Annotated in this window: 49 protein-coding genes, 2 tRNA genes, 3 rRNA genes and 1 other RNA gene (2 of these 55 cut by a window edge); 27 read left to right on the top strand and 28 right to left on the bottom strand. The window is 44.6% G+C overall.

Annotated elements, in window-relative coordinates; translation table 11 throughout:
- A protein-coding gene (locus ACYQ0C_RS18195) for a bifunctional UDP-N-acetylmuramoyl-tripeptide:D-alanyl-D-alanine ligase/alanine racemase (RefSeq protein WP_016277781.1) crosses the window boundary here: on the bottom strand, positions 1-1,646 show its 5' portion. The gene continues 820 nt to the left of window position 1, outside the view; only the first 1,646 of its 2,466 coding nucleotides appear in the window; its start codon is at positions 1,644-1,646; its stop codon lies off the left edge, out of view.
- Complete coding sequence (locus ACYQ0C_RS18200; RefSeq protein WP_016277782.1) at positions 1,622-2,608, bottom strand: GSCFA domain-containing protein; 987 nt, start codon at positions 2,606-2,608, stop codon at positions 1,622-1,624. Before ACYQ0C_RS18200 ends, ACYQ0C_RS18195 begins: the two co-directional genes overlap by 25 nt.
- Positions 2,609-2,700: 92 nt before the next feature.
- On the opposite strand from ACYQ0C_RS18200, the gene dxs reads away from it, so the two are divergent.
- From dxs to ACYQ0C_RS18215, 3 genes are read left to right on the top strand one after another with little or no spacing between them, the layout of a single operon-like run.
- Positions 2,701-4,599 carry a 1-deoxy-D-xylulose-5-phosphate synthase gene (gene dxs / locus ACYQ0C_RS18205; protein WP_025019537.1) on the top strand — a complete coding sequence of 633 codons (1,899 nt, stop codon included), beginning with the start codon at positions 2,701-2,703 and terminating at the stop codon, positions 4,597-4,599.
- A gap of 13 nt (positions 4,600-4,612) precedes the next feature.
- The gene (trkA, locus tag ACYQ0C_RS18210; protein ID WP_016277784.1) at positions 4,613-5,953 is read left to right on the top strand and encodes a Trk system potassium transporter TrkA; all 1,341 of its coding nucleotides are present in this window, start codon (positions 4,613-4,615) and stop codon (positions 5,951-5,953) included.
- Positions 5,953-7,407, top strand: coding sequence for a TrkH family potassium uptake protein (locus tag ACYQ0C_RS18215; RefSeq protein WP_016277785.1), 1,455 nt, complete (start codon positions 5,953-5,955; stop codon positions 7,405-7,407). The genes trkA and ACYQ0C_RS18215 overlap by 1 nt, the downstream gene beginning before the upstream one ends.
- Positions 7,408-7,441: 34 nt before the next feature.
- Here ACYQ0C_RS18215 and ACYQ0C_RS18220 read toward each other — a convergent pair whose 3' ends face one another.
- Entirely contained in the window at positions 7,442-8,995 is a 1,554-nt protein-coding gene (locus ACYQ0C_RS18220; protein ID WP_016277786.1) for an ATP-binding protein, read from the bottom strand.
- A gap of 278 nt (positions 8,996-9,273) precedes the next feature.
- Between ACYQ0C_RS18220 and ACYQ0C_RS18225 the strand changes: the two genes are divergently transcribed.
- The 12 genes from ACYQ0C_RS18225 (at position 9,274) to ACYQ0C_RS18280 (ending at position 20,879) form a co-directional block, all read left to right on the top strand.
- Entirely contained in the window at positions 9,274-9,642 is a 369-nt protein-coding gene (locus ACYQ0C_RS18225; RefSeq protein ID WP_235783125.1) for a hypothetical protein, read from the top strand.
- A 103-nt stretch (positions 9,643-9,745) separates the two neighbouring features.
- The gene (locus ACYQ0C_RS18230) at positions 9,746-10,096 is read left to right on the top strand and encodes an NADH-quinone oxidoreductase subunit A (RefSeq protein WP_016277788.1); all 351 of its coding nucleotides are present in this window, start codon (positions 9,746-9,748) and stop codon (positions 10,094-10,096) included.
- Positions 10,087-10,683 carry an NADH-quinone oxidoreductase subunit B gene (locus ACYQ0C_RS18235; protein WP_016277789.1) on the top strand — a complete coding sequence of 199 codons (597 nt, stop codon included), beginning with the start codon at positions 10,087-10,089 and terminating at the stop codon, positions 10,681-10,683. The genes ACYQ0C_RS18230 and ACYQ0C_RS18235 overlap by 10 nt, the downstream gene beginning before the upstream one ends.
- Complete coding sequence (locus tag ACYQ0C_RS18240; RefSeq protein WP_016277790.1) at positions 10,680-12,239, top strand: NADH-quinone oxidoreductase subunit D; 1,560 nt, start codon at positions 10,680-10,682, stop codon at positions 12,237-12,239. Before ACYQ0C_RS18235 ends, ACYQ0C_RS18240 begins: the two co-directional genes overlap by 4 nt.
- 29 nt (positions 12,240-12,268) lie before the next feature.
- Positions 12,269-13,345, top strand: coding sequence for an NADH-quinone oxidoreductase subunit NuoH (gene nuoH / locus ACYQ0C_RS18245; RefSeq protein ID WP_025076886.1), 1,077 nt, complete (start codon positions 12,269-12,271; stop codon positions 13,343-13,345).
- Positions 13,345-13,797, top strand: a complete 453-nt coding sequence (locus ACYQ0C_RS18250; RefSeq protein ID WP_016277792.1) for a NuoI/complex I 23 kDa subunit family protein — start codon at positions 13,345-13,347, stop codon at positions 13,795-13,797. Before nuoH ends, ACYQ0C_RS18250 begins: the two co-directional genes overlap by 1 nt.
- A gap of 16 nt (positions 13,798-13,813) precedes the next feature.
- The gene (locus tag ACYQ0C_RS18255; RefSeq protein ID WP_016277793.1) at positions 13,814-14,317 is read left to right on the top strand and encodes an NADH-quinone oxidoreductase subunit J family protein; all 504 of its coding nucleotides are present in this window, start codon (positions 13,814-13,816) and stop codon (positions 14,315-14,317) included.
- 5 nt (positions 14,318-14,322) lie between these two features.
- Complete coding sequence (gene nuoK / locus ACYQ0C_RS18260) at positions 14,323-14,631, top strand: NADH-quinone oxidoreductase subunit NuoK (protein WP_016277794.1); 309 nt, start codon at positions 14,323-14,325, stop codon at positions 14,629-14,631.
- A 2-nt stretch (positions 14,632-14,633) separates the two neighbouring features.
- Positions 14,634-16,535, top strand: a complete 1,902-nt coding sequence (gene nuoL, locus ACYQ0C_RS18265; RefSeq protein ID WP_016277795.1) for an NADH-quinone oxidoreductase subunit L — start codon at positions 14,634-14,636, stop codon at positions 16,533-16,535.
- 67 nt (positions 16,536-16,602) lie between these two features.
- Positions 16,603-18,084: a complex I subunit 4 family protein gene (locus ACYQ0C_RS18270; RefSeq protein ID WP_016277796.1), complete on the top strand. Its 1,482-nt coding sequence runs from the start codon at positions 16,603-16,605 to the stop codon at positions 18,082-18,084.
- Positions 18,085-18,108: 24 nt separating this feature from the next.
- The gene (locus ACYQ0C_RS18275) at positions 18,109-19,530 is read left to right on the top strand and encodes an NADH-quinone oxidoreductase subunit N (RefSeq protein WP_016277797.1); all 1,422 of its coding nucleotides are present in this window, start codon (positions 18,109-18,111) and stop codon (positions 19,528-19,530) included.
- 122 nt (positions 19,531-19,652) lie between these two features.
- A complete protein-coding gene (locus ACYQ0C_RS18280; protein WP_016277798.1) occupies positions 19,653-20,879 on the top strand; it encodes a glycoside hydrolase family 88 protein in 1,227 nt (408 codons plus the stop codon).
- 1 nt (position 20,880) lies between these two features.
- On the opposite strand, the gene ACYQ0C_RS18285 is transcribed toward ACYQ0C_RS18280, so the two are convergent.
- On the bottom strand, positions 20,881-22,884 hold the full coding sequence (locus tag ACYQ0C_RS18285; protein ID WP_016277799.1) for a sensor histidine kinase: 2,004 nt from the start codon (positions 22,882-22,884) through the stop codon (positions 20,881-20,883).
- Between the two features lie 264 nt (positions 22,885-23,148).
- Here ACYQ0C_RS18285 and ACYQ0C_RS18290 point away from each other — a divergent pair, with 264 nt between their 5' ends.
- Positions 23,149-24,555: a glycoside hydrolase family 28 protein gene (locus tag ACYQ0C_RS18290; protein WP_016277800.1), complete on the top strand. Its 1,407-nt coding sequence runs from the start codon at positions 23,149-23,151 to the stop codon at positions 24,553-24,555.
- Between the two features lie 68 nt (positions 24,556-24,623).
- Here the strand turns inward: ACYQ0C_RS18290 and ACYQ0C_RS18295 are convergent, their stop codons facing one another.
- A complete protein-coding gene (locus tag ACYQ0C_RS18295) occupies positions 24,624-25,835 on the bottom strand; it encodes a GTP-binding protein (protein WP_025076883.1) in 1,212 nt (403 codons plus the stop codon).
- A gap of 269 nt (positions 25,836-26,104) precedes the next feature.
- On the opposite strand from ACYQ0C_RS18295, the gene ACYQ0C_RS18300 reads away from it, so the two are divergent.
- Positions 26,105-27,376, top strand: a complete 1,272-nt coding sequence (locus tag ACYQ0C_RS18300; protein ID WP_371327432.1) for an alpha-L-fucosidase — start codon at positions 26,105-26,107, stop codon at positions 27,374-27,376.
- A 218-nt stretch (positions 27,377-27,594) separates the two neighbouring features.
- Here the strand turns inward: ACYQ0C_RS18300 and ACYQ0C_RS18305 are convergent, their stop codons facing one another.
- From ACYQ0C_RS18305 to ACYQ0C_RS18320, 4 genes are all read right to left on the bottom strand, one after another.
- Entirely contained in the window at positions 27,595-27,960 is a 366-nt protein-coding gene (locus tag ACYQ0C_RS18305) for a helix-turn-helix domain-containing protein (protein ID WP_016277803.1), read from the bottom strand.
- 4 nt (positions 27,961-27,964) lie between these two features.
- Positions 27,965-28,258, bottom strand: coding sequence for a type II toxin-antitoxin system HigB family toxin (locus ACYQ0C_RS18310; protein WP_016277804.1), 294 nt, complete (start codon positions 28,256-28,258; stop codon positions 27,965-27,967).
- Positions 28,259-28,507: 249 nt separating this feature from the next.
- Positions 28,508-29,380, bottom strand: a complete 873-nt coding sequence (locus ACYQ0C_RS18315; RefSeq protein ID WP_016277805.1) for an urea transporter — start codon at positions 29,378-29,380, stop codon at positions 28,508-28,510.
- 19 nt (positions 29,381-29,399) lie between these two features.
- A complete protein-coding gene (locus ACYQ0C_RS18320) occupies positions 29,400-29,666 on the bottom strand; it encodes an HU family DNA-binding protein (protein ID WP_016277806.1) in 267 nt (88 codons plus the stop codon).
- 138 nt (positions 29,667-29,804) lie between these two features.
- Between ACYQ0C_RS18320 and ACYQ0C_RS18325 the strand changes: the two genes are divergently transcribed.
- Genes ACYQ0C_RS18325 through ACYQ0C_RS18335 form a run of 3 tightly spaced genes read left to right on the top strand, consistent with a single transcriptional unit; the run spans position 29,805 to position 31,151 of the window.
- Entirely contained in the window at positions 29,805-30,401 is a 597-nt protein-coding gene (locus ACYQ0C_RS18325; protein ID WP_016277807.1) for a helix-turn-helix transcriptional regulator, read from the top strand.
- A 1-nt stretch (position 30,402) separates the two neighbouring features.
- Entirely contained in the window at positions 30,403-30,717 is a 315-nt protein-coding gene (locus ACYQ0C_RS18330; protein WP_016277808.1) for a WYL domain-containing protein, read from the top strand.
- 44 nt (positions 30,718-30,761) lie between these two features.
- Positions 30,762-31,151 (top strand): hypothetical protein, encoded by a 390-nt coding sequence (locus ACYQ0C_RS18335; protein WP_016277809.1) that lies wholly within the window; start codon positions 30,762-30,764, stop codon positions 31,149-31,151.
- A 326-nt stretch (positions 31,152-31,477) separates the two neighbouring features.
- Here the strand turns inward: ACYQ0C_RS18335 and ACYQ0C_RS18340 are convergent, their stop codons facing one another.
- A complete protein-coding gene (locus tag ACYQ0C_RS18340) occupies positions 31,478-31,645 on the bottom strand; it encodes a hypothetical protein (RefSeq protein ID WP_016277810.1) in 168 nt (55 codons plus the stop codon).
- A gap of 988 nt (positions 31,646-32,633) precedes the next feature.
- Here ACYQ0C_RS18340 and ACYQ0C_RS18345 point away from each other — a divergent pair.
- The gene (locus ACYQ0C_RS18345; protein WP_016277813.1) at positions 32,634-33,512 is read left to right on the top strand and encodes an Rpn family recombination-promoting nuclease/putative transposase; all 879 of its coding nucleotides are present in this window, start codon (positions 32,634-32,636) and stop codon (positions 33,510-33,512) included.
- A gap of 255 nt (positions 33,513-33,767) precedes the next feature.
- On the opposite strand, the gene ssrA is transcribed toward ACYQ0C_RS18345, so the two are convergent.
- Positions 33,768-34,164: a transfer-messenger RNA gene (ssrA, locus tag ACYQ0C_RS18350) on the bottom strand.
- 140 nt (positions 34,165-34,304) lie between these two features.
- Here ssrA and ACYQ0C_RS18355 point away from each other — a divergent pair.
- Complete coding sequence (locus ACYQ0C_RS18355; protein ID WP_016277814.1) at positions 34,305-35,471, top strand: lactonase family protein; 1,167 nt, start codon at positions 34,305-34,307, stop codon at positions 35,469-35,471.
- A 90-nt stretch (positions 35,472-35,561) separates the two neighbouring features.
- On the opposite strand, the gene ACYQ0C_RS18360 is transcribed toward ACYQ0C_RS18355, so the two are convergent.
- From ACYQ0C_RS18360 to ACYQ0C_RS18370, 3 genes are all read right to left on the bottom strand, one after another.
- Positions 35,562-36,533: a type I phosphomannose isomerase catalytic subunit gene (locus ACYQ0C_RS18360; protein ID WP_016277815.1), complete on the bottom strand. Its 972-nt coding sequence runs from the start codon at positions 36,531-36,533 to the stop codon at positions 35,562-35,564.
- Between the two features lie 118 nt (positions 36,534-36,651).
- Positions 36,652-38,229, bottom strand: coding sequence for a hypothetical protein (locus ACYQ0C_RS18365; RefSeq protein WP_016277816.1), 1,578 nt, complete (start codon positions 38,227-38,229; stop codon positions 36,652-36,654).
- Between the two features lie 36 nt (positions 38,230-38,265).
- Complete coding sequence (locus ACYQ0C_RS18370) at positions 38,266-41,031, bottom strand: TonB-dependent receptor (RefSeq protein WP_032942058.1); 2,766 nt, start codon at positions 41,029-41,031, stop codon at positions 38,266-38,268.
- A 171-nt stretch (positions 41,032-41,202) separates the two neighbouring features.
- Here ACYQ0C_RS18370 and ACYQ0C_RS18375 point away from each other — a divergent pair, with 171 nt between their 5' ends.
- On the top strand, positions 41,203-42,219 hold the full coding sequence (locus ACYQ0C_RS18375) for a threonine aldolase family protein (RefSeq protein WP_016277818.1): 1,017 nt from the start codon (positions 41,203-41,205) through the stop codon (positions 42,217-42,219).
- A 124-nt stretch (positions 42,220-42,343) separates the two neighbouring features.
- On the opposite strand, the gene rrf is transcribed toward ACYQ0C_RS18375, so the two are convergent.
- From rrf to ACYQ0C_RS18400, 5 genes are all read right to left on the bottom strand, one after another.
- Positions 42,344-42,454 (bottom strand): 5S ribosomal RNA (gene rrf, locus ACYQ0C_RS18380).
- Positions 42,455-42,533: 79 nt separating this feature from the next.
- Positions 42,534-45,419: ribosomal RNA gene (locus ACYQ0C_RS18385) — 23S ribosomal RNA — on the bottom strand.
- A 117-nt stretch (positions 45,420-45,536) separates the two neighbouring features.
- Positions 45,537-45,610 (bottom strand) — tRNA-Ala (locus ACYQ0C_RS18390).
- A 15-nt stretch (positions 45,611-45,625) separates the two neighbouring features.
- Positions 45,626-45,699 (bottom strand) — tRNA-Ile (locus ACYQ0C_RS18395).
- Between the two features lie 125 nt (positions 45,700-45,824).
- A 16S ribosomal RNA gene (locus ACYQ0C_RS18400) occupies positions 45,825-47,353 on the bottom strand.
- Together the 16S, 23S and 5S rRNA genes with 2 tRNA genes alongside form the textbook arrangement of a ribosomal RNA operon.
- A 778-nt stretch (positions 47,354-48,131) precedes the next feature.
- On the opposite strand from ACYQ0C_RS18400, the gene ACYQ0C_RS18405 reads away from it, so the two are divergent.
- The 3 genes from ACYQ0C_RS18405 to ACYQ0C_RS18415 all read left to right on the top strand — a co-directional run bounded on the left by ACYQ0C_RS18405 (position 48,132) and on the right by ACYQ0C_RS18415 (position 50,311).
- Positions 48,132-48,497 carry a hypothetical protein gene (locus ACYQ0C_RS18405; protein WP_032941532.1) on the top strand — a complete coding sequence of 122 codons (366 nt, stop codon included), beginning with the start codon at positions 48,132-48,134 and terminating at the stop codon, positions 48,495-48,497.
- A gap of 195 nt (positions 48,498-48,692) precedes the next feature.
- Positions 48,693-49,064 carry a hypothetical protein gene (locus ACYQ0C_RS18410; protein WP_257464259.1) on the top strand — a complete coding sequence of 124 codons (372 nt, stop codon included), beginning with the start codon at positions 48,693-48,695 and terminating at the stop codon, positions 49,062-49,064.
- Positions 49,065-49,135: 71 nt separating this feature from the next.
- A complete protein-coding gene (locus tag ACYQ0C_RS18415; RefSeq protein WP_016278519.1) occupies positions 49,136-50,311 on the top strand; it encodes a phosphoribosylaminoimidazolecarboxamide formyltransferase in 1,176 nt (391 codons plus the stop codon).
- 174 nt (positions 50,312-50,485) lie between these two features.
- Here ACYQ0C_RS18415 and ACYQ0C_RS18420 read toward each other — a convergent pair whose 3' ends face one another.
- The 9 genes from ACYQ0C_RS18420 to hpt all read right to left on the bottom strand — a co-directional run bounded on the left by ACYQ0C_RS18420 (position 50,486) and on the right by hpt (position 56,909).
- Positions 50,486-51,157 carry a porin family protein gene (locus tag ACYQ0C_RS18420; protein ID WP_016278521.1) on the bottom strand — a complete coding sequence of 224 codons (672 nt, stop codon included), beginning with the start codon at positions 51,155-51,157 and terminating at the stop codon, positions 50,486-50,488.
- Between the two features lie 142 nt (positions 51,158-51,299).
- Entirely contained in the window at positions 51,300-51,905 is a 606-nt protein-coding gene (locus ACYQ0C_RS18425; RefSeq protein WP_016278522.1) for a porin family protein, read from the bottom strand.
- Positions 51,906-52,160: 255 nt separating this feature from the next.
- Positions 52,161-52,352, bottom strand: coding sequence for a hypothetical protein (locus tag ACYQ0C_RS18430; protein WP_016278523.1), 192 nt, complete (start codon positions 52,350-52,352; stop codon positions 52,161-52,163).
- Between the two features lie 4 nt (positions 52,353-52,356).
- Positions 52,357-52,980 (bottom strand): M23 family metallopeptidase, encoded by a 624-nt coding sequence (locus tag ACYQ0C_RS18435; RefSeq protein WP_016278524.1) that lies wholly within the window; start codon positions 52,978-52,980, stop codon positions 52,357-52,359.
- Between the two features lie 9 nt (positions 52,981-52,989).
- The gene (locus ACYQ0C_RS18440) at positions 52,990-53,649 is read right to left on the bottom strand and encodes a B3/B4 domain-containing protein (RefSeq protein ID WP_016278525.1); all 660 of its coding nucleotides are present in this window, start codon (positions 53,647-53,649) and stop codon (positions 52,990-52,992) included.
- A gap of 37 nt (positions 53,650-53,686) precedes the next feature.
- The gene (gene pgeF / locus ACYQ0C_RS18445; RefSeq protein ID WP_016278526.1) at positions 53,687-54,475 is read right to left on the bottom strand and encodes a peptidoglycan editing factor PgeF; all 789 of its coding nucleotides are present in this window, start codon (positions 54,473-54,475) and stop codon (positions 53,687-53,689) included.
- Complete coding sequence (gene obgE / locus ACYQ0C_RS18450) at positions 54,472-55,656, bottom strand: GTPase ObgE (protein WP_016278527.1); 1,185 nt, start codon at positions 55,654-55,656, stop codon at positions 54,472-54,474. The genes pgeF and obgE overlap by 4 nt, the downstream gene beginning before the upstream one ends.
- Before the next feature lie 106 nt (positions 55,657-55,762).
- Positions 55,763-56,332 carry an adenylate kinase gene (locus ACYQ0C_RS18455; protein WP_016278528.1) on the bottom strand — a complete coding sequence of 190 codons (570 nt, stop codon included), beginning with the start codon at positions 56,330-56,332 and terminating at the stop codon, positions 55,763-55,765.
- 40 nt (positions 56,333-56,372) lie between these two features.
- The gene (hpt, locus tag ACYQ0C_RS18460; protein WP_016278529.1) at positions 56,373-56,909 is read right to left on the bottom strand and encodes a hypoxanthine phosphoribosyltransferase; all 537 of its coding nucleotides are present in this window, start codon (positions 56,907-56,909) and stop codon (positions 56,373-56,375) included.
- A gap of 119 nt (positions 56,910-57,028) precedes the next feature.
- Between hpt and ACYQ0C_RS18465 the strand changes: the two genes are divergently transcribed.
- Positions 57,029-57,671, top strand: the 5' portion of a protein-coding gene (locus tag ACYQ0C_RS18465; protein WP_016278530.1) for a bifunctional ADP-dependent NAD(P)H-hydrate dehydratase/NAD(P)H-hydrate epimerase. Its footprint extends 893 nt past the window's final position; the window shows 643 of its 1,536 coding nt (coding positions 1-643); it begins with the start codon at positions 57,029-57,031; its stop codon lies off the right edge, out of view.

Raw genomic sequence — 57,671 nt, forward strand, 5'->3', positions numbered from 1 at the left:
AACATGGTCTTGAATGCTGTCAGCTCCGGATTCATGATCATAATGGAACAAGTGATTCCCGCCTTCCGCAAGTCCGAACCTTCATCGGCAACAGCTACCGCCAAGTAATCCACCCGATGGTCTTGCAGTGTCTTGGCTATCTCGTAAGAGCCTGCACCGTATGCGGAAGCCTTCACCATGCACACCATTTTGGTTTCCGGTTTCAATTTGCTGCGGTAATAGTTCAGATTATCAATCAAGGCATTCAGATTGATCTCCAAAATGGTCTCATGCACTTTCAGTTCCAAGCGATCCGAAATCCGGTCAAAATGAAAAGCCCGTGAACCTTTTATCAGAATCACCTCATCACGCAGACCGGCCAGCAAATCCGACTCCAACAATTCTTCCGTAGTACGGAAAAAATACTTTTCTATCTCAAAACGGGCAGCTGCAGTCCGAATTTCCTCTCCTACCCCGATCATCTTCTCTACCCCCCGGCTATGTACCAGTTCGGCCACCTGTCGGTAAAGCAGTTTGCTGCTCTGCCCGGTCTCAAGCATATCCGAAAGGATCAATGTCCGTTTTTTCCCTTTGTCATCAGAACGACGTGACATAAAGTCGAGGGCTATATCCAAAGAAGCCAGATCAGAATTATAACTGTCATTGATCAACACACAGCCATTCTTGCCCTCTTTCACCTCCAGACGCATGGCAATCTGCTCCAAACGCGCCATACGCTCAGTTATTTGTTCAGGGGGAACCATCATATACAAAGCCACAGCCAGACAATGCAATGAGTTCTCAATGGAAGCGTCATCTATAAAAGGAATGCTGAATTCATTCGGCATCCCCAAGTAACGGTATTTGATAGTGGTAGCATGTTCCCCTTTTTGAACGGACTCAATAAACAATGGGCGTTCATTATCTTTTTTTGACCAAGCAATCTCACGCGAGGTAAAAAGTGATTTTGTCACACACGAACTGATCAACTCATTATCCCCGTCATAAACAATGACATCACAATCTTTGAACAAAGTGAGTTTCTCCATACATTTATCCTGTAAAGAGAAAAAATTCTCCTGATGCGCGCCACCTATATTGGTCAAGATACCCACCGTAGGTTTAATGATGGACTGCAACGCCTCCATTTCACCCATTTCAGAAATACCCGCTTCAAAAATAGCAAGTTCAGTATGCTCGTTCATCAGCCATACTGAAAGAGGCACACCTATCTGCGAGTTATAACTGCGTGGCGAGCGGGTTACCACACGGTCCGGACTCAGCAATTGATACAGCCATTCCTTCACAATGGTTTTTCCATTACTTCCCGTAATTCCTATAACCGGAATCTGGAACTGCTCCCGATGTTTTTCCGCCAATCTTTGTAATCCTTTCAGAGGATTGGCCAACTGCAGGAAATTCGCATCTTGAAAAGATTGCATATCAGCCGGCAAGTCGCCCACTACAAAGTTACGGACTCCGCGTTCATACAATTCCGGCAGATATTTATGCCCGTCATTCCGTTTGGTCTTTAAAGCGAAAAATAATGTTTCTTCCGGGAAACACAACGAACGGCTATCAGTTAAAATCCAATCAATCTGTGCGCTACGGTCGCCAAACCGCTTTGCCCCCAGAACTTTTTCTATATTTTCAATTGAGCTTGACATTGTTCTAATTCTTTTTGAAGGTCAAAATACGGGAACTTTTCTTTAAGTCGCTCTATCTTTAACACTATTTGAGTTAAAAATTTGCGATATGTTTCAGATTGGGCATTAAACGGTTTGTGGGCTAAAGCCTTCCGGATATCTTCCCACTCCTTCATGATCCGGTCTGTTTCTTTACTAAAATAACAATCTGTAAAACATTCCCATAAATAAGATATAGCTACAGGAGACGGATGCAACATATCATCTGCATAAAAACGATAATCACGAAGTTCATCCATCATGATTTCATAGGAAGGAAAATAGTAACAATCAGACCATCGGCGGCACAATTCATCCGCCGCGAGAAGCAAAGTGGACTTACTTATCTGATTCCCATGCATACCGTCTTTGATATGCCGTATGGGGCTGACAGTGAAAAGTATCTTCAAGGACGGATTTATTTTTCTCAATTCCACCAACACACACTCCCATTCAGTGACAATTTCCTCCACCGTAAGAAGCTGCCGGGTAAAAAGGCTGTCGGGCTGTTTATGACAATTTCCTACCACCATCGTCCTTTCTTTCAGCCAATAAGCAAAGGCAGTCCCCCAAGTAATGACCAGCCAATCAAGCCGGGGAAATCCGGCAGAAGCCTGTGACAGCCGCGTATTTATAGAAGACAAACAAGATGCTGCCGCAGGAGCCGAGAAAGCACTATGATGCATCCAGCTGTGCCAACTGCCTCCGGCATAGAACAAATCCTCTTCCGTATATGTTTGATGGGATAGAATTTGCCGGAGAGCTTCCACAATGGATAAAGGATTATAGAGGATTCCAAAAGGATTTACATCACAACGGAACTTATTTGTCAGCAACAAATTTCCGATGTTTTCTGCAAAACAAGAACCAAATAGCATGATTCGGTCCGAATGCCGGATTTCTGTTTCCCTTTTAGGTAATTCTACTTGCGTTCTGAAATTCATACGATAAGGACAGCTTTTAAAATTTAAGGGCAAATGTAATCATAATACACATATTTATGCTATTTTTGCACGATATTTATCATATCATAAGCATGGAACAGGATAATTTATATAACTTGCTGCAAAGCATAGATACTCCGGATGATTTGCGCCATTTAAGCGCAGACAAACTGCCCGAAGTGTGTAAAGAGCTGAGGCAAAAGATTATAGATGAGCTCTCATGTAATCCGGGGCATTTCGGCTCCAGTTTGGGTGTAGTAGAACTGACCGTCGCCTTGCATTATGTATTCAATACGCCCTACGACCGCATTGTATGGGATGTAGGACATCAAGCTTACGGACATAAAATTTTAACCGGACGCCGGGATGCGTTCTGTACCAACCGTAAGCTGAATGGCATCCGTCCTTTTCCGTCCCCATCCGAAAGTGAATATGACACATTTACTTGCGGACATGCGTCAAATTCCATTTCCGCAGCTTTGGGAATGGCTGTAGCCGCCAAGAAACACGGAGAGAACAACCGGCATGTCGTTGCCGTAATCGGTGACGGCTCCATGAGTGGCGGACTGGCTTTCGAAGGACTGAACAACGCCTCGGTTACTCCCAATAACCTGCTGATTATCCTGAATGACAACAATATGGCTATAGACCGTAGCGTAGGAGGTATGAAACAATATCTGCTGAACCTGCAAATGTCTGAAGGATACAACCGGATACGCTATAAAATATCACAAATGTTCCATCGTTGGGGGATTCTGAACGAGGAACGCCGGAAAAGCCTGATACGGTTCAACAACAGTCTGAAATCCATGCTGGTACAACAGCAAAACGTATTTGAAGGCATGAATATCCGTTATTTCGGACCGATAGACGGACATGATGTCAACAATCTGGCACACGTTCTGAAAGAGATCAAAGATATGCAGGGGCCCAAACTGCTCCACATACATACCACCAAAGGAAAGGGCTTCGGTCCGGCAGAAAAAGCTGCCACCATCTGGCATGCTCCGGGCATATTCGACAAGGAAACCGGAGAGCGTATCGTTGTCGATACCCAAGGAATGCCCCCTTTGTTTCAGGATGTTTTTGGGAATACTCTATTGGAACTGGCTCAGACAAACGACAAAATTGTAGGAGTCACTCCCGCAATGCCTTCGGGATGCTCTATGAACATATTGATGAGAGCCATGCCCGAAAGAGGATTTGATGTGGGAATTGCCGAAGGACATGCCGTCACTTTTTCAGGAGGAATGGCAAAAGACGGATTATTGCCTTTCTGCAATATCTATTCGTCCTTCATGCAGCGCGCATACGACAATGTGATCCACGATATAGCGATACAAAAACTCAATGTAGTATTATGTCTGGACCGCGCCGGACTGGTAGGAGAAGACGGGCCCACTCATCACGGAGCCTTCGACTTGGCTTATATGCGGCCGATCCCCAATCTCACGGTAGCCTCCCCTTACAACGAACATGAGCTGCGCTGTCTGATGTACACCGCCCAACTGCCTGATAAAGGTCCCTTTGTCATCCGTTACCCACGTGGCAGAGGGTCATTGGTAGACTGGAAATGCCCTATGCAAGAAATAGAGATAGGAAAAGGACGAAAATTGAAAGAAGGGAAAGACATAGCGGTCATTACACTGGGTCCCATCGGCATCCAAGCGGAAAAAGCGATCACACACGCCGAACAGGAAACAGGAAAAAGTATCGCACATTATGACTTGCGTTTCTTGAAGCCGTTGGACGAAAGCATGTTGCACGAGATTGGCCGGAAATTCAAGCAAGTGGTCACTATTGAAGACGGTGTGCTAAAAGGTGGAATGGGTAGCGCCATATTGGAATTTATGGCAGATAATGAGTACAACCCACAAGTAAAACGCGTCGGATTACCAGATCAATTTGTCGAGCACGGCTCAGTCAAAGAGCTCTACCATATATGCGGTATGGATGAAGAAGGCATTTACAAAGTATTGATATCATTCTAAGAGAGAGAGAACAATGAAAATTATTATTGCAGGAGCGGGAGCAGTAGGTACCCATCTGGCGAAATTATTATCCGATGAAAAGCAGGACATCATTTTGATGGATGAAGACGAAGAAAAGTTGAGCAAACTGGATTCCAACTTCGACCTGATGACTGTCAATGCATCCCCCACTTCCATTTCCGGCCTTAAGAATGCAGGAGTGGCAGGCGCGGATTTATTCATCGGAGTGATGCCGGAAGAAAGCCGCAATATGACGGCCTGCATGTTGGCTACCAATATGGGCGCCAAAAAGACTGTAGCCCGGATCGACAATTACGAATATCTACTTCCTAAACATAAAGAGTTCTTCTCCCAATTAGGAGTGCACTCACTGATTTATCCGGAAATGCTGGCCGCTAAAGATATAGTCGATGCCATCAAAATGAGCTGGATACGTCAATGGTGGGAGTTTTGCGGTGGCGCATTGGTCCTGATTGGTACCAAAATGCGCGAAACGGCAGAAATTCTGAACGTTCCTCTTCATGAACTGGGCGGACGTAATATTCCATTCCACATTGTAGCCATCAAGCGGGGAAATGAAACAATCATCCCCCGTGGAGACGACACCATCAAATTACACGATATTGTTTATTTCACCACGACCAAGAAATACATTCCCTATATCCGCAAAATCGCAGGGAAAGAAACCTATCCCGATGTACGCAATGTAATGATTATGGGTGGCAGCCGGATTGCTGTACGCACCACACAATACGTACCCGATTATATGCAGGTCAAGATTATTGAGAATGACATTAACCGATGTAACCGGCTGACAGAAGTGGTAGATGATAAAATAATGATTATCAACGGAGATGGACGGGATATGGATTTACTCATGGAAGAAGGGTTAAAAAACACCGAGGCGTTTGTCGCTCTGACAGATAATTCCGAAACAAATATCCTGGCTTGTCTTGCCGCCAAACGCATGGGAGTAACCAAGACAGTGGCGGAAGTGGAAAATATTGATTATATCAGTATGGCGGAAAGTCTGGATATCGGTACAGTCATCAACAAAAAGATGATTGCCGCCAGCCATATTTACCAAATGATGCTGGATGCCGATGTTTCCAATGTGAAATGTCTGACTTTCGCCAATGCCGACGTGGCTGAATTCACAGTTAAGAACGGGTCTCGCATTACCAAATGCGCCGTCAAGGACGCCGGACTGCCCAAAGGTGCGACCATCGGCGGACTCATCCGCAACGGTGACGGTATATTGGTAACAGGTAATACCGTTATTCAGCCCAATGACCATGTTGTGGTATTCTGCCTGGGCATGATGATTAAGAAAATAGAAAAATTCTTCAATTGATGATAAACATAAAAATGATAGCCCGGATTATGGGCTCGCTTTTCTTCATAGAAGCGGGCTTCCTTATTCTATGCTCATTTCTCGCCATCTATTATAAGGAATCAGACCTTTCTGCTTTCCTGACTTCTATAGCCATAACGACAGGAGCAGGCATCATAGCCTCTCTAGCCGGCAAAAATGCAGAAAAGAAAATCAGCCGCCGCGACGGATACGTCATTGTAACTTTCGCATGGGTGTTTTTTTCTTTATTCGGTATGCTTCCATTCTATCTGAGCGGATACATCCCCAGTATAACGGACGCTTTCTTTGAGACCATGTCGGGGTTCACCACCACCGGAGCAAGCATACTGAACAATATAGAGTCACTGCCACACGGGCTTTTGTTCTGGCGGAGCATGACACAATGGATCGGCGGATTAGGAATTGTATTTTTCACCATTGCCGTATTGCCAATCTTCGGAGTGGGCAGCGTGCAATTATTTGCAGCAGAGGCCACCGGCCCCACCCATGATAAAGTGCATCCGCGCATTGGCGTTACAGCCAAATGGATCTGGACTATCTATCTGGGACTGACCATTACCGAGATTATTCTACTGATTGCCGGAGGCATGGACTTTTTTGACAGTGTCTGCCATTCCTTAACCACCGCCGCCACAGGAGGATATTCTACCAAACAAAGCAGTATAGCATTCTTTAATTCTCCTTATATAGAATATGTCATCACCTTATTCATGTTCTTGTCGGGTATTAATTTCACCTTATTATATTTACTGTTCTTAAAAGGAAATTTTAAACGTTTGTTCCAAAACACAGAATTCCATTGGTATTTGGGGACAGTAGGATTTTTCACACTTTTCACTACCATCACTCTCATTTGCACCAGTCCGTTCGGCATTGAGGAATCTTTCCGCAAAGCCATCTTCCAGGTCGTTTCCTTGCAGACTACCACCGGTTTCATATCAGCAGACTATATGACCTGGGTACCGGTATTATGGTCACTGATGTGCATCATCATGTTTTTCGGAGCCTGCGCCGGTTCCACCACCGGAGGAATGAAATGTATCCGGATAGCTATCATGAGCCGTGTGGCAAAAAATGAATTCAAACACATCATCCATCCCAATGCCGTGCTGCCGGTACGCATCAACCGGCAAGTCATTTCTTCCACCACCAAATCGGCGGTACTGGCATTTACCTTTCTCTATATAGCCATTGTTTTCATCGGCTGGATTGTCCTGATGATATTCGGAGTGGGATTTGAAGAGGCATACAGCGTGGTCATTTCCAGTCTGGGAAATGTAGGTCCCGGTATAGGGAAATGTGGTCCCTCCTATTCATGGAGCGGATTACCGGATGCAGCCAAATGGGTGAGTGCATTGCTCATGCTGGTAGGGCGTCTGGAACTGTTTACGGTTCTTTTGTTGTTTACGCCCGGTTTCTGGAAAAAGCACTAGGATTTAGAGGAGTATCAGCACTGATTATTATCATCTATTCTTCCACCACCCACTTTTCAATATTGCGGGTTTCAGCACTGAAGTTCACCCCTATTTTAAAGAGCTTTCGTTCGTCCGAAGCAAAAGGAAGTGCGTAATGCTTGTCATGAATCTGTTGCAAAGCCTCCTCGGCCGTGCCATCCAACTTGAATTCCATCACATAGATAAACTTGTCAGTCTGCAGGACAAGGTCAATGCGTCCTTTGCTCGTATGATATTCCACCTGGGTATAGAAGCCGACAAGCTTGAATACGATGAAAAGCACATTCTCGTAATGCAGTTCCTGGTCACGGATCACTTCGTAGGTAGTATCCGCAAAGAAACTTTGCAGACGGCAGAAGAAGGAGTCATAATCACCGGAACGCACCTCACGGACAAACTTCTGAATTTCAAAAGGAGACTCTACCTTATCCACGTTCGCGTAAAAAGGAAGCAGGAAACGTACAAACCCCTCTTCCACTTCACGGTTCGGAAAACCTAAACGGTACATGCCAAATTCTTCATCATACCCCTTTATAGTGAGGTATCCGTTCTGATAGATCACCGGAATGGGATTGGTGGATTCAGAATCTATACTGTCCAGCACCTGGGAGTCCGTCTCCTCGTGGGCCATCCGTTCCAAGTCATAATGGTGCTTCTTCAGCAGTTTCACCAGATAAGTGGGAGTACCCGTCTCGAACCAGTAACTGCCGAATTTCATTTTGTCAAACGTATTCAGCAAACTAAAAGGATTGTAAATTCCTATGGAATTTTCCACAAAATGGTAACCATCATAGCACACTTTCAACTCCCTGCATACTTCTTCCAAACTCATTTTCTGCTTTTGTGCCAGTTCTTTCAGTTCGTTCTCCAGATTCTCATGAATCTCAGTTTCCGTAACGCCACAAATATCCACAAACCGTTCATCCATTGAAATATCCTTCAGATTGTTCAAGTCACTGAACACGCTGATCTTGCCAAACTTCGTCACACCGGTCAGCAAGGCGAACTTGATAAATCCGTCCTTGGTCTTCAAAGCACCGTAGAACGGTTGCAGCGTATCACGGAATTGTTTCTGCAACGCCTCATTGCCGATGGCCTGCAACATGGGCTTGTCATATTCATCCACCAGAATGGCCACACGACGCCCCGTCTTCTCACAGGCACGCTGGATGATGCCGGCAAAACGAAGAGAGAAAGAACGTTCAGACGACTCGGCACCGTAAATCTTTTCCCATGCAGTCAACGAACTATCAAGAATCTTATCCAGACTCTCCGGAGTATCATATTTCTCGATGTTCAGATCCAGATGCAGAATGGGATATTTTATCCAGTCCTTTTCCAACTTCTCCACCGCCAGGCCTTCAAACAACTCCTTCTTTCCCTGAAAGTAAGCCTCTAAGGTAGAAATGAGCAGGCTTTTCCCGAAACGCCGCGGACGGCTCAGGAAGTAATAACTTCCGGTCTTTACCATCCGGTACACCAAGGCCGTTTTATCAATATAGAAATAACCGTCCTGACGGATTTTCTCGAAGTTCTGAATGCCGATAGGATATATTTTATTGCTCATTTTCCAATGGTTTATTATGATACTTGCAAAGAAACGAAATCTATTCGGAAAATCCTGGTTGGACATTTTTTTTAACCACTGGAATTCAGATTGGTAAAAATTATGAAACCGTGGATATAAAGGTATGGACATGCCGGTATGTGAAGAAGTATAGAAAAAGCGCATGTATTTACTTACAATAACTATTTTTATACATAAATAATTCAAAAAATCTCAATGAGGCTCCAAAATATTGGCTATCTTTGCGCCCTCATTCAAAGGGTGAAAAGATGAATAATATGTTGAAATACGTTGTATATATCCTGTTTTTTCTACTGCTTACGACCTTAGCAGATCAGGATCGCTATACAGTGGAATCGACCGTTCCGCACCCTCAAGAATCCTGTTACCGGCAACAACAAGACCCTTGTGAGAAAACGGTAAATTACCTGTTTACCAACAACTTCGCTGATATGCCACAGATGGCCATATCCCTTGACAACCCTTCCACATCAAAGTTCAAATGCATTGCCCGTATCCTGACAGCACTAGGTGAACTCAACACACAAAAGCTACAAACCAACCATATAGCTTGCCCCACCTTTCATTCGCTTTATACCGATGCCGTAGATTATTATATCTACGCACTTCGGCGGATCATTATTTAATTTTTAATCTTTTTTCAGCATTCTGCTGAGTAGGATTCCTTATAACAAGCGTCTTATAAGGACACTATTTCTATCCGTTTGTCTAATCAAAAAAAGTTTAGATATGTATTTTACATTATTAGTTGTCGTTATTTTGACGGCAATCGCATTAGTTGCCGTAGCATTGGGGATTGCCCGTGCCATTTCCCCCCGTTCATACAATGCACAGAAGGGAGAAGCCTACGAATGTGGTATTCCTACACGGGGACGGTCGTGGATGCAATTCAAGGTAGGTTACTATCTGTTTGCCATCCTCTTCCTGATGTTCGATGTGGAAACCGTATTCCTGTTCCCTTGGGCTGTTGTGGTACAAGATTTGGGAGTGTACGGCCTGTTTAGTATCCTTTTCTTTTTAGTTATATTAGTTTTAGGCCTGGCGTATGCCTGGAAGAAAGGAGCGTTGGAATGGAAATAAAAAAACCAACCATAAAGTCTATTCCTTATGAGGATTTCAAAGACAACGAGTATCTGGAAAACATGGTCAAACAGCTCAATGAAGGCGGTACCAAAGTACTGGTGGGCTGTCTGGACGATCTTATCAACTGGGGACGCAGCAACTCGCTGTGGCCGCTTACTTTTGCCACCAGTTGCTGTGGAATCGAGTTCATGGCAGTGGGTGCTGCCCGGTATGATTTCGCCCGCTTCGGGTTTGAAGTAGCCCGTGCCAGTCCGCGCCAGGCAGACATGATCATGGTGGCAGGGACGATCACGCACAAGATGGCTCCGGTACTGAAACGTTTGTATGACCAGATGGCGGATCCCAAATACGTTATCGCAGTAGGTGGATGTGCCATCAGCGGCGGTCCTTTTAAAAAGTCCTATCACGTCTTGAACGGAGTGGATAAGATTCTCCCCGTTGACGTATATATCCCCGGATGTCCGCCACGCCCTGAAGCCTTATTGTACGGCATGATACAATTGCAACGTAAAGTAAAACTGGAAAAATTCTTTGGCGGAGTAAACCGCAAGGAAAAAGAACCGCAAAATCCCGAACAAGCATGAGTGAAAGAATAGAAATACCTGCTGAAAAGCTACATGAGGAAATGCTGAAATTACGGCAGGGCAAACATTTGGATTTTCTACGCAGCCTTACCGGAATGGACTGGGGCGAAGAAGGACTGGGTGTAGTCTATCACCTGGAAGATACGAATACAGGAGACAATGTAGTGATCAGCACCCGCACCACCAACCGCGAGAAGCCGGAACTGCCCAGTGTCAGTGATATCTGGAAAGGGGCTGAATTCAATGAACGCGAAGTGTACGACTATTATGGTATCCGCTTTGTAGGACATCCTGACATGCGTCGTTTGTTCCTGCGCGACGACTGGGTGGGCTATCCATTGCGTAAAGATTACGACGAAAGCCTCAACCCGCTCCGTATGACCAATGAAGAGCCCGTGGATACAACACAATATATAGAGGTGCAACATGATGGCAGCGTAATAGAAAAACGCGAGACCATTTTCGAAGAGGACGAATACATTATCAACATAGGTCCCCAGCATCCGGCCACCCACGGCGTGCTTCGTTTCCGCGTTTCACTGGAAGGTGAGATTATCAAGAAACTGGATGTGCACTGCGGATACATCCACCGGGGCATTGAAAAAATGTGCGAAAGCCTCACCTACCCCCAGACGCTGGCTCTGACCGACCGTCTGGATTATCTGGGCGCACACCAGAACCGCCATGCCCTCTGTATGTGCATTGAGCAGGCAATGGGCGTGGAAGTGAGTGAACGGGTGCAATACATCCGCACCATCATGGACGAATTGCAACGTATAGACTCTCACCTGCTTTTCTTCTCCTGTCTCTGTATGGACATGGGTGCTCTGACCGCATTTTTCTATGGATTCCGTGATCGTGAGAAGATTCTGGATATTTTCGAAGCTACCACCGGAGGACGACTGATACAGAACTATAACACCATCGGAGGGGTACAAGCAGATATTGCTCCGGACTTTGTACAGAAAGTGAAAGAATTTATCGCTTATCTGCGCCCGATGCTGAAAGAATACCATGAAGTATTCACCGGAAACATCATTGCCCAAGAACGTTTGAGAGGGGTGGGTGTTCTTTCACGGGAAGACGCCATCTCTTTCGGAGCGACAGGAGGTACAGGGCGTGCCAGCGGCTGGGCATGTGATGTCCGCAAACGTCACCCATACGCCATGTATGGCAAAGTGGATTTTAAAGAGATTGTCCACACCGAAGGCGACTGCTTCGCACGTTACATGGTCCGCATGGAAGAAATACTGGAAAGTATGAGCATCATCGAGCAACTGATAGACAATATCCCGGAAGGGAACTATCAGGAAAAGATGAAACCGATTATCCGTGTGCCCGAAGGACATTATTATGCCGCAGTGGAAGGTTCCCGCGGAGAGTTCGGCGTGTACCTGGAAAGTCGCGGGGATAAGTTTCCTTACCGACTGAAATTCCGCGCCACCGGCTTGCCTCTTGTATCAGCAATGGAAACAATGTGCCGCAATGCAAAAATTGCCGACTTGATTGCTATTGGTGGAACAGTGGATTATGTAGTACCGGATATTGACCGATAGAAAGATAATAACTAATCACTAAAAAAATTATGTTCGATTTTAGTATAGTCACCCAATGGGTACATTCACTGCTCACGTCATTTATGCCCGAAGGACTGGCAGTGCTCATAGAATGTATAGTTATCGGTGTATGCATCATGCTGGCATACGCAGTGATCGCTATTATCATGATTTTCATGGAACGTAAGGTTTGCGCCGCTTTCCAATGCCGTCTGGGTCCGATGCGTGTAGGTCCGCAGGGAACCATACAGGTATTTGCCGATGTATTCAAGATGTTGATCAAGGAAATCATCACCATCCGTCATGCCGACAAGTTTCTGTATAATCTGGCTCCTTATATTGTCATTCTTGCTTCCATCATGGCTTTCAGCTGTCTGCCCATCAATAGAGGTATGGAAGTGCTCGACTTCAATGTAGGTATCTTCTTCCTGCTGGCAGCATCCAGCATCGGTGTGGTGGGTATCCTGCTAGCCGGCTGGAGTTCCAACAACAAATATTCATTGATCGGTGCCATGCGGAGCGGCGCTCAAATGATAAGCTACGAATTGTCAGTAGGACTGAGCATCCTTACCATCGTGGTCTTGACGGATACCATGCAGCTGAGTGAAATTGTAGAACGACAAGCCGACGGCTGGTTCCTTTTCAAAGGACACATACCGGCATGCATCGCTTTTATCATTTATCTGATAGCCGGAAACGCAGAAGTCAACCGCGGCCCGTTCGACTTGCCAGAAGCAGAAAGTGAACTGACCGCCGGATATCATACCGAATATTCCGGTATGCACTTCGGCTTGTTTTATGTGGCAGAGTTTGTAAACTTGTTTATTATCGCCGCAGTAGCCACAACCATCTTCCTAGGGGGGTGGATGCCGTTACATATCCCCGGGCTGGACGGATTTAATACGGTCATGGATTATATTCCCGGATTCATCTGGTTCTTTGGCAAGTCATTTTTTGTCGTATGGTTGCTGATGTGGATTAAATGGACATTTCCTCGTCTGCGTATTGACCAGATTCTGACACTGGAATGGAAATACCTGGTTCCGATAGGTTTGTGCAACCTGCTGTTGATGGTAATTATTGTTGTATTTAAATTGCATTTCTGATGAAAGAAGAAAAACATTCCTATATAAAAGGACTACTTCACGGCATCGGCACATTACTTACCGGTATGAAAGTGACAGGACGAGAATTTTTCACTCCCAAAGTCACCGAACAATACCCCGAGAACCGTGCCACTTTAAAAATATCGCCCCGTTTCCGCGGACGGCTTACCATGCCGGTTGACGAGAATGGCAATAACAAATGTATTGCCTGCGGACTATGCCAGATGGCTTGCCCCAATGACACCATCACGATCACCAGCGAATCTGTGACCAACGAAGAAACAGGCAAGAAAAAGAAAGTATTGGTTAAATATGAGTACGACTTGGGAGCTTGTATGTTCTGTCAACTTTGTGTGAATGCCTGTCCGCATGATGCCATCCGGTTCGACACAGAATTTGAGAATGCTGTATTCGACCGAAGCAAACTAGTTCTCACGTTGAACAAAAAATAAAAAAACAAACGATATTATGACACTACAACTTATTGTATTCATTGTACTGGCGTTGTTTATCGCTGTCTGTTCGGTATTGGCAGTCACTACCTCGCGTATCTTGCGTGCGGCAACATATCTGTTGTTCGTCTTGTTTGGAACAGCAGGCATTTACTTCCAGCTCAACTACTCATTTCTGGGAGCTGTGCAATTACTGATTTATGCCGGTGGTATAACGGTGCTTTATGTATTCAGCATCTTATTGACCTCTTCACAAGGAGACAAAGCAGAGAAATTGAAAAACGGCAAGATGGTGGCCGGAGCTGTTTCGACCCTAGCAGGACTGACCATCTGCCTGTTCGTCATGCTGAAGAATGAGTTTATACCCTCTCATTTTGTTCACGGTGAACTGGATGTACGCACCATCGGCCATGCACTGATGGGTATGGAAAAATATCAATATATTCTTCCTTTCGAAGTAATCAGCGTGTTATTACTCGCCTGCATCGTAGGAGGAATCTTAATCGCTAGAAAAAGATAGAACTTATGGTACACATGGAATATTATCTGGTGGTTTCCACCTTTATGATGTTTGCGGGCATCTATGGTTTCTTCACCCGCCGCAATTTATTGGCCATGCTCATCAGTGTGGAGCTGATTCTGAATTCAGTAGATATCAACTTCGCGGTATTCAACCGGTATCTTTTTCCCGGAGAACTGGAAGGTTTCTTTTTCGCCTTGTTCGCCATTGGTGTGAGTGCGGCCGAAACAGCAGTAGCTATTGCCATCATTATCAATATCTACCGCAATGTACGCAATATCCAAGTGAAGAACTTAAATGAAATGAAAAACTAATTATGGAATATACAATATTAATCCTGATCCTGCCTTTCCTCAGTTTCCTGATACTGGGTCTGGCAGGTATGCGCATGAAGAACGGACTGGCAGGAACTATCGGCACCGCCTCACTGGCAGGGGTAGCGTTGCTTTCCTACCTCACTGCTTTCAATTATTTCACAGGAGGCCGTACGGCAGAAGGCATCTATCCCACTCTCATGCCCTATAATTTTGAATGGTTACCTTTCACTACGAACCTGCATATTGATATGGGAATCATGCTTGATCCTATTTCCGTTATGATGCTGGTAGTCATTTCTACCGTCAGCCTGATGGTACATATCTATTCATTCGGATATATGAAAGGTGAAAAAGGTTTCCAGCGTTACTACGCATTTCTCAGCCTGTTCACCATGTCCATGCTGGGGCTCGTAGTAGCAACCAATATTTTCCAAATGTATGTCTTTTGGGAACTGGTAGGCGTTTCTTCTTATTTGCTTATTGGCTTTTACTACACCAAGAAAGAAGCGATAGCAGCCAGCAAAAAGGCATTTATCGTTACCCGCTTTGCCGATTTAGGGTTTCTGATCGGTATTCTGATTTATGGCTATTATGCCGGAACATTTTCGTTTACACCTGTAGCGGGAGTTTTAGTGGCCGCTGGTGCTATGATTCCTCTTGCACTGGGACTGATGTTTATCGGTGGCGCCGGTAAGAGTGCGATGTTCCCGCTGCACATCTGGTTGCCGGATGCCATGGAAGGCCCCACTCCGGTCAGCGCATTGATCCACGCTGCCACCATGGTGGTAGCCGGTGTATATCTGGTAGCCCGTATGTTCCCGCTATTCATCGGCTATGCGCCCGAAGTACTGCACTGGACAGCCTACATCGGTGCATTCACCGCATTCTATGCCGCCAGTGTGGCATGTGCTCAAAGCGATATCAAACGTGTGCTCGCCTTCTCCACCATCTCTCAAATTGGATTTATGATTGTCGCATTGGGCGTTTGCACTTCCATGAATCCCCATGAAGGAGGACTGGGATACATGGCATCCATGTTCCATCTGTTCACTCATGCCATGTTCAAGGCATTGTTGTTTCTGGGAGCCGGATGTATTATCCATGCGGTACACAGTAACGAGATGAGTGCCATGGGCGGACTTCATAAATACATGCCTGTCACCCACTGGACATTCCTGATTGCCTGTCTGGCCATCTCGGGTATCTGGCCGTTCTCGGGCTTCTTCTCTAAAGACGAGATCCTGACCGCCTGCTTCCAGTTCAGTCCTGCTATGGGATGGATTATGACAGGCATTGCCGCCATGACAGCCTTCTATATGTTCCGCCTTTATTATTGCATTTTCTGGAATGGAGAATGGAAAGGGCGCTCCCATGGATCGGGACAGGACACACATATTCCGCATGAGTCTCCATTAACCATGACATTCCCACTGATGTTTTTAGCCGCCATCACCTGTGTTGCCGGATTCATACCTTTCGGTAATCTGATCAGCAGTAACGGAGAAGTTTATACCATTCATCTGGATATGCAGGTAGCTACTACAAGTATCCTTATTGCTATAGCATCCATCGCTCTAGCCACATGGATGTATGCAGGCAAGAGACAGCCTGCAGCCGACTATCTGGCGCGCACATTCCCCCGTTTGCACACAGCCGCTTACCATCGTTTCTATATGGATGAGATATGGTTGTTCGTAACCAGGAAAATCATCTTCCGGTGCATCAGCACTCCGATAGCTTGGTGGGACCGTCATGTCATCGATCAATTCTTCAACTTCACGGCATGGGGTGCTCATGCCACCGCCGATGAAATACGTGATATGCAAAGTGGAAACGTACAGCAATACAGCATCTGGTTTCTGGCAGGTGCATTAATATTGACACTGGTACTATTAATTTAGTGAAAAATGAATCATAAAAGATCCGCCACATGACCCTTTTTTAATTCTCAATTTTTAATTTAAAAAGATGAACATACTAAGTTTTTTCATTATAGTTCCCTTGTTGATGCTCGCGAGCCTTTGGGCTTCGCGCAGCGTCAATCAAGTTCGCGGAGTGATGGTTGCCGGCGCTTCCATATTATTGGCATTGTCCGTTTACCTCACCATTGATTACATCGGACTACGCCAGGCCGGTGCTACGGGAGAGATGCTGTTCACAGCCAGCACCGTTTGGTATGCGCCGCTCCAGATATGCTATTCAGTAGGAGTGGACGGCATATCCGTAGCCATGTTGCTGCTTAGCTCCATTATTGTATTTACAGGTACTTTCGCATCGTGGAAGTTACAACCGCTGACGAAAGAATATTTCCTATGGTTCACCCTGCTGAGTGTGGGGGTATTCGGATTCTTTATTTCTACAGACCTGTTCACCATGTTCATGTTTTATGAAGTAGCTCTGATCCCGATGTATCTGCTCATCGGTGTGTGGGGAAGCGGACGCAAAGAATATGCCGCCATGAAACTGACGCTGATGTTGATGGGCGGTTCTGCATTCCTGCTGATCGGTATTCTGGGTATTTTCTACGGTGCAGGCGGCGAAACCATGAATCTGCTGGAAATTGCGAAACTGCATATTCCTCATGAGATGCAACGCATTTTCTTCCCGCTCATCTTCTTGGGATTCGGAGTATTGGGAGCTTTGTTCCCGTTCCATACATGGAGTCCCGACGGTCACGCTTCCGCACCGACAGCCGTTTCCATGCTTCACGCCGGAGTCCTGATGAAACTGGGAGGTTACGGATGCTTCCGAGTCGCCATGTACTTGATGCCCGAAGGAGCGGCCATGTGGGGAGATGTATTCCTGATATTGACCACGATCTCTGTAGTTTACGGTGCATTCAGTGCTGTGGTACAAACGGACTTGAAATATATTAATGCTTATTCATCCGTATCCCATTGCGGATTGGTACTCTTCGCCCTGCTGATGATGACACGCACCAGTTGTACGGGTGCTATTCTCCAAATGTTGAGCCATGGGTTGATGACCGCCTTGTTCTTCGCCCTTATCGGTATGATATACGGGCGTACACACACGCGTGACGTCCGCCTGATGGGAGGTTTGATGAAGATTATGCCTTTCCTGGCGGTGGGTTATGTAATCGCCGGTCTTGCCAATCTGGGACTTCCGGGATTGAGCGGTTTTGTTGCTGAAATGACCATCTTTGTAGGTTCCTTCCAGAATGACGATACTTTCCATCGCGTATGTACGCTAGTGGCAACGACAAGCATCGTCATCACCGCGGTCTACATCCTGCGTGTTGTCGGTAAAATACTTTATGGCAAAGTGGTGAATCCCGAACATCTGAAACTCACAGATGCAACCTGGGATGAAAGAGTCGCCGTTATCTGCCTCATCGCCTGTGTGGCAGGTCTAGGATTGGCACCATTCTGGATGAGCGATCTGATCAGTAACAGTGTAGAACCGATCATAAGTCAATTGTTAAATTAAAATTTGAATATTAAAAAAACAGCAATGATGGACATAACTGCAATACTCCACATGCATGCCGAACTAAGTCTGACAGCCGTCTTTATTCTGATGTTTCTGCTGGATCTGTTCCTGCCGGCCCAACAACGCCACTGGCTGCGCCCCATGGCATGTATCCTTCTGACCATTCAACTATTGGCCAACCTATGGCCGGAGGAAGTCATTTTATTCGGTGGCATGTACCATTCCACCCCTATGGCTTCCATCCTGAAAAGCATCCTGACCATAGGTACCATCCTGGTATTCCTGCAAGCGGACACTTGGCTGAGGCGTGGTGACACCCGCCATAAACAAGGTGAATTTTATATCCTTACCCTCAGTACGTTGCTAGGCATGTATTTCATGGTGAGTGCTGGTCACTTCCTGTTATTCTTTCTGGGGCTGGAATTGGCAACCGTTCCTATGGCCTGCCTCGTAGCTTTCGATAAATACAAAGGACATAGTGCCGAAGCCGGAGCCAAATTCATTCTCTCCGCCTTGTTCTCCAGTGGGATCTTCCTTTATGGTATCTCCATGATTTACGGAACAGCAGGTACACTATATTTTGAAGACATCCCTGCCGGACTGACAGGGAGTCCGCTGCAAATTCTGGCATTGGTATTCTTCTTCTCCGGGCTGGCTTTCAAATTAAGCCTGGTTCCTTTCCATTTATGGACAGCCGATACCTATCAGGGTGCGCCGACCAGTGTAAGCGCTTATCTGTCCGTCATATCTAAAGGCGCGGCAGCTTTCGCCTTAATGACCATTCTGATGAAAGTATTTGCTCCGATGACTGAACAATGGAGTGAAATGCTGTGCATTATCATTGTAGCCACTATCACCATAGCTAATCTATTCGCTATCCGCCAAAGCAATCTGAAACGTTTCATGGCCTTCAGCAGTATCTCACAGGCCGGTTACATCATGCTGGCCGTACTGGCAGGAACTCCGCAGGGTATGGCTTCCTTAGTATATTATATAGTGGTATATATTGCCGCAAACCTTGCAGTTTTCGGTGTGATCAATGCCATCGAGCAACATACTCACGGCAAGGTGGAGCGCGAAGACTATAACGGACTTTACAAGACTAACCCCAAACTGACGATGGTGATGACACTTGCCTTGTTCTCATTGGCGGGTATTCCTCCATTCGCCGGATTCTTCAGTAAGTTCTTTGTATTTATGGCTGCATTCCACAGCGGATATTATATCATCGTATTCATTGCTTTAGTTAACACGATCATTTCATTGTATTATTATCTGCTGATTGTGAAAGCCATGTTTATCACTCCCAATGACGAACCTGTCGGCAACTTCCGCACAGCGACTCCAATGCGTATCAGTCTGCTGATATGTGTGGCCGGTATATTTGTATTGGGAATTTTAAGTGGCATATATCAGTTGCTGAATGATACGGCAATGCTATAACATTTATTCGTAGGGATGGGAATTACCCGTCCCTACAGTAAATCTATCTTTTCATTCACCAATTGTTTCCACTCAACGGAATAATCATTATCTTCGTAGCAAATTATTAAAGAATAAACGCTATGAAGAAAATACTTTACACCGCCGTACTCGCTTGCTCTGCTTTGTGGATCGCTTGTGCAGAGAAAAGCAAACAACCTGTCGAAACAGCTTCCTTTACAGAGGAGAATGTAACATTCGCACAAGCGCAAATCGGCAATGAGATAGAAGTGATAGAAGCATCAGGCAAATTCATGAATCCCGTCACATTGAAAACGGACAGCACTGTCTATTATTGTGATTATACCGATTGGAGAAGTGGTTTCTTCCCCGGTTCCGTATGGTATCTATATGAGCTGAGTGGTGACACCACCCTTCTGTCATTGGCCGGTAAATATACTGCCGCCATAGAGGAAGCCAAGAAACTGACCTGGCATCATGACGTAGGTTTCATGATAAATTGTAGTTTCGGCAACGGATGGCGGATAGCCGGAATTCCCGGATACAAAGAAGTCATGATAGAAGCCGCCCGTTCACTCTCCACTCGTTTCCGTGAAAAGCCGGGTACTATCCAGTCATGGGATGTGACACGGGGCTGGCAATCGGAACGCGGCTGGGAATGTCCGGTCATTATAGACAATATGATGAATCTGGAATTACTGTTTGAAGCCACCAAGTTATCCGGTGACTCTACTTTTTATCACATAGCTGTAAGCCATGCAGACCGCACTTTAAAAGAACATTTCCGTCCGGATGGAAGTTGTTATCATGTAATAGATTATAGTTTGACAGATGGCACGGTACGCCATAGACAAACCGCTCAGGGGTATGCGGACGAATCTACTTGGAGCCGCGGACAAGCATGGGCCATTTATGGCTTCACCGTATGCTACCGCGAAACAAATAATAAAAAATATCTGGATCAGGCTTTAAAAACTTTCCATTTTATGAAAACACATCCCCGTATGCCCGAAGACTTGATCCCCTACTGGGATATGGACGCTCCGAATATACCTAATGAGCCACGGGATGCTTCAAGCGCATCCTGCATCGCTTCCGCACTTTATGAAATCAGTACTATGGATGTACCCGATGCAAGCAGTTACAAGACTTATGCAGACAGCATCATGGCATCCTTGGCTTCACCGGCCTACCGGGCTGCCTTAGGAACCAATGGCCATTTCCTGTTAATGCACTCGGTAGGAAGCATCCCTCACGGTTCGGAAATAGACGTGCCGCTGAATTATGCCGACTATTATTTTCTGGAAGCATTGAAACGGAAACGGGATACGGAAGAAAGTACGCGTTGAACTATAAGGGCAGATCAATCACCATCCGGGTACCTTCCGTATAATCGGGATCAATAAAGATACTACCTGACAGCCGTTTGATAATCAAGCGGCTCAGGTACAATCCCAATCCGTTACCTTGTGCAAACTCATCCAGCTTGGTAAATCGTTGGAATACCTCTTCTCGTTTTTCGGAAGGAATTCCACACCCCGTATCGGCCACTTCAATCCGTAATGTGCCTTGCGTTTTATCCAGCCTCATTTTAAGAGTGATGGTACCCGTGTCTGTAAACTTATTGGCATTATTCAACAGATTCTCTATCACCAGCGACAAATACTGCTCATTGGTGGAGACAGATATTTCATCCTCCGGCAGCTCCATGCGATAAGTCACCCCCGGCTTCGCCCATTGTTCCAGCTTGCCCATCTCTTGCCTGCATACATTACTCACATTGGCCGGCTCACAGGGCAGGGACGCGTCAGAGGAATCCAAATTGGCTACTATCAGCAAATGGTCTATCAACGAAGCAAGTATTTCCGCATTGGCGGTAATGAGAGTGTAATATTCTTTTTTGGCTTTCTCGTCTTCTATGGTCATATCGGTAATGATACCGGAAAAGCCAACAATGGCATTCAAAGGGGTCCGTATTTCGTGGCACATGGAGTTGATAAAAGCCGTTTTCATTTTCTCGCTTTCCCCTACTTTTTTATTCAGCTCGCCTAACATTTTTTTCATCCGTCTTTCCCTCTTCAACGTATAGAACAGATAGCAGCAGATGCCCGTCACCAGCAAAAGCACTATAAAAAGCGTAATGACCAGAATCAGCCTGTTTTTCATTTCCAGCCGGCAATTCTCATTGTGCAATTTATCGACTTCATACTTCACCTGCAGTTCGCCGAGCTGCTCTTCCAGACTGGCGGAATTGATGGAATCCTTTACCTGCATGTGAAACTTATGATGCTTGAAAGCGTTTTCATAATCCCCCATAGCCTCATAAATTTGTGAATTGACATCCAGTAGATCGGGCACATTCGACGGGCTTATTATCCAGGCATATTTTATCAGGCTATCATTGGTTTTCAAGGCTTTGTCATATTCATGCTTATGCAGATAATAATTGTTCATTCCCAGAAAATAGTTGTATTTATCAATAGGTTCCGTAATCTGGCTACGCATCCCGACAATCTGGTTGTAATAATATTCCGCCTGTTGGTCAGACAGTTGGTCTGCACGCATCAATAAAGAGGTGTAACACTGAAGGTAGCGCACATTGATGTTGTAAAAAGGACGTTGACGGGCATAGTACAGCTCATAATACTTTTCGTATTGCCGGAGCAAATCCTCGACACAGGCAATGTACCGTCCCTTCTGGTCCATAAAGCTCAGCGTGGAAAGGAAATTCCATACGGTGCAAGCACGAAATTTAAAGCCCTCCTTATAAGGCAACTGGCAAGCCAGGTTATAGGCTGTTTCCAGATAGGGATTCGCTTCTTTGTATTTGCTTTCGCTACACAAAGCGCAGCCTGTAGTGTAAGCTTGCTCCATCTGGATATAAATATTCTTCTTGTCTACCCCTTTCTTATTCACAAAGGCCAGCTCCTCGGCTATGGCTGTTTCCGTTTCATTGTTCCTGACTCTGCCTTCAAACAGCCTCATCCGCAAGAGAGACAAATGCGGAAGAGTCTCCTCCGGTCTTCCTGACTTTTCCAAAAGCCGCATATAGTACAGAGCCGAATCGGCATGGTAGGCTTTGGTGTACAAAAAAGCCAAATCGGAAAGAGCGTCAAACACCTGTGCTTTATCGCCGGCTTCCTTTGCTGTGAAATACATTTTATTGAGAAAATCCGCTTCTTCAGGCTTCTCGAAATAAAGATCGGCCAAATTCCTGTAGGCAGTAACCCTGCAGGAAAGGTCAGAAGAAGCCTTCACCACATTCAAAAGACTGTCCCGGGTAACAGAAATATTACCAACAGCAACCAATATTCCCCAAATAGATGTCAATATATAACAGACAATGTATTTCATAATGTCAGGCAATTAGGGTACGAATATACAAATAATAAAGGAATATAGCAGAATTTATTTCCAATTTATTAGAAATTACACAAGAATGGGCAATTAATCCACTTATTTTTAAATTATATGCCTTAATATTGCATCATTGGAATTTTTCTGATAACCATGAAAAACACAGCGCATATTCCTACCGTAATTCATACGTAGAGAGAAGCTATCAGATTTATTAGTTTTTCATGCCGGTTGATTTATTAATTTATAAACATAAAGAATATGATAAGAAAGTTAGTTAGCATGTGTTGTATATGTGCGTGCTTTTCTGTGATCCATGCACAAATACCACAGGAAATCTGGAAAGAAAGTGAGAAGATAGAGAAACAGATCAAAAAAACATCTTTCCCCTACCGTGTGTACAACATTAAAGATTTCGGAGCCAAAGAAGGAGACAATGGTGAAGTATTCTGCCATGAAGCGATCAATCTGGCTATCCTCACATGCAGTCAGGCAGGAGGAGGAACCGTATGGATTCCGGCCGGAGAATTTCTGACAGGTCCCATCACACTGAAAAGTAACGTGAATCTGCACCTGGAAGAAGGTGCCCATCTGAAATTTTCTTCAGAAAAGTATCTATATACTCCAACCGTACTCACCCGTTGGGAAGGAGTGGACTGCTATAATCTGCATCCGCTGATTTATGCGTATGGCGAAAGCAATATAGCCATTACCGGCAAAGGCATTATCGACGGGCAGGCTAGTAACGATAACTGGTGGAGTATGTGCGGTGCTCCGCATTATGGCTGGAAAGAAGGTATGACAGCCCAAAGAAACGGTGGCAGGGACAAACTGTTGATGTATGCCGAAACATTTGCTCCGATAGATAAAAGGCAGATGACTTTTGAAGACGGCTTACGTCCCCAGCTTATCAATCTTTATCGCTGTAACACCATTTTAATAGAAAATGTGACGTTGAAAAACTCGCCATTTTGGGTTATCCATCCCTTATTTTGTGAAAGCCTGACAGTGCGTGGAGTCAAAGTATCCAGCCACGGTCCCAATAGCGATGGCTGTGATCCGGAATCAAGCAAGAATGTATTGATTGAGAACTGTATATTCGATACAGGAGACGACTGCATCGCCATCAAGAGCGGACGGAATGCGGACGGGCGAAAATGGAACGTGCCCAGTGAAAATATCATTGTACGCAATTGTGAGATGAAAGACGGGCACGGCGGTGTGGTCGTAGGCAGTGAGATCTCGGGAGGATACAAGAATCTGTTTGTTGAGAACTGCAAAATGGACAGTCCGAACCTGGAACGTGTCATCCGCATCAAAACCAACAACTGCCGCGGTGGTATCATTGAAAATATTTATGTGCGTAATGTAGAAGTAGGCGAATGCCGCGAAGCCGTTTTGAAAATCAACCTGCAATATGAGAACCGTGAGAAATGTGACAGAAGTTTCCCGCCCGTAGTGCGCCACGTATATCTGGATAATGTCACCAGTGAAAAGAGTAAATACGGAGTCCTGATCACCGGATATGACGACCGTGTCAACATTGAAGACATCCATGTTACAAACAGCCGTTTCAATAATGTAGAGAAAAAGGGGAATTTAATTACTGGAGCTAAAGATGTAGTTCTGAAGGAACTGTATATCAATGGGAAAAAGGTAAAAAAATAAGAGACTGAGAAATCTTTGGTATAATGGATGGCTCCATCATACCAAAGATTATATCCCCTTATGAGAATCTATTCCAGACACTCATCAAGTTCACGCATCAGCAGTTCCTTATCAAGATGCTGCCCGATAAAAACTATTTTCTGCATACGGTCGCCATATTTATCATCCCAATCCCGCAACAAGCCAGGTTCCTGGCGCATGGCCTCTATCAGCTCCTCCTCAGGTGCCGTGGCATACCACAAACCGGCTTCCTTCAGTTTTTTCTGCACTCCGGCCTGCTCGAAAAGGAAAGACATGTCACGATTATTGCTGAAATAACAGACTCCTTTCGCACGAATGATATTACGGCTCCACCGGGTTGATACAAAACGGTCGAATTTATGGATATCAAAAGCCGGACGACGATAATATACAAAAGTACTGATACCATATTCTTCTACCTCACCATCTTCATGATGATGATGGTGATGGTGTGCGTGTTCCCCATGCTCCTCATCGTGATGATGATGGTGATGGTGCGCATGTTCCTCCGCTTCTGTTTTCTGCTCTTCCGTAAGGGGGCTCTCTATCCCGCGTATCCAACCGGCAGAGGTGGCGGTACGTTCAAAGTCAAATTTTCCAGTATGGATTATCTTGTCCAAATCCACATCGGCATAATCACATTCTATGATTTCAGCTGCCGGTTGCAGTGTACGGACAATCTGCTTGATACGTTCCAATTCGTCACGTTCCACTTCCGAAGCCTTATTCAACAGTATAACATTGCAAAATTCAATCTGCTGGATAATCAGATTTTCAATATCCTCTTCATCAATCCCTTTACGGGTCAAGTCATTGCCGCAAGAAAACTCACTTTGCAAACGCAAGGCATCTACCACAGTCACAATGCAATCCAGGTGACATCCTCCATGCATTCCACCCATACCCGGAATAGAACAAATGGTCTGTGCGATGGGAGCCGGTTCACAAATGCCACTCGCCTCAATCACGATGTAATCAAAACGGTCCAACTTCATGATATCATCTATCTGCTCCACCAAATCCATTTTCAAGGTGCAACAGATGCAACCATTCTGAAGTGCCACCAGGCTTTCATCTTTCTTCCCTACAATTCCCTCTTTCTGTATAAGATCGGCGTCAATGTTCACCTCACCGATATCATTGACAATAACCGCAAACTTAACCCCACGTTTATTAGAAAGAATATGGTTCACCAATGTCGTTTTTCCACTGCCCAGATAACCGGTCAAAAGCAGTATAGGAATTTCTTTTACTTTCATATAAAATTCAATATTAATGAGACAAAGGTATAGAATGATTGATTTCCAAACAATAGAAAACATCTTTTTATACCTTATAAATAAAGAGAACCCTTCACATATCATCCGGTCAGAATCTATTTTTTAACGATTTCAGTTCGTATTACAACATTTTCCAGAAAATGCTTTAAATATCCCAAGAGTATAACTATATTGCACAAAATAAATTTAGAATAACGATGAAAAGCAAATTAGCAAAAAAAATCAGACTAGGCGCAGCCTTGTTATTGATGGCGGGAACTTCAGCCTTCGCACAAACCTCCGGTCAAATTTATACACCGACTCCTGAAAACATAAAAGCACGGCAGGAATTCCAAGACAACAAGTTCGGCATATTCCTTCATTGGGGCATTTACAGCATGACCGCTCAAGGAGAATGGTATATGAACACCCACAACATCAACCGTGATGAATATGCCAAACTGGCATCCGGATTCTATCCTTCACGTTTCAATGCCGCCGAATGGGTATCTGCCATCAAGGCCTCCGGTGCCAGATATATCTGTATCACCAGCCGCCACCATGACAGTTTCTCCATGTTTGATACAAAAGAATCCGATTATAATATCGTAGATGCCACTCCTTTCAAACGGGACATTCTGAAAGAACTGGCAGAAGAATGTCAGAAGCAGGGCATCAAGCTCCATTTTTATTATTCACATCTAGACTGGTTTCGCGATGACTATCCGGAAGGAAACACCGGACATGGGACCGGACGTCCCAAAGGGCATGGGAACTGGAAAAGCTACTACGAGTTTATGAACAAACAGCTGACTGAGCTTCTGACTAATTACGGTCCTGTCGGTGCCATCTGGTTTGACGGTATTTGGGATCAACCCGCCAACTTCAACTGGCAACTGGAAGAACAATATGCGTTAATCCATAAGTTGCAACCCTCCTGTCTAATAGGCAACAACCATCACCGGACTCCTTATGCAGGAGAAGATTTCCAAATGTTCGAGCGTGATCTGCCCGGTGAAAACAAAGCCGGTTTTTCTGCCGGACAAGGAGTAAGTGAACTCCCTCTGGAAACTTGTGAAACGATGAACGGGATGTGGGGATACAAGATTGAAGACCAAAACTACAAATCACCCAAAGCATTGATACACTATCTGGTTAAAGCAGCCGGAAAAAATGCGAATTTGCTCATGAATATCGGCCCTCAACCCAACGGAGAATTACCCGCTACAGCTGTAGAGCATCTGAAACAGGTGGGTGAATGGATGGCCCAATATGGAGAAACGATTTATGGAACCCGTGGTGGTGATGTAGCTCCTCACACATGGGGGGTGTCAACCCGCAAAGGTGACCGTTTGTTCATCCATATACTAAATTTGCAGGATGACGCACTTTATATACCTCTGAAGGCAAAAGTAAAGAAAGCAATGCAGTTTATTTCCAAGACTCCACTTTCTTTCAAACAGGAAAAAGACGGTATATTGATAAAACTGCCGCAAGTACCTGATGACATAGATTATGTCATAGAATTAAACATAAAATAATAAGGTGACATTCATGTTCTAAAAAAAGAATGGAGGTGTGTCAAAATGCACATCTCCATTCTTTTTTATATAGATAAAATTATTTAACCAGTTCAGAAATTACAGACCATTCTTCCAACTTCTCTTCTAAAGCAAGGCTACAGGTATTGGATGTTGAAGAAAGTAATATAATTTTCCAGGTTATGAAAGGTGTCATACAAAAAGGTTTATTCCTTCCCTTATACTCCCAATACTATATTTGCATCAATATTCAACTTCCGACTTATTTCTCTCGCAACTTTCAAAGTTGGTTCACACTTCCCGGAAATATAATCACTGAGACGCGAAGGGCTGACACCTACTAATTTTGCAAGTGACTTCTGATTCAACCCCATTTCATACATACGAAGCTTAAGAACATCAACAAGTGAAGGTTCTCCTAAAGAAAAATGTTCTTCGGAATAATCGGCAACTAAATTAGACAGAAGTTCTAATTCTATGCTGTTTGGGTCATTCAAAGGAGTATCATCTTTCACCAATGGAAGAAGTTCCTCCACTCTTTTCACCGCCCATTCATACTGGGTTTGATTTTCTATCTTTGTCATAATCCTAAATATTAGCGCAATCTATTTTATCATATTCCTTATGAGTACCAATAAAGCGAATATACACAAACTGAATGGTGAATTTAATCACTACTACCAAGCGATAGTTGTTACCTTTGATATTGAAAACATAACGTTGATTACCTACATTATCAACGCTATTAAACGTTTTCTTAATATCGGCAAAGCAAGTCCATTTGCTTCTTTTCACAATAGTAGTCCATTCTTGCAAAGCAACCCTTGAATCAGGATGATTCTCTGCATATTCTTTTAATGCTTGTTCGGTAAATATTCTCATTGGTTACTCAATTATCCAAGGACAAAGATATATAATATAATTCTATAATTCAAAATAATATTCTAATATTTATAATTTGAAGCGCGAAAAAATAGCGGAGACTCCGAGAAATCACCGCTAATTATTCTATTTCTCTTGTTACAAAGTTATAAGCCTCATAATCTTTTTAGCTAAGAAGCTGATTACAAAAAAGGAGACAGAACTTCATTATCCAGCCTCCTTATTCTATTATTAATCGTAATACCTGAATCAACTCTTTTCTATTCTGACACTCACCAATTTCTGTATTCCCATTATGATCCATACAGATACGACAAAAGGGGCGGTCAGAGTAGTAATCTCCAAGTTCATCCCTATAATCTGCAAGAGAGTGGAAAGCAAGACTGAACATGAGTCCCATACAAGACTTTTCAGGGTTCTGTCTCCTAAAGCAATGGCACACAATACACCGTTATATCCCATCAATCCCATATTCAACGTTTCAGCATCTATCCCCAGCAAGATAGCCAAAGGAATAGGGAAAAGTGCTCCAATTACAGTATAGAAAGCAGCAGTTCGTGAATTGATAAGAATACCAATTAAAAACAATAAACCAGTCCAGATATTCCCTTGAAACATTACCTGACCGATACCAAAACTGAAGGTCTGAAAGTAATTGATTCCTTGTGTAGCATCAGTTACCGTATCAGAAACCAACAAAATATCAGGCATAATCCAGGAACAGAACCCCAATAACATCCATACGGAAAGGATGAAAGGTGCTGTAAATCCGGGAAGTGAACGTTGCAAATTGAGAAGTCGTGCTATCCAGGTTGAAATACATGCAGCCACAACCATCAGCAATAAGGAACCTAAAGACAGCTCCATGAAGACTCCGACTGCTATTCCCACCAATGTACCGTTAAAGCCATACAATCCGTTCTTTATATCGTCACGTCCATAGCCTGAAAAATGAGCAGTTAATGTACTTATTATATTACCACTCAAAGCCAATATTCCCATCTGCCATGAATTCAGGAAGATTCCAATCAGCATCAACAGACCGGATAGTGCATTATTCTGGAACATCACTTGCCCTATTCCACGACCTAAAATCAGTAATGAATTGTATAGTGAAGCCATTTTATGAATCTACCGCATTTTAATCCAATGTAAAATCTCTAGACGGTTTGAAGTGGGGAACATCATGGGCCGGAACAATCATGGTAGTATTATTGGTTATATTACGGGCCACCTTCTCAGCACGGTGTTTCAATGTGAAGCTATCGAACCCTCGCAGGTATACATTTTCTCCATTTACCAGTGACTTTTTAACACTATCCATGAATCCTTCCACGATCTGAAGTGCTTCTTTTCTGTCTGTTCCCGTTTTCAGGGAGATCTCATTTACAATTTCTGCTTTTGTCATAATCTTATCTGTTTTAGAGTTGCAAAGATATCCAAAGTTTATTAAAGAGAAGAGGACCGGAATAAAATTTGTTCAACGACATGTTTTGTCGCTTGCCTTCAATATCTTTGCCCATAATAAAATCAAATTCATAATTATATGGGGAAAAAGTTGGAAAGATTACAGCGTATGCTGGTTATCATCAATAAACTGAAAGGACTTCAACGGTATGTCCCCCGTGAAGAACTGGAAAATTATGTGACACACCGCATGGAAGAACGTGGTGGGATACCTGTGGACCTCAGAACATTGCAACGGGACTTTAATGCGATAGAAGAGATGTTCGGTATCCGCATCTGTTTCGACAAGAAACGGAATGGATATTATATCAATGAGGAGGATGATACGAAAAAAGAACAATATGAAAGACTCCTTCTCAACTTTGATATACTGAATGCTTTGGATACCTCTTCAGACCTTCATACTTATGTAGTTGCAGAACATCATCGTCCGGTAAATAACGAATATCTACCACTTCTAATCAAGGCTATTAAATTCTCACATCCCATAATCTTTAAATATATGTATGTCCGGGAGAATGGAAAGGTGCGTGAAAAAGAAGTGTTGCCACACTATTTGAAAGAAGACCAATACCGGTGGTATCTTCTTGCTTATGAAGAAAACGTATTGAAAACTTTCAGTGTGGACTGTGTTATTGACCCTCAGGATATTGTATGGAAAAACATTCAAGCGTAATATGGACATAGACATAAACAGCCTTTTTAAAGATTGTTATGGCATTTGGAACCAGACGAATATTCCTATAGAAGAGATCGAATTGAGTTATAGCCCTTTGGATGGCAGTTTCCTGAAATCTGTTCCATTGCATCATTCCCAAGAGATCATTGTAGATGATGAGAAAGAATTCCGAATTAAACTACATCTCCGTATTACCAATGATTTTGTGATGGCCTTGCTTTCAAGAAGCCGCTCGCTGACAATCATCAAGCCTCTACATCTGAGGGAGCAGGTGAAGACTGTCTATGAAGAGGCTCTGAAAAGAAACAGATAACAACAATTCGTTCCCTGAACACAACTGTCTAATAACCAAAGAATATGAACAATAACTCTTACTGGAACAAAAGTAATCTTCTGAAAGGCATAGGTACTCTTTGTATCTTTATCATCTTTGGATATTACACTTATCAAGATGCCATAAACAGAAACATGCTGGAAAGAAGTCTGAATGAAAACGCTGCCCCACCGCAACGTGACTTTGCCCACAAATCTTCTCGATTACAACGTTCGTCTGCCATACATGGAAATACGATTTATAAGGATGTGGCTGGAAAAACTCAGAATGTAGAATCTAGGGAATTGAACGATTACGACACCTTCAACGAACATCTGGATGAATATCTTGAAGATCCGGAAGATGAAGTCGCTTATCTGCCTGAAATCTATGATGCACTGATAGACGACACAGAAGAGTTGATGACAGAATAAATTGATTAATACAAAATATAATAATGAATCATTTCAGAACATCCCGTACAAAAGAAGCATTTTTGCTAAACTGCATCCATCATTCTTGTTACCATTCCGATTGTTCTTGGAATGACAGTAAGTTCATTAGTCATTGTTTCCATACTATTCTTATTTTTTAGTTGTTAATAATCCGGTAAACGAAAAAAAGCCAAGAGGTTTATTTCTTTGCTTTTATAAATAAACTTCTTAGCTTCTTAATTCCCTTGAGTATTGATGTAGTAACCTCAAGGATTGTTATTATTACGTCCTGGCCCTTATCATAATCCACTGTTCAAGACGTTATGTTAGTTCTCAGTCACCGCCGCATCCACAGCTTCGACTTTACCCGTGGTGGATTTTTTCTTTCCCAATCTGCCACCATACTTCTCGGCAAGCTCGATCAATACAGAGCCTGCCACGATGATCTCCGCTACATTTGCGGCGATCTTCAATGCTTTTACTAAATTTCCCATTTCTCTAATTTTTAATTGTTTGTTATTACGTTTCTATTCTCTTATATATCATTCTCACATATAAGGCTTTGAAGGATTCAAGAAAGGGGAAGAAAAAATGAGAGAGCCGTCGTTGTGATTCTCCATCTCCAACTTGACTTCCCGCTATTCCATCCGGTTTCATACACAGAGACTAAAGCTGCTATGACTACTTCCGGTTTCCTAGCCCTCGAATTAATCATCCAATCATTTTCTGGTATTGGAGATAACCCGGTAAATTGTTTCTTATTATAATACTTGAAGCAAACACTAAAATACTATATTTATGCCTCAAGCTTTTCTCATATATAAGGTTTTGGAGTGATCAGAGAAGGAATTTTTATATTGCCACACAGGTCTGGTTGTTTTTTGAATCCGGTACCATATTGTGTGTTAAGAAGGAGAATACACAGTCCCAAATGCACCAGATTAGTCAAAAATGGACAAAAAATAGTGATTTTTTGACTTCTTCCCACCTATATACCGATATATTTGAACAAACTTTTAATACGCCGATACAGAAAGAAAGCATGTCATACCAGAGAAATATCATATACCATTTATTATGAATAACCTTAGCTTGTAAAAATGAAAAAGGACATTGGGATACATATCTTATTATCGCTTCCGGTATATATCATTATCTATATGATCATATTTTCGGTTACGACCACAACGGATCTGCCATGGAACTGGAGACAGCCGGTCAATATCATCTTCTCCGTACTCGCGGGGAGCTTCATTGTCGAATATATAAAGAAAAGGATATGAGTATGAAAGGTTGAAAGATATCATATATAATGTATGCTACAACAGATGACGGAATTGATACCGGAACAGCAACGGGATGTGACAAAAAATCATTCCGGACAGTAAAGGAAATTCACCAACAGATGGTGCTTTTATCATTTTATTTTGGAGGTCTTGAGTTTTTTGTCTATTTTTGTAGTAACCCATATATCAGACCATTATGAACTGCAACAATAAGAACCAGATCATCCGTTTTGACTGGGCGATGAAACGTCTGCTCAGAAACAAGGCCAACTTCAGTGTGCTTGAAGGCCTGCTCACCACGTTATTGGGTGAGAGGATCATTATCCAGAGGCTTCTTGAGAGCGAGAGCAACTTGGAGGACGAATATGACAAGTATAACCGTGTGGATATGCTTGCCGAGAACTCCAAGGGTGAGCTGGTATTGATAGAGGTGCAGAACAATAATGAATATGCCTACTTCCAGCGTATGTTGTTCGGAACTTCCAAACTGGTCACTGAGTATATCAACAGAGGGGAAAGTTATGACAAGGTCCGTAAAGTATATAGTGTCAATATAGTCTACTTCTCCCTAGGGCATGGCAAGGACTTCGTCTATCATGGAAAGACGGAATTCAGGGGGATCCACACCAATGATCTCCTGGAACTCACTCCATTCCAGAAGCAGACATTCAAGGTGGATACGGTAAGTCAGCTATATCCTGAATATTATATCCTGAAAGTGAACGGTTTTAATCAGGTAGCAAAAAGTCCCCTGGAAGAATGGATCTATTATCTTAACACCGGAGAGATACCTTCCACAGCTACAGCTCCCGGTCTTGAGGAGGCTCGTGAAAGGTTGAAACTGGATAGCATGACCAAGGATGAACTTGCTGCCTATTATCGTCACTTGGATAATATTGTAATCCTTCGTGATAATATCAATACTGAACGGGAAGAAGGAAGGGCGGAAGGTCTTGAAGAAGGAGAAAGAAAGAAAGCTATCGAAGTCGCCCGTTATCTAAAGTCATCAGGAACCGCAATGGAATTAATTATTGGAGCTACAGGATTGTCTAAAGAAGAGATTGAAAAACTATAATATAAACTTTTTACATAGTATTTAGGAGGAACTATACAATGGATTACGTATGGTTCCTCTTTTCGTTTATGAAACAAGTAATCTACACATAATAATAAAAGTATCAAGTCCCAATCTAATCAAGAAATAAGTTCATTTTTTATGGTATTTAACAGGAACAGGTTAAATGAATATAAAAGACAGGGGGAGTAAAAGGGGGAGTATCTGATTTTACAAAAGAAAAAACCGCTGAAAATCAGCGGTTTTCAAATCCATTCGTGGAGCTGGAGGGAGTCGAACCCTCGTCCAAACGAGGAAGCCATACGCTTTCTACATGCTTATCTTCGCCTGAATTTTCGAGTATAAGCAGGACCGAAGCCACCAACTTATACCTTATCCTCTAAATTTTCGTAAGAGACACGAGGCGGATCTCTAACTATTCCCGATTTTACTGCACCACTTGATCAAACGCTTCGGAACAAGAGCTTTTGAGTGATGTCTCGTTTCCACCACTTTGGCGGAAATAAAGCTAATCTACTATGATTCGATTAAGCAGCAAGAGCATAATTTTCGTTGCCAGATAAAATTTTGAAAACTGGGATTATAGTGCCAATCAACCACGCACTGCATGCTTACATACCACTTAGCCACGCTGTCAAATCCAGTCAACCCCGTACTGGTATCTCATAAAGAGGTTGCAAATGTACACACACTTCTGTTAATATCCAATTATTTATTCGCTTATTTAGCGCATTTTAATGAGAACAACGTATCTTTGGACATAATTTATCTAATCCTAACAGACCTGGCAATATGAACAAAAAGTTAATGACCTTGTGTATGAGCAGTATGATACTGGGAGCCTGCACATCCTCTCCCAAGCAACAAACAGAACCGACAGCAGCCGCAGAAAATATGAACCGGATGTATATGCTGGTAGGCAGCTATGCAACTCCGGATGAAGAAGGCATCAAAATCTACAGTTTTGATGAGCAAACAGGAAACTCCCAATATATCAGCGGGATAAAAGGAATATCCAACCCCTCTTACCTCATTCCGTCGGCTGATGGAGAAAGAATATATGCGGTAGGAGAGGATGCCGGAAAAAGCTCTACCGCCAATGCCATCAAATTCGATAAAGAACAGCAGAAGCTAACCTTGCTCAATTCCCAGCTCACTGATGGCGGCGCACCCTGTTATATTACTCTCAGCCCGTCGGGAAAATTTGTCCTGACAGCCAATTATATGGGAGGTAGCATTACCGTCTTCCCACTGGATAAAGACGGCAAATTAAATTCCGGGACACGCCTTATCTCCTTTACCGGAAGCAGTCTTGACAAAGAGAGACAAACACAGCCGCATCTGCATTGTGTAGAGTTCACTCCTGATCATAAATATCTACTTGCCACTGATCTAGGAACAGACCGGATCCATGTGTTCCCTGTTAGTGAGCATGTAACTGATGGTGTGTCCCATTCCTTGCTGAATGAATCCGGAGAATCTGATATAAAAGTAGAACCCGGATCAGGACCACGCCACATTTGTTTCCATCCGAACCAAAAATTCGCTTATCTGATTAATGAAATCTCAGGAAAAGTCATCGCTTTCTCTTACGACAAAGGAAAATTAAACGCCATACAATATATAGAAGCTGACACAGTGGGGGCCAAGGGCAGCGGAGATATCCACATTTCACCCGATGGAAAATTTCTGTATGCATCCAACCGCTTAAAAGCAGACGGTATTGCTATCTTCGCCATAAATCAAGAAGAAGGGACATTGACCAAGACAGGTTATCAGCCGACTGATATCCACCCACGTAATTTTATCATCAGCCGGAACGGACGCTACCTGCTGGTGGCCTGCAGAGACAGCAACTCCATACAGGTATTTGAAAGAGATCCCCAGACAGGACTGCTGAAAGACACAGGCAAGACAATAAAAACCAACAAGCCCGTATGCCTGAAGTTTATCTGTTAAACACAAGAAACAGCGTCTTTAATAAAATAAACTGCTGCCTTCAATACCCGATGAAGGCAGCAGTTTATTTACATCAGACAGACCGGATCTTTATACATAAGTTTCCAAGAACTTAGCATGCCCCTCCACGGTTACTTTCACTTCTTTTGTCGTGGCAGGAAAAAGGATAGATTCACCGGCTTGCAATTCCAATGAGTTACCATCCCCATCAGTTACCGTACAAGAACCTTCCATGCAAATATAAATTACAAATGAGTCCAGCTCACTATAATCTATCGTCATATTTTCAGTCAAGTCATAGACAGAAGTAGTAAAATACGGACAGGTAACCAACTCCACAGACTCATTCTGTTTCGGAGTATAATGAGTACGGTAATCCTCTTCTACAGAATAATCTATGGCATCTTTCGACAATTCCGTATGCAATTCACGAGTATTGCCATTCTTATCCTTACGGTTGAAATCATAAATCCGGTAAGTCACATTCGAAGTCTGCTGAATCTCAGCAATAAAGCATCCGGCTCCAATACTATGAATGCGTCCCGCAGGCAAGAAAAACACATCACCCGGTTGCACGGCATAATCGGCCAATGCATCACAAATCGTATTATCAGCAATCATGGCGGCATACTCATCGGGAGTAATCTTTTTACTCAGCCCCGAACGAAGATGCGCTTTGCCTCCGGCATTGTCAATAACATACCACATTTCGGTCTTGCCCATCGAATTATGACGCTTCTTTGCCAGCTCGTCATCCGGATGCACCTGTATAGAGAGGTCGTCACAAGCATCAATGAATTTGATCAACAAAGGGAAGTTATCCCCAAAACGCTGATAATTACTTTCTCCTACCAGAGATCCTTTATATTCTTTTACCAACTGACTCAGATTCTTGCCGGCTTCGGTTCCATTAGCAACAACAGACTCGTCGCCCGGAACATTAGAGATCTCCCAGCTTTCGCCAACCTGAGGCTGTTCAATATTGAGATGCTTGAACGGGATAATCTTTTCTCCACCCCAAATGGTGGATTTCAGAATGGGGTTAAATTTAAATGGATACATAGGTGTATTAATTAATAGTTTCTAGGTTCGGATACAAAAATAAGGGAATTCTATGACTTTACCGCATAGAATCCCCTTAAAAAATCAACAGCGATGTGTGTGTATATTCAAAGGTGTATTAGTAGTCTGTATTATTAGGATCGAAGTTTGTCCAGCCATCCAACCAGTTATCGTCTGTTCCAAACGCTCCGATATATTCCACTTTCTCAAAGCCAGTGCTCAATAATGCATCACTGAACGAAGCGGCAGTCAGCACAGGGCTACCTGCATCCGGCATATAGTTCACACCGATTTTACGTCCGTCCTTGAATTTCAGTTCATTGATATCGGCCAATACTTTATTCCCTTTCTGAGCCTTGAAGAAAGTAGAAGAGTAAGACTCCCGGCCAGCATCAATGATTTGCTTGTTCACAGCATCATAAAGCACGTCGTCATATACCTTGTTGGCATCAGAACCGGCCACCGTCATGCCTGCAAACCAAATATTCTCCAACTTCATGTTCCCTGCCTTGGCCATCTCCACTGTATTGCCCTTCTCACCATCAATGATCAAACCGACAGGATATCCCACAGCTACTGAATTAAAGCAATTCAAACGGCTGGAACGTCGGATCTGCATGGCAGACTGGAACTTGCCTAAAGCCGAACCATTATTAGGATTGAAGCTGCCGCCGGTGATATAACTCTCGTTATTGGCGAAGTTTGCATCACGCCCCAACGGCCCGATAAAAGTGACATTACTAAATACTGCTGTCGTATAAGGCTCTATCAGTGAGGCATCTCCACAATTATCCGATTCAAAGCCATTGGACTGAGAAGTATCCGCAATTCTCGGGTCACGGATTGAAAGACAATACTGCACCTTGCCGGAGAAGCCATTATCCGTATCAAACTCATCGTCCCATCCATTATAAGCCACTAGATATTTACAATTCACACTACCTCCAAACCATTCGTAAGAGTCATCATTGGAGTACGATACCTGCACATGGTCAATGGTAGTCCCGCTACCTACAGATCCCAAAGTTATGCCATTAATTTCCTTATCTTTCTGAAAAGGATAACCAGCAAATTCCACACGCACATATCTCAATGTACCTGAATTGTCAGCATCATCATTTCCTCCGTGTTTAGTACGCGGACCTCCCTCGATCTGCTGATTCAACACTCCCTGATTGTTCCTGGCATTACCACAAATGATCAGTCCTCCCCAATCTCCCGGTTTACGCTGGCCTTTAGGCTGTTCAGAGGTAAAGACAATCGGAGCGTCCTTAGTACCCTCGGCTATCAGTTTGCCTCCCGGTTCCACAATCAAGGCAGCCTGTGTATCTTTATCCCCCTTGATGACAGTCCCCGGCTCGATGGTCAGTACCGACCCTGCCCCCACATAAATCCATCCTTTCATCAGATAAGTTCCTTTGGGCAAAGTCCGTGTACCTTTAAAAATAAACTCCTGGTCTCCGTTTCCTATCACGGCACCTTTGACATTCTCTGTCTTATCATCATCAAACAACAAGTGGTCACATGTTTTAATAGCTCCCTCACTTCCCCATACATAAGGAGTCCCGGTATTTCCACCGTTGCCATTACCGTTTCCCGAATCAGTTTCCGGATCATCACTGCTGCAGGCAATCACTCCCCCCAGCATCATTGCCGAGAATGCGTAAATCATAAACTTGTTAGTTCTCATTTTCATTTGTTTATTAGTTAATAATGAAAGATTCATTCTGTTTTAAAACGTATAGTTAATGTTCAAATTGAAGTTATGCCCCGGTTTGTACTGGCGGGTGATTTGTTTCACTTCCCCATGAGCGGTTTCTTCAAATTGCTTGAAAGAAACCCTCTCCGCCAACAAGTCTCGCATGGCAACCTTTATTTCCAGATCACCGATTTTTTTCGAGACACTTAAATCCACTGCATTACGGGGCATTTCATAAGAATCGGGCACTCTGACTTCATTGCCTGCGGTTCCCAGACTACGGCCTACACCAATAATGCGTTTACCGATACGGTTATAAAGCAATGCAGCATTCCATCCGCTACCGGCATGTTGATAGAAAAGGCCGGCATTAATCAAATAGGGAGACTGGCCTTGCATCGGACGATCCTCCTCTTTGGCTCCCGGCTCAAATTTCACCTTACTTTTAATTAAGGCCCCGTTCAGACTAAGGCTAAAATGACGCATACCTATAAAATCCAAATTCTTGCGAATATCCACTTCCACCCCATAATTATCCGCTCCTTTGGCATTGATATACGAATAGACAAGATCCGTACCTCCAGATACTGTATAAGTCCATTCAATGGGATTCTTAAACCTTTTATAGAAAAGGGAGACAGAGACCAATTCTCCACTGCTGGGATAAAGCTCATAGCCAAAATCCAAATTATCAATATAAGCAGGCTTCAGGTTATAATTACCTTGTACATTGCTGGCAAGGTCAAAATCATAATATACAGAAGAAGAGACCTCACGAAATTCCGGACGATTCACGGTACGTCCATAAGACAAACGGAACTGATGCTTGTCATTCAGACGATAAGCCGCATTCACAGACGGGAAGAAATCATTGTACGTATAGAACACACTCGTGGGACTTTTCTCGTTTTTCTGTGTATGGCTGACCAGTTCCATGCCATTATGTTCAAAACGAACTCCGGCATATACATTCCATTTACCCAACGGCAGATTAACCCCCGCATAACCGGCACTCAGAAGATTATTGCCTTCGTAATTATTGCGCCAGTCCACTTGTTCCAATAAATAAAGTCCATTCTCTCCATAGTTCTTCTCTTGCAATAATTCATTGGGAACATTCATGACCTTATAAGCGCCCGGCAATCCATTTTTCCAACTATAGATAAAAAAACGGGTATTATATTCACGAGTACGATACTCCGTGTAAGCTCCGGCTTTCAGAACAGGAGTAAAATCTCCGAAAGAGAAATCATGCTGATAATTGACATTAGCCGACAGGATATGTTCATCCAACCGGGAAAATTCCCGATTAATCTCATTCAAGTTCTCCACTTCCAACTGATTGGTTTCCGTATTGAGCACAGTAGTATATCGACGACGGTCCGGCATATTCCGATTGGCATAAGAATATCCGGCACTCCAATCTAATTTGTCGGCCTCACCCAATGTATGTTTCCCTGTAAATTGACCATTGTAAGTGGTACGGCTCTGATAATAGTATTCCGCGCTCTCTTCATAATCATTCTGCGCATCTGTCCCCTTACGGTAAGTATAGCGGTCTTTCCCTAATTGATTAAAAATATTCTTGAACTCATAGCGGCTGTTACCACTGGCAGGCACATAAGTAAAATTCAGCATAGCTCCTGCACGGACCTGATGGTTATATTGGTCATCCACACTTTTGCGCAAATAATTAGAACGGTCGTGTGTCGTATCATAGGCACCAAACAAATTATTATCCATATCCAGATAAGTCTTATAGCTATTGCTGTAGTTCACAGTTCCCAACATAGCCAAAGTACTCCCGTTACTACCTACCCGGCGACGGCTGAAATTCATACTCAGGCTGAGGTCTGCCATAGGCTTACGTCTTTTAACTGTCCAGTCATTGTTCAACCCGTTATTCAATAAATCATAACCGTTATTCATCGGATCAAGCACCGCATTAATTCCACCTTTCAAACTACGGAAACCATGATCGAAACCCAAAAAATCGGTGCCGCTTCCCCTATTATACCGGAAGTCCTTAAAATGAGTCCGGTCATTCAAGCCCGCTCCAACCGAAACAGCAAACAAATTGCTGCCAGGAACATCTTTGGTATTCACCAAAATAAAGCCACCACTGAAATCAGCGGGATATTCCGGTGCGGGCGATTTCACCACCAACATATTGTCCAATTGCGACGATGGAATAATATCGAAAGAAAAAGCACGCGCGTCGGCTTCCGAACTAGGTACGGCACTATTGTTAATCCATACATTATTATACCGTTGTGAAAGGCCACGCACCATCACGAATTTCTCCTCAATTATACTGATACCCGGTACACGGCGAATCACTTCCGAAGCATCTTTGTCCTGTGTCTTAGTGATCTGCTGGGCCGAGACTCCGGTCTGCATAACCAAACTGGTGCGTTGTTGAGCAATAATAGCGTTCTCCGTATTCTTTTTGGCATCCGCTACCACCACAACCTCTCCTAATAGTTGATTGTCCGGTTCCAGTTCTACTTTCATTTCCAACAGACCGTTTATTGTAACCTCAACAGTCTGTGTACAATAAGATATATAAGATATAATAAGCTTATACGTTCCATTTCTTAATCCCGCAAGTTCGAAATTACCGTCCATATCGGTTATGGCCCCCGTACTTGTACCACTTAATTGCACTGCCGCACCAATGAGCGGCTCTTTCGTCGCTTTGTCTGTTACAGTTCCTCGTAAAGCGGCCGCCTGTACTGTCAAAGCCAACATCAGGAGAATTACCATAAGGCTCATGCCTTTCATCTGAATCTTCATCATACTTTTACCTTTACCTTGTTATTTTTCCGATGGCAAAGATCGGAGATCCGTATTACATGGATGATACACCTGCGTGATACTCCTTTTGCATCTTTATTTCAATACGGTTTCATTGCATTTTGTAGAAAAAGCCCCTACCTTTACAAGCAAATTGTAAAATAGAAAAAGAATATGAGAAGTTTTGCATCTGACAATAACTCAAGTGTACATCCACAAATCATGGAAGCACTGATAAAAGCCAATAACGGACATGCCCTTGGCTATGGAGATGATCCCTGGACAGAAGAAGCCACCCGTAAAGTAAAAGAACAATTTGCACGTCCGTGTGAAGCACTGTTTGTATTCAATGGTACCGGCAGTAATACCATGGCACTGCAAATGATGACCCGTCCTTACCATATTATCTTCTGTGCCGACACCGCTCACATTGCAGTAGACGAGTGTGGCGCCCCCAGCAAAGCGACCGGCTGTTTCATGCGTACGGTTCCTACCCCGGATGGAAAACTGACTCCGGAATTATTAAAACCTTTTATGGTGAACTTTGGTATAGAACACCATTCTCAGCCCGGAGCTATTTACTTAAGCCAATGCAGTGAATTAGGAACAATTTATAAGCCGGAAGAAATATGCGCATTGACAGAATTTGCCCATCAGCATGGGCTGCGGGTACACATGGACGGTGCCCGTATCTCTAATGCCGCAGCGGCATTGGGAATGAGTCTTGATGACATATCGGGAGCTTGCGGAGTTGACACACTGACTTTGGGAGGAACAAAGAATGGACTGATGGGAGCCGAATGTGTCGTGATTTTTGATCAGGATTTGGTAAAGGAAGCGCGTTATGCCCGAAAACAAGCCTGCCAGCTGGCCAGCAAGATGCGTTATATCTCTTGCCAATTCACAGCCTTCCTTTCAGATAACCTATGGCTGACATGCGCACAACATGCCAACGCAATGGCGCAACGTTTGTACAAGGAGCTTTCCACAATGCCTGATATAAAATTCACCCAAACGGTAGAAAGCAACCAATTATTCTTTATCATGCCGCGTGAGAAGGAAGACAAACTACAAGAACATTATCATTTCTACTTCTGGAACGAAGCCATAGGGGAAATGAGACTCGTTACCTCTTTCGATACCACAGAAGAAGATGTAGACAAGCTGATAACTTGCATAAAGAAACTATAATTATCCCCCGATTCTATCAAGGCAGGCTTTCAAGCCTGCCTGTTTCTATTTCCGGGTGAATTTACCGGGCGTACATAACAAAAAAAACTCCTCCGGAACTTGATTGTTCCGGAGGAGTTCCGTAAAACGGCGGCTACCTACTCTCCCACTGTGACGCAGTACCATCGGCGTGGTGAGGCTTAACTTCTCTGTTCGGAATGGGAAGAGGTGGAACCCTCACGCTATAGCCACCTGAATAAGGTTGACATATTGATAAGCTGTTATCGTAATTTAATTCAGTAGCAACAATGCTAAAGGTATACACCATCCACATATAAAGAAAGTGAACGGGCAATTAGTAATGCTCGGCTTTGATGTCTCCATCTTTACACCTGCATCCTATCAACGTCGTCGTCTGCAACGACCCTGAGAAATCTAATCTTGTGGCCGGCTTCGTACTTAGATGCTTTCAGCACTTATCCGATCCCGACTTGGATACCCGGCGATGCACCTGGCGGCACAACCGGTAAACCAGAGGTCAGTCCAACACGGTCCTCTCGTACTAGTGTCAGAGCCACGCAAATTTCATACGCCCACGATAGATAGAGACCGAACTGTCTCACGACGTTCTGAACCCAGCTCGCGTGCCACTTTAATGGGCGAACAGCCCAACCCTTGGGACCTTCTCCAGCCCCAGGATGTGACGAGCCGACATCGAGGTGCCAAACCACTCCGTCGATATGAGCTCTTGGGAGGGATCAGCCTGTTATCCCCGGAGTACCTTTTATCCTTTGAGCGATGTCCCTTCCATACGGAAACACCGGATCACTATGCTCTAGTTTCCTACCTGCTCGACTTGTGAGTCTCCCAGTCAAGCGCCCTTATGCCATTACACTCTCCCGGCGGTTACCAATCGCCGTGAGGGCACCTTTAGAAGCCTCCGTTACACTTTTGGAGGCGACCACCCCAGTCAAACTACCCACCAATCAGTGTCCTCGCATCACGAGTTAGAACTCAAACAAATGAAGGGTCGTATTTCAACAGCGGCTCCACAAATACTGGCGTACCTGCTTCAAAGCCTCCGACCTATCCTACACATCACGTGCCCAAATTCAATGATAAGCTATAGTAAAGGTTCACGGGGTCTTTTCGTCCCATCGCGGGTAATCGGCATCTTCACCGATACTACAATTTCACTGAGCTCACGGTTGAGACAGCGTCCAGATCATTACACCATTCGTGCAGGTCGGAACTTACCCGACAAGGAATTTCGCTACCTTAGGACCGTTATAGTTACGGCCGCCGTTTACTGGGGCTTCAATTCAACGCTTCTCTTGCGATGACGTCTCCTCTTAACCTTCCAGCACCGGGCAGGTGTCAGGCTGTATACCGGATCTTTCGATTTCGCACAGCCCTGTGTTTTTGTTAAACAGTTGCCTGGACCTATTCTCTGCGCCCTCTCTTGCGAGGAGGGACCCTTTATCCCGAAGTTACAGGGTCAGTTTGCCTAGTTCCTTAACCGTGAATCACTCAAGCGCCTTAGAATATTCATCCCGACCACGTGTGTCCGTTTACGGTACGGGTACCTTTACGGTATAGCTTAGCGGATTTTCTCGGCAGTATGCTTACGTGCGCTATTGCCTTGTCCCGGAGGACGCGGCATACTGTCAGGTTCGAATCACGTGGTGGATTTGCCTGCCACGATCAGCTTCTACACCCTTCAACCATCTATTCCGTCAGATGGCGGCACTGTCACTTCTGCGTCTCCACATCGCCCGTAAAGGTAGTAACGGAATATTAACCGTTTCTGCCATCGGCCTCGCCGTTCGGCTGAGCCTTAGGACCCGACTGACCCTGATCCGATTAGCGTTGATCAGGAAACCTTGGTCTTGCGGCGAGCAGGTTTCTCACCTGCTTTATCGTTACTTATACCTACATTTGCTTTTCCACACGCTCCAGAATACCTCACGGTACGCCTTCGACGCCGGGTGGAATGCTCCCCTACCGATCATTTACATGATCCCACTGCTTCGGTAGACAACTTCATACCCGATTATTATCCACGCCGGACTCCTCGACTAGTGAGCTGTTACGCACTCTTTAAATGAATGGCTGCTTCCAAGCCAACATCCTAGCTGTCATGGCAGTCCGACTTCGTTAGTTTAACTTAGCTGTCATTTCGGGACCTTAGCAGGTGGTCCGGATTCTTCTCCTCTCGGGCACGGACCTTAGCACCCATGCCCTCACTCCTGCGGTAGGACTGATGCGCATTCGGAGTTTGTCAAGACTTGATAGGCGGTGAAGCCCTCGCATCTTATCAGTCGCTCTACCTCACATCAGTAACCCGCAAGGCTGCACCTAAATGCATTTCGGGGAGTACGAGCTATCTCCAAGTTTGATTAGCCTTTCACCCCTACCCTCAACTCATCCAGAAGCTTTTCAACGCTTATTGGTTCGGTCCTCCAGCTGGTGTTACCCAGCCTTCAACCTGGTCAAGGGTAGATCACTTGGTTTCGCGTCTGCCACTGCCGACTCAGGCGCCCTCTTCAGACTCGCTTTCGCTTCGGCTCCGGGTGTCATCACCCTTAACCTTGCCGGCAACGGCAACTCGTAGGTTCATTATGCAAAAGGCACGCCGTCACAGCTCAAACTGCTCCGACCGCTTGTAGGCGCACGGTTTCAGGGACTGTTTCACTCTTCTGTTCGAAGTGCTTTTCACCTTTCCCTCACGGTACTGGTTCGCTATCGGTCTCTCGGGAGTATTTAGCCTTACCGGATGGTCCCGGCAGATTCACGCAGAATTCCTCGTGCTCCGCGCTACTCAGGATACCACTATGCTTCGACAACATTCGAATACGCAACTTTCATGCTCTATGGTTGAACTTTCCAGATCATTCCTCTCTGTTGTTTTCATGCAATATCGTGGTCCTACAACCCCACACATGCCGTAACATGGATGGTTTGGGCTCTTCCCCGTTCGCTCGCCACTACTTGGGGAATCATTATTTATTTTCTTTTCCTGCAGGTACTAAGATGTTTCAGTTCCCTGCGTTAGCCTCCTACTAAGTAGGATAATATCTCTTCAAGATATTGGGTTGTCCCATTCGGAAATCTTCGGATCAAAGGTTATTTGCACCTCCCCGAAGCTTGTCGCAGCTTATCACGTCCTTCATCGCCTCCGAGAGCCAAGGCATCCGCCATGCGCCCTTGCTTACTTTCTTTATTCATTCGCTGACACTTGCATGTCGGCGGGATGATATATACTTCCAGCTCTTTACTACTAAAATTACTTTTTGCTTGTACAATATGTCATAGACCGTTTCTCTTTTCAGAGACTGTGGAGAATAACGGATTCGAACCGTTGACCCTCTGCGTGCAAGGCAGATGCTCTAGCCAGCTGAGCTAATCCCCCGAATCTTGAGATTCGTAGTCCCAGGCAGAGTTGAACTGCCGACCTCTACATTATCAGTGTAGCGCTCTAACCAACTGAGCTATAGGACTAAGTTCAACCTAGTCTGTATTAGACCCGGCTTCTTCTTTCTCTTCTCTGTATTTCTACAGTTATATGTTAAATAAACAACCAGCAGCACAAGGACAAGAACCTTTCGATCAGTCATCCTCTCCAGAAAGGAGGTGTTCCAGCCGCACCTTCCGGTACGGCTACCTTGTTACGACTTAGCCCCAGTCACCAGTTTTACCCTAGGGCGCTCCTTGCGGTTACGCACTTCAGGTACCCCCGGCTCCCATGGCTTGACGGGCGGTGTGTACAAGGCCCGGGAACGTATTCACCGCGCCATGGCTGATGCGCGATTACTAGCGAATCCAGCTTCGTGGAGTCGGGTTGCAGACTCCAGTCCGAACTGAGAGAGGCTTTCGGGATTGGCATCCACTTGCGTGGTAGCGGCCCTCTGTACCCCCCATTGTAACACGTGTGTGGCCCCGGACGTAAGGGCCGTGCTGATTTGACGTCATCCCCACCTTCCTCACATCTTACGATGGCAGTCTCCATAGAGTCCTCAGCATGACCTGTTAGTAACTATAGACAAGGGTTGCGCTCGTTATGGCACTTAAGCCGACACCTCACGGCACGAGCTGACGACAACCATGCAGCACCTTCACACTCGCTATTGCTAGCTATAACGTTTCCGCTATATTCGAGTGCAATTCAAGCCCGGGTAAGGTTCCTCGCGTATCATCGAATTAAACCACATGTTCCTCCGCTTGTGCGGGCCCCCGTCAATTCCTTTGAGTTTCACCGTTGCCGGCGTACTCCCCAGGTGGAATACTTAACGCTTTCGCTTGGCCGCTTGCAGTATATCGCAAACAGCGAGTATTCATCGTTTACCGTGTGGACTACCAGGGTATCTAATCCTGTTTGATACCCACACTTTCGAGCATCAATGTCAGTGGCAGTTTAGTAGGCTGCCTTCGCAATCGGAGTTCTTCGTGATATCTAAGCATTTCACCGCTACACCACGAATTCCGCCTACCTCAACTGTACTCAAGGCTGCCAGTATCAATTGCAATTTTACGGTTGAGCCGCAAACTTTCACAACTGACTTAACAACCCATCTACGCTCCCTTTAAACCCAATAAATCCGGATAACGCTCGGATCCTCCGTATTACCGCGGCTGCTGGCACGGAGTTAGCCGATCCTTATTCATAAAGTACATACAAAAAGGCACACGTGCCTCACTTTATTCCTTTATAAAAGAAGTTTACAACCCGTAGGGCAGTCATCCTTCACGCTACTTGGCTGGTTCAGGCTCGCGCCCATTGACCAATATTCCTCACTGCTGCCTCCCGTAGGAGTTTGGACCGTGTCTCAGTTCCAATGTGGGGGACCTTCCTCTCAGAACCCCTATCCATCGTCGACTAGGTGGGCCGTTACCCCGCCTACTATCTAATGGAACGCATCCCCATCTTATACCGAAGTTCTTTAATCACGAGAAAATGCTGGCTCGTGATACCATCCCGTATTAATCTTCCTTTCAGAAGGCTGTCCGGGAGTATAAGGCAGGTTGGATACGTGTTACTCACCCGTGCGCCGGTCGCCATCAGTCTTAGCAAGCTAAGACCATGCTGCCCCTCGACTTGCATGTGTTAAGCCTGTAGCTAGCGTTCATCCTGAGCCAGGATCAAACTCTTCATTGTAAAAATATTCTTTCCACTATTGCTAGTGTTGTAATCTGCTCAAGGATCCAGATCTATCAATATCAATTATTGACGGTTCTTGTTTTTCCATACATCATATAATGTATAGGCTTGTACTACTTGTTTGTTTATCTATAAGTCTTTCAAAGAACTCTTCTTCTTGTTGTGCTATCGGTTTCGAAAGCGGATGCAAAGGTAAGGGATTTAATTTTAACCACCAAATGTTTTTGAAAGTTTTTTAAAACTTTTTTTTCAAGGCTTTCTTGAACGGGCGGTTGGCTGTATGCTCCTAAAGGTCTTATCCGTTCTCGCTCCCTTAGCCACGCTAAGGTAAGATACTGGGTGCAGATCCTTATAAAGGAAAGCAACGCTCCTACGTTTGTATCACCAAGTCGGTCACACTGTTTTTGTCAGTGCCGCATCTCTCCCGATTGCGGTTGCAAAGGTAGACGGTTTTAACTTAACAGCCAAACATATCTTACGGTTTTTCCTGAACTTTTTTGAAACTTGTTTGTAACAGGCTGATACAGAGATATGTTATAGGGCATGTTTTTTAAGCGGACTCCGGAGGAGGGGAAATGGACACACATTGTAATATTCACGCGCGGGCGTGCGGGTGCGCATACAGGTGCGTAGACGGTGAGGAGAAAAGGGAAAGAATGGGAAAGGAAAGGACATACCACATACGTATCCGGAGAATTCCGTGCACACCCGGAAGCCTCACACAAAACACCTACAACAGAGTTTTGCAAAACTGCTGCCACTGCTACCACCCTTTTTGCTGAAACCGCCATGGACAGGGCGTTTCAAGGGGTGGTGGCACCACCTTTTTTTATACAGAAAAAGGGCTGCTGCCACCACTTTTATCCCTTTTTTATCCCAAAACGTCCGGAAAAGGGGGAAGAAACAGGCGGAAGAGGACCACACGCCGGAAAAAGGAGACGGATACGAACACGCAGAAACCGGAAACCGGACCGGCAATGCGAAGCCCACTGAAGGACAAGACACCGGATGCGGCCTGACAAGGCCACGGCTACAACCCGACAATACCACGGTTGCAGCCCGTCAATACCAGAGTTACCATCCGGCGGAACTTCAGTTCCAGCCCGACGGAACCAAAGTTACAATCCTGATGAAACTGTAGTTTTAACCTGATGGAACTGTAGTTTCAACCGGGCGGAACTAAAGTTCCAACCTGAAGGAACCGGTTGAAACTCCTAGTCCGTATGCGCATTCATACTGTAGTTTAACGCTTTAGATTAACTACTTCTTAGTCTTACTTGTATGGATGGTTGACAGAGTTAATACTTAAGTTATAATATCAGTTGACTCTTTCAAGATGAACAAGGCAAACCGTACGCATCAACTGACGAAACCTCCAGCTCCAAAAAAACAGCCGGAAAGGATCAACAGCAAAAACCAACAGCCGGAAAGAAGAGAAAAAAGTGGTGGCAGCAGCCCTTTTTACCACCTAAAAAAAAGTGCTGCCACCACCCATCCAAACGCCCTGTCCATCATAGTTTCAGTAGGAAGAGTGGTAGCAGTGGTAGCACTTTTGCAAAACTTTGGGAAGGGAAAAGAGGACGAAAAAATAAGGGGGAATATTGTCCGTATATATAAAACGGTCATTAAAGTCAAGTTGAGAGTAGAGTTATATCTTTTCCAAACAGCAACTGCCCATGCCGCTTGCAACCAAAAACCACTCTTATGACCTGTCTTCCCCATTTATTTTGTACCTTTGCCACCTATTGAAAATCAATAAAACCGAAATAGTATAAAACTATGGCAAAAGAATTAGAATTAAAGTACGGCTGCAACCCCAATCAAAAGCCGTCACGCATCTTTATGCAAGAAGGGGAACTGCCTATCGAAGTATTGAACGGACGTCCCGGATACATTAATTTTCTGGATGCATTCAACAGCTGGCAACTCGTCAAGGAGCTGAAAGAAGCTACCGGACTGCCCGCCGCAGCCTCCTTCAAGCACGTCAGCCCGGCAGGAGCCGCAGTAGGGATCGAACTGAATGACACCTTGAAGAAAATTTATTTTGTGGACGATCTGCCCCTTACTCCATTGGCTACCGCATACGCCCGTGCCCGTGGTGCAGACCGCATGTCTTCTTATGGTGATTTTATCGCATTGAGCGATACTTGCGACGAAGCAACCGCACGCCTCATCAACCGTGAAGTTTCAGACGGTGTCATAGCTCCCGATTACACACCGGAAGCACTGGAAATCCTGAAAAACAAGCGTAAGGGAACATACAATGTGATTAAAATAGACCCTGCTTACCATCCCGCCCCCATCGAACACAAAGATGTATTCGGCATTACTTTCGAACAGGGGCGCAACGAAATCAAACTGGACGAAAGCCTGCTGACTCACATCCCGACCCAAAACCAACATTTCCCTGACGAAGCAAAACGCGATCTGATTATCGCCCTCATCACCTTAAAATATACACAAAGCAATTCAGTCTGTTACGTAAAGGACGGACAGGCTATCGGTATCGGTGCAGGCCAGCAAAGCCGCATCCACTGTACACGTCTGGCAGGCAACAAGGCTGATATATGGTATTTGCGCCAACATCCCAAAGTAATGAATCTGCCATGGGTAGAAAAAATCCGCCGTGCGGATCGTGATAATACAATTGATGTCTATATCAGTGACGACCATGAAGATGTTCTGGCAGACGGCATCTGGCAACAATTCTTCACGGAAAAGCCGGAAGTGCTGACCCGTGAAGAGAAACGCGCATGGCTGGATACCATGAAAGGTGTCTCACTGGGATCGGACGCTTTCTTCCCGTTTGGCGACAACATAGAACGCGCGCATAAAAGCGGAGTAGAATACATTGCACAAGCCGGAGGTTCGGTACGTGATGACCATGTAATTGACACTTGTGATAAATACGGCATCACCATGGCATTCACAGGAGTCCGTTTGTTCCATCATTAAGTAGATTCAGCACCGGTTTAAATTCTGTCCGGCATGCTTTTAAGCGTTCCGGTTGAAGGAAATGCAAACCGGTGCTCATACTCCGTACAAATAATAGCACGGATTTCACAGACTAAATCCTCACTTGCTTTACAGCTGTGTAAATCCGTGTTACCATCCATCGAAAAAATCATCTTAGAATTTATACCCCACTGTCACAAATCCGGTAAGATTCTTCCCTTGAAGTTCTTTCTGAAGTTTGCACAGTCCTAAGCGTCCTTCCATCCCTATCATATAATGCCGGTATTCCACCGACAGCCCTATCCCCACTCCATAATCGAAGCGGCGCAAATCAAGCCCGTCTTTGCCGAAAGTATCTATTTCAATCACATTTCCTGTACTCCAGTCCGGTGTGGAAGATGATGACCAACTGTAGCCTAAGGCCTTGGTTTTTCCGCCAATCCCCCATGCTCCATAGGGACCCGCGGCAACAAGTATATGAGTGTTCCGATCCATCGCAAACCGGGCCGCCACCATTACAGGCAACTCCAGATAGGATGCATTGACCTTTGCCTGAGCCGAAATTCCATCTGTTTCAACAATCGTATGGTTCGTCCCTTTGGAAACAAACGAAACACCGGTCTGTAAAGACCAGACCTTATCAAAAGGACATTCCAAACCCACACCCAATTTATATGCCAGCTTTACTTTGGGAGATTCCATTTGACCACCTATAATATTGGCCATGCCGATACCGGCTTTTACACTCCAATCTATCTGATTCTGAGCCGGCACTACCCTTGCTGCCAGCATGAGCAGTGCAAAAAAAAGTAGTTTCCTTACTAACACCTTATCTGTTAATGCCATATCCAAAAAGTTTGTGTTCTTAATTATATCTGCAAATATAGCTTTTATTTTATAAACCACCTTTTATATAAAAAAAGAAGGCTGCTTCTTCCCGAAAGAGAAACAGCCGTTCTTTATATATATATGACGTATCAATCTGTGATCAGAATTTATAACCGATAGTGGCTAATGCAGAAAGGTTATAAGCACCAGCGCCACTGGCTACTTTAGTAAAGCTGGTACCGGTCTCCACACCTACTACTATTTTACCAAATTCAAAGGCGACTCCCAAACCCAGACCGGCATCGAATCTTTTCAAGCCGTCATCACCGAAAGTATCAGCCTTTTCGGACACACCGTCTATTTTAGCTTTTCCTCCAACTCCATAAGCCAGATACGGACCACCTTTGAAAAGAAGATCAAAATTGCTGGCTGTATGTATCCGGGCACCCACCATCAAAGGCAGTTCCAGATAAAGCTGGTTGATCGTCACATCGACCACGTCCCAAGCGTCAGTTACTCCATTGCCTTTCACACCTTTAGAAATAAAGTTCAAACCTGTCTGGAAAGACCATACATCAGTATTAGCAAAAGGCACTTCCAAACCTACACCCACTTTATAAGCAAATTTAGCATCTGTTCCGTCCGTATCATCACCATACCAGCTTGATATACCGATACCCGCATTTACATTCCATTTCAAATTTGATTGTGCGGAAACACCTATTGTAACCAATGACAATAAGATAAAAAAGGCTAGTTTCTTCATGATTGTTTGTTTTTAGTTAATAATAAATTTTAGTTCCCAATTCGTTTGTGTCATAATTATGTTCACAAATATAAGCTTTATTTTGAAAACTTACTCTAATGTACAAAAAAAATGAGCGAAATCTTTCATTTTATAAAAGAAGTCCGCTCATCAAGTTATACGAATGCAGTCATACCATCCCTGATAATCAGACACACCTATCTTAAGATTTCATCTCAATTTATTAACAACCAAGCCTGTACAAAAGTTTGATTCTTACTTATTCTTATGTCTGTTCGCACGCTTCTTACGGAAATCGGCTTTCATTTTAGCAGATCCCGACCCATGCAGTCCTGTTATATAACTTTTCTTCTTAGCCTTGGTCTTCACTTTCTCTTCCTGTTTACCATTGGGTGATTTCCCACCTTTGAATACAATTCCTTCGGTAATTACTTTTTCTATATCCATCGTCTTATTTTTTAGGCGTTAATTTCGGTTTTACTATCACTCCATTGCCGGCTTTGGTGCAAACGATTTCCGTTTTGCGCAACGTACGGTCTTTCATATCAAAAATCAAGTTCGGATTGAAAGGTTGTCCATCTATCCGGAATTCCAGATGAAGATGTTCGGTAGTGGCACGTCCGGTTCTGCCTGTCAGCCCCAGCGCGTCACCGGCCTTCACCACATCACCGGATTTTACCAAGTTCCGGGAGTTGTGACTATAAATACTTTCCAATCCATTATCATGCCGCACGACAACCACATTTCCATAAGCCGCGTATGCTTTCGCCATACGTACCACTCCGTCAAACGCACAGCGGATCGTATCATTGGCCTTGGTCTTTATATCCGTCCCGCTGTGCCCCCGCCGGGCTCCGTATGCAGAAATCACTTTTCCACCGGGAAGAGGGAAACAATACTCATGATCCCTTATACTATCCAGATGAATGGAAAAACTCTTGCGGCCATCAAAGAGACCGGGAGTCCTGACTCTGATATGGTTGACCTCTCTCGTGGTAAAATGACTCTTGGCCGGACCTCCGGCCCATGCCGTCACACTGACAAACAATAAAAATAGCAATTGTGCGCTTTTCATGACCTTATTTTAAAAACAAATCAATTCTTCATCCTCAGACGCCGCAAACTCTTTCAAGAGTTCCAACATATAATCCGCCGCTTCCCGCAGGCCTTCCTTGCCACTGTATCCATTAATAATGGCCAGCAGATGCGTCGTTCCCTGTTCCAGTTTGGTACGCTCGTTGTCACTGGTAGGCGTACCGATTCCACCCACAGCATCTCTGTAAACGGGCATTCCCTCAATGTTCAGTTCTCCACGTCCTATCCCTTCGTAGGGTTCTCCGGCTTTGCCGATACCCAGCACCAGCGTATCTCCTTGTATTTTGTCCGCATCAAAGCCACCGATGGAATATCCGTAACGAATAGACACCAAATTAATCAGATCCACCAACGTATCTATCTGATACAAGGGAATGCCCCGCAGGATTCTACGGCAAAGCGCTTCCCCCGACGGACGGTAACGGCTAGGGTCTTTTCCACATTTCTTGTAAGCCTCCCGGGTGGCATGGATCGTAACCATGTCCTTAATGGAATCCGTAGTGTACATTTTACGATAGCGTACAGTGAACTCGTCTATCTTTTTCCACAAAGCTTCGCTATAAGCAGTGTTTTTTACCGTAGCACGAATGGCTATACCGGCAAACTGCGGACAGGCTTTCTTTATTTCTTCCGATACTTTTATTTCCATATTCATTTTTATACTGCGTTGTTCCAATGAGTATTCCTCAAACACCTAAAAGTATACCCGACAATATCCTTCCCGACCGGATTCCTTGCCGGCGGGCCGAAAAGAAATCATCGTTGTTATGATACGTACAAATGCCGGATATCTCAATATTTTCAGGTTTCACCCCGTATGCCAGCAACTGCTGACGGTTGGCCTCCCACAAATCAATGTGCCACTTCGCTTCCTTACGGGCAATCAGATCCATATCAAATCCCGCCTCATAAAAAGCCTGATAAACTTCATCCCCTACCTCAAAAGCTTCCAATGAGATACTGGGACCGATGCAGGCAATGAGGTCTTTTCCTTGCGAGCCATATTGATGGTTCATGACCGCAACAGTCTTCTCTACAATCCGGGCCACCGTACCACGCCATCCGGCATGAATGGCAGCCACCACCTTCTTCCTGGTATCGTATAGCAAGACAGGAACACAATCGGCCGTAGATACACACAAGCAATAACCGGGAATATCAGTCACCAATGCATCCACTCCTTCCAGTCCAGTATCCCTGTTTACATCAATAGCATCCACTACTTTCACACGATCGCCATGAGTCTGATGTGGAATAACGAGTTCCACCGAATCACCGGGCAGCAGACTGCGCAGCAATTCCCGGTTGCGGTTCACATCTTCCGCCTCATCCCCGCAATATCCGTTACAATTGAACGAGGCATAGTTCCCCTTGCTGCACCCTCCGTAACGGGTGGTAGAAAAACAAGAAATGTTGGGATATGCCTTCATCAGCTCATATCCCAACATTTTATTATCTGATGTCAGCCGTTTCATTTCCTTTCCTCTTCTTCGTCCCAATCCTCGTCTTCATATTCATAATCGAAGTCATCATCGGCATCTTCCTCATATTCATATTCAAAATCCTCATCCTCACCCATGTCCTTCAACTCTTCCTGGAGTTTGGCCACGTCTTTGGCGCGATGAACAATGGTTTCCGTACGGACACCTTCCAACCGGTTGCTGTCCTTGTTCAATTCCGTCCATAAAATATCCTTCAGCTGCTGTATCCCCATACCGGTCACTGACGAGATAAAGATATGCGGAACATTATCCGGCAAAGTCGGTTCCAACATGGCAATCAGCTCTTCGTCCAGCATGTCACTTTTGGTAATGGCAAGCACACGTTGTTTGTCCAACATTTCCGGGTTGAAGGTAGCCAGCTCATTCAGCAGAATTTCATATTCCTTGCGGATGTCGTCCGTATCACCCGGTACCATAAAGAGCAACAAAGAGTTACGTTCTATATGACGCAGGAAACGGAGACCCAGTCCCTTTCCTTCACTGGCCCCTTCGATAATTCCCGGAATATCTGCCATGACGAAAGATTTTCCTTCACGGTAGGACACGATACCCAGATTCGGTTCCAGTGTGGTAAACGGATAATTGGCTATTTTAGGGCGTGCCGCCGATACGGTAGACAGCAAAGTAGACTTTCCGGCATTGGGGAACCCTACCAGACCTACGTCCGCCAACAGTTTCAATTCCAGAATCACCATCAGTTCCTGCATGGGTTCTCCCGGTTGTGCAAAGCGCGGTGCCTGACGGGTCGCTGTACGGAAGTGCCAGTTTCCCAATCCTCCACGTCCTCCTTTCAGCAGGATGATTTCTTGTCCGTGTTCAGTGATATCACAGATATACTCACCGGTCTCGGCATTATAGACCACTGTGCCACAAGGTACTTCAATCACTTTATCCTCACCATCTTTTCCAAAGCTCTTGTTCTTCGAGCCATTGCCGCCGTGTGTGGCAAACACATGGCGGTCATACTTCAGGTGAAGCAATGTCCAATAATTGCGGTTTCCCCGCAAAATCACATGGCCTCCTCTACCGCCATCACCACCGTCAGGGCCACCATTGGGTACATACTTTTCACGACGCATGTGTGCAGAGCCTCGCCCGCCCTTACCCGAGCGGCAATATATCTTCACATAATCAACAAAATTCGATTCAGCCATAATTAATGATTTGCTAATTTTTCAATTTGCCAACAGGCTAATGAGGCTGTGCCCCATCTACCACATGGTAATTGGCACACCGCCACATCAGCACATTAGCACATTCTTATAATTTTTCAACAGCAGCAACGATATCAGCAAAAATAGCATCCATCGTACCCACACCATGAATGTGCTGATACTTGCCTTCGCTCTTGTACCAGTCAATCAGCGGAGCCGTCTGCGAGTGATAAACGACCAAGCGTTTCTTTATTGTTTCCTCATTATCATCAGCACGTCCCGATTCCTGTCCACGCTTGATCAACCGAGTCATCAGTTCTTCTTCGGGTACGTCCAGATCCAACATGACAGATACTTCCTGTCCACGTTCGGCCAGCATTTTCTTCAACGCCTCTGCCTGGGCGATGGTTCTGGGGAATCCGTCAAAAATAACCCCTTTGCTTTCCTTGAAGCTATCCAGCGTGCTTGCCAGGATATCAATAATCAATTCATCAGGAAGCAACTGACCCTGATCGATATATCCTTTGGCAGTCTTGCCTAATTCTGTACCATTCTTAATCTCAGCACGGAGCACATCACCTGTTGAAATGTGGTTAATACCGAATTTCTCTACAATACGTTCACTCTGAGTACCCTTACCAGAACCCGGAGCCCCAAAAATTACAATGTTCAACATCTTGCTTTATCTTTTATTTTTATATTTAGTTGTATAAATCTCATTCCATTACGGTGTATATATCCCGATAATTACGTCCCAGACCGTCATAATCCAGACCATAGCCCACAATAAAATCATTGGGAATGCGCATCGCCACATAGGGTATGTCCAGCTCCACCTTCAACTTATCAGGTTTCAGCAACAAGGTCGCGATACGGATTTCTTTCGGTTTTTTAGCCTGTAAGGTCTCCAGCAGGTGTTTCATCGTCAGCCCTGTATCCACTATATCCTCCACAATCACCACAGTACGGCCCTCAATATCATCATTCAAGCCTACCAGTTCTTTTACTTTTCCGGTAGAAGAAGTTCCCGCGTATGAAGCCAGTTTTACAAAAGAAATCTCACTGGGAATGGTAAGGTTACGCATCAAGTCGGCCGCAAACATGAATGCGCCGTTCAACACACTTAAAAACAAGGGATTCGTTCCTTCTAAATCCCGATTAATCTCACTCGCCACCCGTGCCACTTCTTTTAAGATCCGTTCTTCAGGAATGAAAGGAGTGAAACGTTTATCTTTGATTTGAATGGTATCCATAACCGCTATTTTATTAAATTGCTGCAAAAATAACATTTTTATTCCAAGTATCGAAGTATTCACATCACCTCTTTTTGTAAATAGTGTTATCTTTGTACGTTCAAACAAAAGAGATTGTCATGAAAATTATTTCGAGCACCCAACTAAAAGAGCTGGACAAGTACACGATAGCCAAAGAACCGGTTGCCTCCATCGATCTGATGGAACGGGCGGCGGAAGAGCTGGCTCGTGCCATTACCCACCGATGGGATACTTCTTTCCATATTGTAGTATTCGCCGGGCCGGGAAATAACGGAGGCGATGCGCTTGCCGTAGCCCGTATGTTGTCTAAACAAAACTACCACGTAGAAGTCTTTCTGTTTAACACCAAAGGAAAGCTGTCGGAAGAATGCCAGACCAATCTTGAACGGTTGAAAGAATGCGGATCAGTCTATTTCACCGAAGTAAGCACACAATTCGATCCTCCCGTCCTGACAGAAAAACATCTGGTAGTAGACGGACTATTCGGTTCGGGCCTCAATAAACCGCTGAACGGTGGATTCGCCGCCGTAGTGAAATATATCAATGCATCCAAGGCACAGGTGGCAGCCATTGATGTTCCTTCCGGATTAATGTGCGAGGACAACACTTATAACATCCGTCAAAACATGATACGTGCGGATGTCACCCTCAGCATCCAGCTGCCCAAGCTGTCCTTCCTTTTCCCTGAGAACGAAGACATTGTAGGCGAATGGCAACTGCTGGACATCGGGCTGAGAAAAG

This window comes from Phocaeicola sartorii JCM 17136 = DSM 21941 (genome assembly GCF_054653615.1).

Bases quoted from the DNA above. Each gene is read 5' to 3' on its own strand.
- ACYQ0C_RS18200 (WP_016277782.1), bottom strand. From the start codon at position 2,608: ATGAATTTCAGAACGCAAGTAGAATTACCTAAAAGGGAAACAGAAATC.
- dxs (WP_025019537.1), top strand. From the start codon at position 2,701: ATGGAACAGGATAATTTATATAACTTGCTGCAAAGCATAGATACTCCG.
- trkA (WP_016277784.1), top strand. From the start codon at position 4,613: ATGAAAATTATTATTGCAGGAGCGGGAGCAGTAGGTACCCATCTGGCG.
- ACYQ0C_RS18215 (WP_016277785.1), top strand. From the start codon at position 5,953: ATGATAAACATAAAAATGATAGCCCGGATTATGGGCTCGCTTTTCTTC.
- ACYQ0C_RS18220 (WP_016277786.1), bottom strand. From the start codon at position 8,995: ATGAGCAATAAAATATATCCTATCGGCATTCAGAACTTCGAGAAAATC.
- ACYQ0C_RS18225 (WP_235783125.1), top strand. From the start codon at position 9,274: ATGTTGAAATACGTTGTATATATCCTGTTTTTTCTACTGCTTACGACC.
- ACYQ0C_RS18230 (WP_016277788.1), top strand. From the start codon at position 9,746: ATGTATTTTACATTATTAGTTGTCGTTATTTTGACGGCAATCGCATTA.
- ACYQ0C_RS18235 (WP_016277789.1), top strand. From the start codon at position 10,087: ATGGAAATAAAAAAACCAACCATAAAGTCTATTCCTTATGAGGATTTC.
- ACYQ0C_RS18240 (WP_016277790.1), top strand. From the start codon at position 10,680: ATGAGTGAAAGAATAGAAATACCTGCTGAAAAGCTACATGAGGAAATG.
- nuoH (WP_025076886.1), top strand. From the start codon at position 12,269: ATGTTCGATTTTAGTATAGTCACCCAATGGGTACATTCACTGCTCACG.
- ACYQ0C_RS18250 (WP_016277792.1), top strand. From the start codon at position 13,345: ATGAAAGAAGAAAAACATTCCTATATAAAAGGACTACTTCACGGCATC.
- ACYQ0C_RS18255 (WP_016277793.1), top strand. From the start codon at position 13,814: ATGACACTACAACTTATTGTATTCATTGTACTGGCGTTGTTTATCGCT.
- nuoK (WP_016277794.1), top strand. From the start codon at position 14,323: ATGGTACACATGGAATATTATCTGGTGGTTTCCACCTTTATGATGTTT.
- nuoL (WP_016277795.1), top strand. From the start codon at position 14,634: ATGGAATATACAATATTAATCCTGATCCTGCCTTTCCTCAGTTTCCTG.
- ACYQ0C_RS18270 (WP_016277796.1), top strand. From the start codon at position 16,603: ATGAACATACTAAGTTTTTTCATTATAGTTCCCTTGTTGATGCTCGCG.
- ACYQ0C_RS18275 (WP_016277797.1), top strand. From the start codon at position 18,109: ATGATGGACATAACTGCAATACTCCACATGCATGCCGAACTAAGTCTG.
- ACYQ0C_RS18280 (WP_016277798.1), top strand. From the start codon at position 19,653: ATGAAGAAAATACTTTACACCGCCGTACTCGCTTGCTCTGCTTTGTGG.
- ACYQ0C_RS18285 (WP_016277799.1), bottom strand. From the start codon at position 22,884: ATGAAATACATTGTCTGTTATATATTGACATCTATTTGGGGAATATTG.
- ACYQ0C_RS18290 (WP_016277800.1), top strand. From the start codon at position 23,149: ATGATAAGAAAGTTAGTTAGCATGTGTTGTATATGTGCGTGCTTTTCT.
- ACYQ0C_RS18295 (WP_025076883.1), bottom strand. From the start codon at position 25,835: ATGAAAGTAAAAGAAATTCCTATACTGCTTTTGACCGGTTATCTGGGC.
- ACYQ0C_RS18300 (WP_371327432.1), top strand. From the start codon at position 26,105: ATGGCGGGAACTTCAGCCTTCGCACAAACCTCCGGTCAAATTTATACA.
- ACYQ0C_RS18305 (WP_016277803.1), bottom strand. From the start codon at position 27,960: ATGACAAAGATAGAAAATCAAACCCAGTATGAATGGGCGGTGAAAAGA.
- ACYQ0C_RS18310 (WP_016277804.1), bottom strand. From the start codon at position 28,258: ATGAGAATATTTACCGAACAAGCATTAAAAGAATATGCAGAGAATCAT.
- ACYQ0C_RS18315 (WP_016277805.1), bottom strand. From the start codon at position 29,380: ATGGCTTCACTATACAATTCATTACTGATTTTAGGTCGTGGAATAGGG.
- ACYQ0C_RS18320 (WP_016277806.1), bottom strand. From the start codon at position 29,666: ATGACAAAAGCAGAAATTGTAAATGAGATCTCCCTGAAAACGGGAACA.
- ACYQ0C_RS18325 (WP_016277807.1), top strand. From the start codon at position 29,805: ATGGGGAAAAAGTTGGAAAGATTACAGCGTATGCTGGTTATCATCAAT.
- ACYQ0C_RS18330 (WP_016277808.1), top strand. From the start codon at position 30,403: ATGGACATAGACATAAACAGCCTTTTTAAAGATTGTTATGGCATTTGG.
- ACYQ0C_RS18335 (WP_016277809.1), top strand. From the start codon at position 30,762: ATGAACAATAACTCTTACTGGAACAAAAGTAATCTTCTGAAAGGCATA.
- ACYQ0C_RS18340 (WP_016277810.1), bottom strand. From the start codon at position 31,645: ATGGGAAATTTAGTAAAAGCATTGAAGATCGCCGCAAATGTAGCGGAG.
- ACYQ0C_RS18345 (WP_016277813.1), top strand. From the start codon at position 32,634: ATGAACTGCAACAATAAGAACCAGATCATCCGTTTTGACTGGGCGATG.
- ACYQ0C_RS18355 (WP_016277814.1), top strand. From the start codon at position 34,305: ATGAACAAAAAGTTAATGACCTTGTGTATGAGCAGTATGATACTGGGA.
- ACYQ0C_RS18360 (WP_016277815.1), bottom strand. From the start codon at position 36,533: ATGTATCCATTTAAATTTAACCCCATTCTGAAATCCACCATTTGGGGT.
- ACYQ0C_RS18365 (WP_016277816.1), bottom strand. From the start codon at position 38,229: ATGAAAATGAGAACTAACAAGTTTATGATTTACGCATTCTCGGCAATG.
- ACYQ0C_RS18370 (WP_032942058.1), bottom strand. From the start codon at position 41,031: ATGATGAAGATTCAGATGAAAGGCATGAGCCTTATGGTAATTCTCCTG.
- ACYQ0C_RS18375 (WP_016277818.1), top strand. From the start codon at position 41,203: ATGAGAAGTTTTGCATCTGACAATAACTCAAGTGTACATCCACAAATC.
- ACYQ0C_RS18410 (WP_257464259.1), top strand. From the start codon at position 48,693: ATGAACAAGGCAAACCGTACGCATCAACTGACGAAACCTCCAGCTCCA.
- ACYQ0C_RS18415 (WP_016278519.1), top strand. From the start codon at position 49,136: ATGGCAAAAGAATTAGAATTAAAGTACGGCTGCAACCCCAATCAAAAG.
- ACYQ0C_RS18420 (WP_016278521.1), bottom strand. From the start codon at position 51,157: ATGGCATTAACAGATAAGGTGTTAGTAAGGAAACTACTTTTTTTTGCA.
- ACYQ0C_RS18425 (WP_016278522.1), bottom strand. From the start codon at position 51,905: ATGAAGAAACTAGCCTTTTTTATCTTATTGTCATTGGTTACAATAGGT.
- ACYQ0C_RS18430 (WP_016278523.1), bottom strand. From the start codon at position 52,352: ATGGATATAGAAAAAGTAATTACCGAAGGAATTGTATTCAAAGGTGGG.
- ACYQ0C_RS18435 (WP_016278524.1), bottom strand. From the start codon at position 52,980: ATGAAAAGCGCACAATTGCTATTTTTATTGTTTGTCAGTGTGACGGCA.
- ACYQ0C_RS18440 (WP_016278525.1), bottom strand. From the start codon at position 53,649: ATGGAAATAAAAGTATCGGAAGAAATAAAGAAAGCCTGTCCGCAGTTT.
- pgeF (WP_016278526.1), bottom strand. From the start codon at position 54,475: ATGAAACGGCTGACATCAGATAATAAAATGTTGGGATATGAGCTGATG.
- obgE (WP_016278527.1), bottom strand. From the start codon at position 55,656: ATGGCTGAATCGAATTTTGTTGATTATGTGAAGATATATTGCCGCTCG.
- ACYQ0C_RS18455 (WP_016278528.1), bottom strand. From the start codon at position 56,332: ATGTTGAACATTGTAATTTTTGGGGCTCCGGGTTCTGGTAAGGGTACT.
- hpt (WP_016278529.1), bottom strand. From the start codon at position 56,909: ATGGATACCATTCAAATCAAAGATAAACGTTTCACTCCTTTCATTCCT.